The organism is Sphingobacterium sp. UBA7625, assembly GCF_002484085.1.
Classification (GTDB): domain Bacteria; phylum Bacteroidota; class Bacteroidia; order Sphingobacteriales; family Sphingobacteriaceae; genus Sphingobacterium; species Sphingobacterium athyrii.
Window position 1 is genome coordinate 57,672 of sequence record NZ_DLJD01000040.1, and the last position, 57,671, is coordinate 115,342.

48 protein-coding genes and 3 tRNA genes (2 of these 51 cut by a window edge) are annotated in these 57,671 nt (G+C 40.3%); 28 read left to right on the forward strand and 23 right to left on the reverse strand.

Translation table 11 applies throughout. From position 1 onward, the window contains the following. A protein-coding gene (dxs, locus tag B4G94_RS17080) for a 1-deoxy-D-xylulose-5-phosphate synthase (protein WP_286860373.1) crosses the window boundary here: on the reverse strand, nt 1–1,433 show its 5' portion. The gene continues 496 nt to the left of window position 1, outside the view; the window shows 1,433 of its 1,929 coding nt (coding positions 1–1,433); it begins with the start codon at nt 1,431–1,433; its stop codon lies off the left edge, out of view. Nucleotides 1,434–1,593: 160 nt separating this feature from the next. Between dxs and B4G94_RS17085 the strand changes: the two genes are divergently transcribed. Beyond that, nucleotides 1,594–2,382 (forward strand): segregation and condensation protein A, encoded by a 789-nt coding sequence (locus B4G94_RS17085; protein WP_108635418.1) that lies wholly within the window; start codon nt 1,594–1,596, stop codon nt 2,380–2,382. 112 nt (nt 2,383–2,494) lie between these two features. On the opposite strand, the gene thiL is transcribed toward B4G94_RS17085, so the two are convergent. Together thiL and nadA are read right to left on the reverse strand one after the other, a co-directional pair. Then, nucleotides 2,495–3,547, reverse strand: a complete 1,053-nt coding sequence (gene thiL, locus B4G94_RS17090) for a thiamine-phosphate kinase (protein WP_286860375.1) — start codon at nt 3,545–3,547, stop codon at nt 2,495–2,497. A gap of 155 nt (nt 3,548–3,702) precedes the next feature. Beyond that, the gene (nadA, locus tag B4G94_RS17095) at nt 3,703–4,698 is read right to left on the reverse strand and encodes a quinolinate synthase NadA (RefSeq protein ID WP_286860378.1); all 996 of its coding nucleotides are present in this window, start codon (nt 4,696–4,698) and stop codon (nt 3,703–3,705) included. Nucleotides 4,699–7,552: 2,854 nt separating this feature from the next. Here nadA and nadB point away from each other — a divergent pair. Both nadB and B4G94_RS17105 read left to right on the forward strand, forming a co-directional pair. Beyond that, entirely contained in the window at nt 7,553–9,145 is a 1,593-nt protein-coding gene (gene nadB / locus B4G94_RS17100) for an L-aspartate oxidase (RefSeq protein ID WP_108635421.1), read from the forward strand. Nucleotides 9,146–9,150: 5 nt separating this feature from the next. Then, the gene (locus B4G94_RS17105; protein WP_108635422.1) at nt 9,151–9,657 is read left to right on the forward strand and encodes a gamma carbonic anhydrase family protein; all 507 of its coding nucleotides are present in this window, start codon (nt 9,151–9,153) and stop codon (nt 9,655–9,657) included. A 54-nt stretch (nt 9,658–9,711) separates the two neighbouring features. Here the strand turns inward: B4G94_RS17105 and B4G94_RS17110 are convergent, their stop codons facing one another. The 4 genes from B4G94_RS17110 to apaG all read right to left on the reverse strand — a co-directional run bounded on the left by B4G94_RS17110 (nt 9,712) and on the right by apaG (nt 16,033). Continuing rightward, on the reverse strand, nt 9,712–11,310 hold the full coding sequence (locus tag B4G94_RS17110) for an Ig-like domain-containing protein (RefSeq protein ID WP_286860383.1): 1,599 nt from the start codon (nt 11,308–11,310) through the stop codon (nt 9,712–9,714). Nucleotides 11,311–11,468: 158 nt separating this feature from the next. Further along, nucleotides 11,469–13,328 (reverse strand): tRNA uridine-5-carboxymethylaminomethyl(34) synthesis enzyme MnmG, encoded by a 1,860-nt coding sequence (mnmG, locus tag B4G94_RS17115; RefSeq protein ID WP_286860385.1) that lies wholly within the window; start codon nt 13,326–13,328, stop codon nt 11,469–11,471. A gap of 93 nt (nt 13,329–13,421) precedes the next feature. Then, nucleotides 13,422–15,287 carry a ribosomal protection-like ABC-F family protein gene (gene abc-f / locus B4G94_RS17120; RefSeq protein ID WP_165309520.1) on the reverse strand — a complete coding sequence of 622 codons (1,866 nt, stop codon included), beginning with the start codon at nt 15,285–15,287 and terminating at the stop codon, nt 13,422–13,424. Nucleotides 15,288–15,646: 359 nt separating this feature from the next. Further along, complete coding sequence (gene apaG / locus B4G94_RS17125; RefSeq protein WP_104384765.1) at nt 15,647–16,033, reverse strand: Co2+/Mg2+ efflux protein ApaG; 387 nt, start codon at nt 16,031–16,033, stop codon at nt 15,647–15,649. Nucleotides 16,034–16,181: 148 nt separating this feature from the next. Here apaG and B4G94_RS17130 point away from each other — a divergent pair, with 148 nt between their 5' ends. From B4G94_RS17130 to B4G94_RS17175, 10 genes are all read left to right on the forward strand, one after another. Further along, entirely contained in the window at nt 16,182–16,892 is a 711-nt protein-coding gene (locus tag B4G94_RS17130) for an SAM-dependent methyltransferase (protein ID WP_286860388.1), read from the forward strand. A gap of 217 nt (nt 16,893–17,109) precedes the next feature. After that, entirely contained in the window at nt 17,110–17,868 is a 759-nt protein-coding gene (locus tag B4G94_RS17135; protein ID WP_286860390.1) for an alpha/beta hydrolase, read from the forward strand. A 19-nt stretch (nt 17,869–17,887) separates the two neighbouring features. After that, a complete protein-coding gene (locus tag B4G94_RS17140) occupies nt 17,888–18,373 on the forward strand; it encodes a hypothetical protein (RefSeq protein WP_108635428.1) in 486 nt (161 codons plus the stop codon). Continuing rightward, a complete protein-coding gene (locus tag B4G94_RS17145; RefSeq protein ID WP_108635429.1) occupies nt 18,363–19,463 on the forward strand; it encodes a Nif3-like dinuclear metal center hexameric protein in 1,101 nt (366 codons plus the stop codon). The genes B4G94_RS17140 and B4G94_RS17145 overlap by 11 nt, the downstream gene beginning before the upstream one ends. Beyond that, a complete protein-coding gene (locus tag B4G94_RS17150; protein ID WP_077436898.1) occupies nt 19,463–20,215 on the forward strand; it encodes a zinc ribbon domain-containing protein in 753 nt (250 codons plus the stop codon). The genes B4G94_RS17145 and B4G94_RS17150 overlap by 1 nt, the downstream gene beginning before the upstream one ends. 215 nt (nt 20,216–20,430) lie before the next feature. Next, nucleotides 20,431–23,751, forward strand: a complete 3,321-nt coding sequence (locus B4G94_RS17155; protein ID WP_286860397.1) for a S41 family peptidase — start codon at nt 20,431–20,433, stop codon at nt 23,749–23,751. Nucleotides 23,752–23,992: 241 nt separating this feature from the next. After that, nucleotides 23,993–24,916 carry a CPBP family intramembrane glutamic endopeptidase gene (locus B4G94_RS17160; RefSeq protein ID WP_165309518.1) on the forward strand — a complete coding sequence of 308 codons (924 nt, stop codon included), beginning with the start codon at nt 23,993–23,995 and terminating at the stop codon, nt 24,914–24,916. Next, nucleotides 24,891–25,100, forward strand: coding sequence for a DUF2007 domain-containing protein (locus B4G94_RS17165; RefSeq protein ID WP_108635432.1), 210 nt, complete (start codon nt 24,891–24,893; stop codon nt 25,098–25,100). Before B4G94_RS17160 ends, B4G94_RS17165 begins: the two co-directional genes overlap by 26 nt. A gap of 1 nt (nt 25,101) precedes the next feature. Continuing rightward, nucleotides 25,102–25,902: a phosphatidate cytidylyltransferase gene (locus tag B4G94_RS17170; RefSeq protein WP_286860401.1), complete on the forward strand. Its 801-nt coding sequence runs from the start codon at nt 25,102–25,104 to the stop codon at nt 25,900–25,902. A 7-nt stretch (nt 25,903–25,909) separates the two neighbouring features. Beyond that, the gene (locus B4G94_RS17175; protein ID WP_286860404.1) at nt 25,910–26,581 is read left to right on the forward strand and encodes a DUF2461 domain-containing protein; all 672 of its coding nucleotides are present in this window, start codon (nt 25,910–25,912) and stop codon (nt 26,579–26,581) included. 1 nt (nt 26,582) lies between these two features. Here the strand turns inward: B4G94_RS17175 and B4G94_RS17180 are convergent, their stop codons facing one another. After that, the gene (locus tag B4G94_RS17180) at nt 26,583–27,779 is read right to left on the reverse strand and encodes an anhydro-N-acetylmuramic acid kinase (protein ID WP_286860405.1); all 1,197 of its coding nucleotides are present in this window, start codon (nt 27,777–27,779) and stop codon (nt 26,583–26,585) included. 100 nt (nt 27,780–27,879) lie between these two features. Between B4G94_RS17180 and gcvH the strand changes: the two genes are divergently transcribed. Then, nucleotides 27,880–28,260, forward strand: coding sequence for a glycine cleavage system protein GcvH (gcvH, locus tag B4G94_RS17185; RefSeq protein WP_104384777.1), 381 nt, complete (start codon nt 27,880–27,882; stop codon nt 28,258–28,260). Between the two features lie 58 nt (nt 28,261–28,318). Here the strand turns inward: gcvH and B4G94_RS17190 are convergent, their stop codons facing one another. The 3 genes from B4G94_RS17190 to mqnB form a co-directional block, all read right to left on the reverse strand. Further along, a complete protein-coding gene (locus tag B4G94_RS17190) occupies nt 28,319–29,074 on the reverse strand; it encodes a DUF6263 family protein (protein WP_108635436.1) in 756 nt (251 codons plus the stop codon). Between the two features lie 104 nt (nt 29,075–29,178). Next, nucleotides 29,179–30,165: a pyruvate dehydrogenase complex E1 component subunit beta gene (locus B4G94_RS17195; protein ID WP_108635437.1), complete on the reverse strand. Its 987-nt coding sequence runs from the start codon at nt 30,163–30,165 to the stop codon at nt 29,179–29,181. Between the two features lie 123 nt (nt 30,166–30,288). After that, nucleotides 30,289–30,930: a futalosine hydrolase gene (gene mqnB / locus B4G94_RS17200; RefSeq protein ID WP_165309515.1), complete on the reverse strand. Its 642-nt coding sequence runs from the start codon at nt 30,928–30,930 to the stop codon at nt 30,289–30,291. A gap of 171 nt (nt 30,931–31,101) precedes the next feature. On the opposite strand from mqnB, the gene B4G94_RS17205 reads away from it, so the two are divergent. The 8 genes from B4G94_RS17205 (at nt 31,102) to B4G94_RS17240 (ending at nt 37,196) form a co-directional block, all read left to right on the forward strand. Further along, nucleotides 31,102–31,515 (forward strand): 6-pyruvoyl trahydropterin synthase family protein, encoded by a 414-nt coding sequence (locus B4G94_RS17205; RefSeq protein ID WP_108635439.1) that lies wholly within the window; start codon nt 31,102–31,104, stop codon nt 31,513–31,515. A 28-nt stretch (nt 31,516–31,543) separates the two neighbouring features. After that, a complete protein-coding gene (gene folE, locus B4G94_RS17210) occupies nt 31,544–32,173 on the forward strand; it encodes a GTP cyclohydrolase I FolE (RefSeq protein WP_108635440.1) in 630 nt (209 codons plus the stop codon). A 241-nt stretch (nt 32,174–32,414) separates the two neighbouring features. Beyond that, nucleotides 32,415–33,050: an O-methyltransferase gene (locus tag B4G94_RS17215; protein ID WP_286860482.1), complete on the forward strand. Its 636-nt coding sequence runs from the start codon at nt 32,415–32,417 to the stop codon at nt 33,048–33,050. Between the two features lie 22 nt (nt 33,051–33,072). Next, complete coding sequence (locus tag B4G94_RS17220) at nt 33,073–33,594, forward strand: glucosaminidase domain-containing protein (protein WP_108635441.1); 522 nt, start codon at nt 33,073–33,075, stop codon at nt 33,592–33,594. A 15-nt stretch (nt 33,595–33,609) separates the two neighbouring features. Next, nucleotides 33,610–34,443 (forward strand): glucosaminidase domain-containing protein, encoded by an 834-nt coding sequence (locus tag B4G94_RS17225; RefSeq protein ID WP_286860413.1) that lies wholly within the window; start codon nt 33,610–33,612, stop codon nt 34,441–34,443. A 61-nt stretch (nt 34,444–34,504) separates the two neighbouring features. Next, entirely contained in the window at nt 34,505–35,266 is a 762-nt protein-coding gene (locus B4G94_RS17230; RefSeq protein WP_286860415.1) for a hypothetical protein, read from the forward strand. A 23-nt stretch (nt 35,267–35,289) separates the two neighbouring features. Then, nucleotides 35,290–36,327: a DUF3078 domain-containing protein gene (locus tag B4G94_RS17235; RefSeq protein WP_108635444.1), complete on the forward strand. Its 1,038-nt coding sequence runs from the start codon at nt 35,290–35,292 to the stop codon at nt 36,325–36,327. Continuing rightward, nucleotides 36,327–37,196, forward strand: a complete 870-nt coding sequence (locus tag B4G94_RS17240) for an N-acetylmuramoyl-L-alanine amidase (RefSeq protein ID WP_286860419.1) — start codon at nt 36,327–36,329, stop codon at nt 37,194–37,196. Before B4G94_RS17235 ends, B4G94_RS17240 begins: the two co-directional genes overlap by 1 nt. Before the next feature lie 364 nt (nt 37,197–37,560). Here B4G94_RS17240 and B4G94_RS17245 read toward each other — a convergent pair whose 3' ends face one another. The 6 genes from B4G94_RS17245 to B4G94_RS17270 all read right to left on the reverse strand — a co-directional run bounded on the left by B4G94_RS17245 (nt 37,561) and on the right by B4G94_RS17270 (nt 43,706). Continuing rightward, on the reverse strand, nt 37,561–39,276 hold the full coding sequence (locus tag B4G94_RS17245; protein ID WP_286860422.1) for a sodium:solute symporter: 1,716 nt from the start codon (nt 39,274–39,276) through the stop codon (nt 37,561–37,563). A gap of 97 nt (nt 39,277–39,373) precedes the next feature. Further along, nucleotides 39,374–39,583 (reverse strand): hypothetical protein, encoded by a 210-nt coding sequence (locus tag B4G94_RS17250; protein ID WP_077436917.1) that lies wholly within the window; start codon nt 39,581–39,583, stop codon nt 39,374–39,376. A gap of 9 nt (nt 39,584–39,592) precedes the next feature. Continuing rightward, on the reverse strand, nt 39,593–42,067 hold the full coding sequence (locus B4G94_RS17255; RefSeq protein ID WP_286860425.1) for a PIG-L family deacetylase: 2,475 nt from the start codon (nt 42,065–42,067) through the stop codon (nt 39,593–39,595). A 371-nt stretch (nt 42,068–42,438) separates the two neighbouring features. Continuing rightward, nucleotides 42,439–42,693: a DUF6952 family protein gene (locus tag B4G94_RS17260; RefSeq protein WP_286860428.1), complete on the reverse strand. Its 255-nt coding sequence runs from the start codon at nt 42,691–42,693 to the stop codon at nt 42,439–42,441. After that, on the reverse strand, nt 42,674–42,988 hold the full coding sequence (locus B4G94_RS17265) for a thioredoxin family protein (RefSeq protein ID WP_108635449.1): 315 nt from the start codon (nt 42,986–42,988) through the stop codon (nt 42,674–42,676). The genes B4G94_RS17260 and B4G94_RS17265 overlap by 20 nt, the downstream gene beginning before the upstream one ends. An 85-nt stretch (nt 42,989–43,073) precedes the next feature. Continuing rightward, nucleotides 43,074–43,706 carry a peroxiredoxin gene (locus B4G94_RS17270; RefSeq protein WP_104384792.1) on the reverse strand — a complete coding sequence of 211 codons (633 nt, stop codon included), beginning with the start codon at nt 43,704–43,706 and terminating at the stop codon, nt 43,074–43,076. Nucleotides 43,707–43,993: 287 nt separating this feature from the next. On the opposite strand from B4G94_RS17270, the gene B4G94_RS17275 reads away from it, so the two are divergent. Next, nucleotides 43,994–44,074: transfer RNA gene (locus tag B4G94_RS17275), tRNA-Tyr, on the forward strand. A gap of 372 nt (nt 44,075–44,446) precedes the next feature. Continuing rightward, nucleotides 44,447–44,518, forward strand: a tRNA-Arg gene (locus B4G94_RS17280). A gap of 337 nt (nt 44,519–44,855) precedes the next feature. Here B4G94_RS17280 and B4G94_RS17285 read toward each other — a convergent pair. Next, nucleotides 44,856–46,046: an MFS transporter gene (locus tag B4G94_RS17285; protein ID WP_286860432.1), complete on the reverse strand. Its 1,191-nt coding sequence runs from the start codon at nt 46,044–46,046 to the stop codon at nt 44,856–44,858. Between the two features lie 500 nt (nt 46,047–46,546). Here B4G94_RS17285 and B4G94_RS17290 point away from each other — a divergent pair, with 500 nt between their 5' ends. The 4 genes from B4G94_RS17290 to B4G94_RS17305 all read left to right on the forward strand — a co-directional run bounded on the left by B4G94_RS17290 (nt 46,547) and on the right by B4G94_RS17305 (nt 51,971). Further along, nucleotides 46,547–49,750: a S41 family peptidase gene (locus tag B4G94_RS17290; RefSeq protein ID WP_286860434.1), complete on the forward strand. Its 3,204-nt coding sequence runs from the start codon at nt 46,547–46,549 to the stop codon at nt 49,748–49,750. Nucleotides 49,751–49,916: 166 nt separating this feature from the next. Next, nucleotides 49,917–50,654 carry a hypothetical protein gene (locus B4G94_RS17295; RefSeq protein ID WP_286860437.1) on the forward strand — a complete coding sequence of 246 codons (738 nt, stop codon included), beginning with the start codon at nt 49,917–49,919 and terminating at the stop codon, nt 50,652–50,654. Between the two features lie 298 nt (nt 50,655–50,952). Beyond that, nucleotides 50,953–51,025: transfer RNA gene (locus tag B4G94_RS17300), tRNA-Lys, on the forward strand. Between the two features lie 481 nt (nt 51,026–51,506). Then, nucleotides 51,507–51,971, forward strand: coding sequence for a response regulator (locus B4G94_RS17305; RefSeq protein ID WP_108635465.1), 465 nt, complete (start codon nt 51,507–51,509; stop codon nt 51,969–51,971). Between the two features lie 26 nt (nt 51,972–51,997). Here B4G94_RS17305 and B4G94_RS17310 read toward each other — a convergent pair whose 3' ends face one another. From B4G94_RS17310 to B4G94_RS17330, 5 genes are all read right to left on the reverse strand, one after another. Continuing rightward, nucleotides 51,998–53,083 carry a sensor histidine kinase gene (locus B4G94_RS17310; protein ID WP_286860440.1) on the reverse strand — a complete coding sequence of 362 codons (1,086 nt, stop codon included), beginning with the start codon at nt 53,081–53,083 and terminating at the stop codon, nt 51,998–52,000. A gap of 80 nt (nt 53,084–53,163) precedes the next feature. Then, nucleotides 53,164–55,314 (reverse strand): sensor histidine kinase, encoded by a 2,151-nt coding sequence (locus tag B4G94_RS17315; protein ID WP_286860443.1) that lies wholly within the window; start codon nt 55,312–55,314, stop codon nt 53,164–53,166. 10 nt (nt 55,315–55,324) lie between these two features. Next, on the reverse strand, nt 55,325–56,089 hold the full coding sequence (locus B4G94_RS17320; protein WP_165309496.1) for a methyltransferase domain-containing protein: 765 nt from the start codon (nt 56,087–56,089) through the stop codon (nt 55,325–55,327). Continuing rightward, complete coding sequence (locus tag B4G94_RS17325) at nt 56,089–56,898, reverse strand: hypothetical protein (RefSeq protein ID WP_108635468.1); 810 nt, start codon at nt 56,896–56,898, stop codon at nt 56,089–56,091. The genes B4G94_RS17320 and B4G94_RS17325 overlap by 1 nt, the downstream gene beginning before the upstream one ends. A 180-nt stretch (nt 56,899–57,078) precedes the next feature. Next, nucleotides 57,079–57,671 carry the final stretch of a metal-dependent hydrolase family protein gene (locus B4G94_RS17330; protein WP_286860448.1) on the reverse strand. Its footprint extends 742 nt past the window's final position, so the window shows 593 of its 1,335 coding nt (coding positions 743–1,335); its start codon lies off the right edge, out of view — the gene reads right to left on this strand; it ends in the stop codon at nt 57,079–57,081.

Genomic DNA, 57,671 nt, shown 5'->3' on the forward strand with positions numbered 1-57,671 from the left:
GGCCCCTTATTAGGCAATTGGGCGGTATACATTAAGTTTCTGAGCTCTTCCTCGTTCATCGGAGCAGAAACGGTCATATTGGGGACACAACGCATAAATGCGATATCATAAGCTCCGTGATGTGTGGCTCCGTCCGCTCCAACTACCCCCGCACGATCCAGACAAAAAACAACATTCAAGTTTTGTAGCGCAACGTCATGGATAACCTGATCATAGGCACGTTGCATAAACGACGAGTAAATATTACAAAAAGGTAATAGCCCCTGTGTCGCCAGACCGGCACTAAATGTGACGGCATGTTGCTCCGCAATACCGACATCAAAGGCCCGGTCAGGCATTGCGTTCATCATGATATTCATCGAAGAGCCTGAAGGCATCGCCGGTGTGATACCGACAATTTTTTTGTTAGCTTCAGCAAGCTCAACCATCGTATGTCCAAAGACATCCTGGTATTTTGGTGCTACCGGTTTTTCACTGGAAGATTTTTTTATCTCTCCGGTAATTTTATCAAATAAGCCCGGCGCATGCCATTTCGTCTGATCCTTTTCGGCAAGCGCGAATCCTTTTCCCTTAATTGTTACAACATGCAGCAATTTTGGACCGGGTATATGCTTAAGATCTTCAAGCGTCTTGGCTAATTTCTTTACGTCATGTCCGTCCACCGGACCAAAATATCTAAAGTTCAATGACTCAAAAAGATTAGCATTCTTTAATAAAGTCCCTTTGATACTTTTCTCCAGTTTTTTAGCAATACCGAGTGCATTTGGTCCTACTTCAGAAATTTTTGTCAGCACAGCAGCGATATCATCCCTAAATCTATTGTACCGTTTTGATGTCGTAATGCTTGTCAAATATTCTTTCAGCGCGCCGACATTAGGATCTATCGACATACAATTGTCATTCAGAATCACCAATAGGTTAGATTTGGAGATACCAGCATGGTTCAATGCTTCAAAAGACATTCCACCGGTCAAAGCACCATCTCCAATAACCGCAATATGCTGACGATCTTTTTCTCCCTTTATTTGGGAAGCAACAGCCATACCCAAAGCTGCTGAAATTGAGGTAGAAGAATGGCCTACCCCAAATGCGTCATATTCCGATTCAAAACGGTTCGGAAAACCCGAAATTCCATTTTCAATACGATTCGTATGAAATACCTCGCGACGTCCAGTCAGAATTTTATGACCATAAGCCTGATGGCCTACATCCCATATCAATTGATCATAGGGTGTATTCATTACGTAATGTAACGCCACCGTTAACTCAACGACTCCCAAACTTGCTGCAAAGTGACCACCATTCACCGAAACCTGATCAATAATAAATTGACGTAATTCCTGGCTTAGTTGTTCTAATTGGTCTTCCTTTAGCTTTTTAAGATCAGAGGGATCGTTTATTTTACTTAATAGTTCTCCAGCCTCAAATTGCATAGTACTGCTATTTACATTAAATGTTTACACAAAGTAACGACAATTTTATTTAATCTTTAAAATAAATCGCATTTCCATATTGAGCTACAACAAATAAAAACAGCAATAGTTTTCATATGAACAATTGCAACAGATTTTATTATGTAAATTTGTATAAGATATGCAAGTAGAAGAAGGTTACGAAATCAAGCTTCCTCAATTTGAGGGACCTTTTGATTTATTACTATTTTTTATCGAGCGGGACGAACTGAACATTCATGATATCCCTATTTCGAAAATTACCGATGATTTTTTGTCTTACGTAAGTCAGATGCAGGCACTCAATATGGAGATGGCCAGCGAGTTTATTTTTGTAGCCTCTACATTGATGCGTATAAAAGCAAAGATGCTACTGCCGAGACCGGATCTGGATGAAAATGAAAACGAAATAGATCTGAGAGAAGACCTCGTTCAGAAACTTATTCTCTATAAGCAGTTCAAAGAGGTCTGCGAAGGCCTCCGGGTGATGGAAGAAAACCGTCTCCAGTTGTATAGCAGAGGCAATATCCATTATGATATACGCCAACAACTTCAATTGGATGCTACAGGTGAAAACCTGGATAGCTTTGATCTATACGGCCTGATGATGATCTATGAACAAATGATGTATCAATTTCGCAATAGGCCACCCGAGGTAACACATACTGTTGTGAAGTATCCCTATACGATTGAACAACAGAAAAAAGCGATAGCTGAACTTATCGAAATTAATAAGAAATTAGATTTTCAGGAACTATTGAAAAACTCCGAAAATAAGGTTCAATTTGTCTATAATTTCCTGGCAATTTTAGAAATGCTCCAACAGCGTCTTCTACAGATTGAAGTAGGATTAGGCTACAACAATTTTAATGTCGAAGAGCGGGATCCGAAACAGGAGGATCTGGTACTCGAAGAAGAATTAGAACAATAAAAAAAGGTTGTCCGCCAAGCTGGACAACCTTTTTTATTATCGTCTGAATATTTCAATATCTAACTTCTTCCATATTCATTGAAAACTTGCTGTTCTCTTTAGCTATCTTAATTTAATCCTTCTTTTTGAAAGCATTCCAGCCCTGCGCCGTAATTGGATAAAGATTTCCGGATTTAGAAATCATTTCACAGCCTTCTGATGCAGCCGTCATGTAGCCTATAATACTGATATCGGGCAAATTCTTGATCTTATCGTGATCTGCCTGTGCTATTGTAAACAGCAGTTCATAATCCTCCCCCCCATTTAATGCTGCTACCGTCGGGTCAATACCGAATTCACGTCCGGTATCGTAGGTCATCTGGTCCAATGGAATTTTTTCTTCATACAATCTACAACCTTTATCAGATTGTCGACAGATGTGAAGTATTTCGGAAGCCAAGCCATCAGAAATATCCATCATTGATGTAGGTAGGATATCTAATTTTGCAAATAACTCCACAATATCCTTTCGTGCTTCCGGTTTTAGCTGACGTTCAACAATATAGTCTTTACCCTCCAGATCCGGCTGCACATTGGGGTTTTCCAAATAAATATCTTTTTCTCTTTCCAATAGTTGCAGTCCCATATATGCTGCTCCCAAATCGCCGGATACACACAATAAGTCGCCTTCCTTCGCGCCGTTGCGATAGACAATCTTATCCGCGTCGGCATAACCTATACTCGTAACGGATAGAACTAGACCTTGGGCCGAAGCCGAAGTGTCCCCCCCAACCAAATCGACGTTATACTTCTTACAGGCGATCAAAGCTCCCTGATAGATCTCTTCTACGGCTTCCAGTGGAAATTTGGAAGATAACCCGATAGAAAACGTAATCTGGGAAGCTATTCCGTTCATCGCATAGATATCGCTCAAATTGACCTGGACTGCCTTATATCCCAAATGCTTTAAAGGGACATACCGCAGATCAAAATGAATACCTTCCAAAAGCAAATCGGTAGAAATCAAGGTTTTCTTTCCTTCAAAATCCAATACCGCTGCGTCATCACCAATTCCCTTAACGGTAGATTTTTCGGTCAGCTCCACCGCTTTACTGATATAGTCAATTAAACCGAACTCCCCCATGTCCTCCAGACTGGTGCGTTCAGTATTATCAAAATCAAACATGTTAAAAAATTTAAAATTTTAAACTATCATATAACGCTCAAACAGGTATCTCATACCGCTATGGTTTAGCTCCGTTAATAGCACTATAAAAATAATAATCGATATGAAAACCAACCTGTTATCATATCGATTATCATCAAAAATTATACAAATTATTACAATCCCAAACTTGCTGATATCTCCAACATACGCTCAATAGGCCGTTGTGCGCGAAGTATGACGTCTTCAGGAAGTAAAATTTCAGGCGATTCATATTTCAAACAATTATAAAGCTTCTCAAGCGTATTAAGCTTCATGTGAGGGCAATCATTACATGCACAGGCATTGTTTGGTGGTGCAGGAATAAAAGTCTTCCCTGGGCTTGCTTTCTGCATCTGATAAAGAATTCCAGATTCTGTGGCTACAATATAAACCTGCGCATTATCTGTTTGCGTAAACTTAAGCATCCCCAATGTGGAACCCACATAATCCGCTTTAGCCAAAATATGGTCTTCACATTCAGGATGGGCAATAAACTTAGCTTCAGGATATTCACTCTTCAGACGATCAATTTTATCTTGAGAAAAAATTTCATGGACCATACAAGCACCGTTCCATAACACGAGATCACGGCCCGTTTTTTTCTTTACATAAGCTCCAAGATTACGATCGGGTCCAAAAATGATCTTCTGATCTTTCGGGAGGCTCTCCACAATTTGGACTGCATTACTCGATGTACATACAATATCCGAAAGTGCCTTTAATTCGGCAGTACAATTGACATAGGTAATGACCAAATGGTCTGGATACTGTTCCTTAAATTTAGCAAACAAGTGTGGTGGACATGAATCCGACAACGAACAACCAGCTTTAGCATCCGGCAAGATCACCTTCTTTGTGGGCGAAAGTATCTTCGCTGTCTCCGCCATAAAATGTACTCCGGCAAAAACAATTAAATCGGCATCTGTCTTTGCAGCTTCCTGGGACAAGCCTAAACTATCTCCAATATAGTCTGCAATATCTTGAATTTCAGATTCCTGGTAGTAATGTGCCAAAATTACAGCATTCTTTTCTTTCTTCAATCGTTGGATTTCAGCTACCAAATCCAATGAGGGGTCAATCGGAGCATCGTTATATCCTTTTGCCTGAAGCTCATAATTTACAATTTCCATGCGGGTACTTTCAACAGTTTATGAACAGCAAAAATACGCATTGTTACATATATAAAAGTCAATAAAAAGCAAATTAATCAAATATGTAGCTGAGCAATAGTAGGAAGATATTGTAAATTTTAAATTAAATTATTATCATTAAAATAAATATACAAAGATATCACCCAATTTAAACCCTTTTAGAGTCGGATATTCAGAAAACTGCCGGGCAATATACCCTTTATAAAAAGCTCAGCGGGTTTGCACCAAAATCTTTCCCACGTAGAAAATGACTTTCTCTCCATTTTCCGCCTATTGAACGTTCTTAGGCATGATACAAAACAAGCAAAAATATAGCACAAACGGAAGCTTTATTTATTAACATTTCACATGCTGTTATCGTTTTGTGCCCGCCAGAATTTAAAATTTGCCACGAGAAAAAGAAAGAAAAAATATATGAAAAGCTCAAAGGCTTTAGTAGGAAAGGTGCAGTCCCTGTTTCAAACGGGTAAAAGCACATATTACCATAGCATATCTAACGACAACGAATGAGCCGCAACAGCATTATGGCTGCTTACATTATAAACTCGTTCAGAATTGAATATTTACATACAATAGCCTAATGGGATGCTTTTAAGAAAACCTAAAAGGCTTTATTTCGATAAAATTTACAATTTGAGTCCATAAAATTGGAAGGAAATACATTAGGTCTAATTTTTCAATTATCAGATCTCAATTAAAGTCCATGAGAATCGGATATTTTCAATAAATTATAGTATCATATCGTACAATTGATTGTGAGAGGCCTCAAATTGAAAAACAGTACGACACATACTTTAACATATTAAAAGCGAAATTATTCGCGATAGCCAGGCAAAGACAGCTATCTGGGCTAGGATAGTTTCGAGCAGCTTTGAATAGCGAAGATTAGTTTAACAGATTATTCGGTGCTTTCGTACTTCAAAGTCGTTTAGGATACGATTATTCTGTAAAAATTGAAAATAAAAAATTATAGCGCAAACTGGCGGGGTTTATTTTATCTATGAAATCATAATAAGCAAAGTTAAAGCCCCATAGAATGCGATATTTGCGCTGTTATTGGCTGAATAAAATTTTATGAAAATCTAAACCAGCTTGTATGAAGAGCTTTAAACACATTATTTTTCGGTTCAATAGATTTTGAATGAATAAGTTAAAAAAAATCTCAACTAGCCAATGCTAGTGTATCCTCCGTGAATAGAGAATAGTACACCTTATATTTTATTTTATTAATTTATAAAATAATAAAATTACAATAAGGTTATAAAAATTATTAATATCTATTTTCAATAGCAAAAATAGGGCTTTACAATCCATTAAATCCAATAAAGCATTTAAAATAAAAATCTATCGCAATCAGGAGGACTTTATTTTTAAAATAAACCCCTTGACATTCGTCTAAAAAATTTATTATAGCTGATAATGGTAATTATCAAAATCTAAAAGACTAAATTATATTTTTTTTAAGCTCCCAATCGATACTGGGGTCGCAAATATAGTAAGAATCTTCATTCCACAATAATTTTTTAAAAATAATCTCCACGAATTTGATCCATTTGGCATTTGCTAATGTAGGCGATTCAAAGATTTATTGCAAAATCTTTTATCAAGCCGCTTAAAATCCAATAATCAATCAAAACGGCATTTACAAAAAAAATATTCAATTCTAATTGAGTTTAATTGTATTAAAATTGATAACAAACCCTCCAGAAATCGCATAATTGCCGAAAAATCCTACAAAATTTCAAATATTGCAAAGAAATCGACTATAAGCTGATCTCCGAACAGATTTGCCAGATTTTATGCCCATAAATACACATTTTGAAATCTCCACTGGTAAAAATTAATTCCGATTGATCCAAAGTCACTTAAAATACCATAAAATCTTAAAAATTTATAAAAAAATCTAATATGCAAATCTAAATCGCTTTAGAAAAACGAAAACAGCATATCGATAAAATTCAAATTTAAATATTCCATAAAAATTCATCGAAAACGCTCTCTGCACAGCATATATTCAATTTTTTTTATAAAAAAATCGAATATCCAAACCTAAACGGCTCAAAATGTATATTTTTTTCAATCTCAAAATTTTCAAAGCCTTTCAGACTTTAATAAAATTAAAATAAAGCTGGCAAAGTCTAAATAATTTAGTCTAAACGGTTCAAAAACCAATTTCTGGGCTTAAAGACATAAAAATGCCGATACAAACCCTTTTATAATTCCATAAAAGTTGTTTAAAAAGTTTTAAAAAAAATATTCCATTCTAAAAAGGTCTAAAATACCTCAAGAATCTAGTTATCGAAAATAAAGCCGTTTAGAATTGAATATTTCAAAAGGGGAGTTTATCCCTTTCCAAATATCGTAACCTAAATAGGTTTGATTCGATGTTGACAAAGCTAAACAAAGATTCTCGAACGTATTCCACAATCTTTTTTTTCAATAAATACTAATATTTTAAATTAAAGATTCTCTTATTGTTTATTAGGGTGTGGAAAAGTGGTATAAATTGATCTGAATCGATTTTGATTTGCGGTTTTTATAGAGTTTTCAACAATTTTTCAACAGAATTTTCGCTTTAAAGAGCTGATTTTTAAAAATCTAATTTTTGCCGTTTTTAATTTTCCATAATTTTTTGTTGAATAGTCGCTGTCGAGAAAATGTGGAAATCTATCAAATTTTATGCGGAAAAATAATTGGAATTCGTGCTGTGAATAGGGGATCTGTGGAATGTTAAATACTTTTCATTTTTATTTAACCTTTTATTTACACGTTTTCCACATTTTTCGTTAATTTCAACCATCACTTTTGGGGATAGTTTGTGAATTTAAAATATATGGCAGATAGAAAGGTAGATTTTTTGGTCATTGGATCAGGTATTGCCGGATTGAGCTTTGCGTTAAAGGCTTCAAAATTTGGTAAAGTGTTGATAGTCACGAAGTCCAATGAGGATGAGTCTAATACAAAATATGCGCAGGGGGGAGTGGCTGCCGTTGTGGATAAGTCTGATAGCTTCGAAAAGCATATCATTGATACTCAGATAGCTGGGGATGGATTATGTGATGTGGAAATTGTGGAAAACGTCGTTAGGGAAGCACCGGATCGAATTGCTGAACTTATTTCCTACGGAACCTCATTTGACAAGGAAGAATCGGGGGTATATGACCTGGCTAAAGAGGGCGGGCATTCGGCTCACCGTATCCTTCATTATAAGGATATAACAGGTTACGAAATAGAAAGAGCGCTGTTGGAACAGGCCCATAGCGATCCCAATATTGAAATTGTCACACATTATTTTGCCATTGATCTGATTACCCAACATCATATGGGGGAATATGTGGATAAGAATAGGGAGGATATTACCTGTTATGGTATCTATGCTTTCAATACTTCATCCCACCTCGTGGACAAAATTTTAAGTAGGGTGACTGTCATGGCTTCCGGTGGAGCTGGTCACGTGTACTCGAGTACAACTAACCCGACTATTGCTACCGGTGACGGAATAGCCATGGTTTACCGGGCTAAGGGCAAGGTGCGTAATATGGAATTTATGCAGTTTCATCCCACTTCATTATATAATCCTAAGGATTCTCCGGCATTTTTGGTGTCTGAAGCCGTTCGCGGTTTCGGAGGGATTCTTAGACGGGTGGATGGTGAGTCTTTTATGGAGGAATATGACGAGCGGGCATCATTGGCTCCCAGGGATATTGTGGCACGCGCTATAGATGCCGAGATGAAAAAGTCGGGTATAGATTATGTGTATTTGGATATTACCCATAGGGATAAGGAGGATATCATTAAGCATTTTCCAAATATTTATGAGAAGTGTCTCTCCATCGGATTGGATATGGCGACAGACTTTATACCGGTCACTCCGGCAGCACATTATTTATGCGGGGGAATTTATGTGGATGATTTCGGAAGAAGCAGTATACGCAACCTGTACGCTTGTGGGGAGTGTTCGTCAACCGGACTACATGGGGCAAATCGTTTAGCTTCGAATTCTTTGCTGGAAGCCCTTGTATATGCGCATCGCATCTTTTTGGATGCAACCAAAGCGATTGAATCCATACATTATGTTACTAATGTCCCGGATTGGGATGACTCCAAGACTTCACTTTCTAACGAGGACATTTTGGTTAGCCATAACTTGCGTGAATGTCAAAAAATTATGAGTGACTACGTAGGTATTGTCCGGTCAGATTTTAGATTGGAAAGAGCCCTAAAGCGTCTACATTTATTATATGCGGAAACGGAGGACTTTTATCGTAACACGAGGCTCTCTGTGAAGCTTTGTGAACTGCGTAATGTGATCCAGGTAGCTTATATTGTCACCAAGTCGGCTATGTTGCGGAAAGAGAGTAGGGGCCTGCATTATACGACGGATTATCCACAACACTCAACTGTATTACAAGACACAATATTTTAGGACATATGGCACTTATTTTACCCGTTCTGGACAAGTCTCCATTGATCGCAGAAGAATGCTTTTTAGCACCCAATTCCACTATTGTTGGCGATGTGGAGATTGGGCACCATTGCTCGGTATGGTTCAATGCAGTGATCCGCGGAGACGTTAATTATATTCGTATAGGCCATTATACGAATATCCAGGATGGCGCTGTTATTCACTGTACTTATCAAAAGTGCGGGACTACCATTGGTAATTATGTGAATATCGGGCATCAGGCAATGGTGCACGGATGTATCGTGGAGGATTACGTGTTGATCGGAATGGGCGCTATCGTCATGGATAATGCAGTGGTGGAATCCAATGTAATTATTGCAGCGGGGGCTGTTGTTTTGGAGAATACGCGTTGCGAGTCCGGTTTTTTATATGCCGGCGTTCCGGCTAAAAAGGTAAAAGCGCTGACTGAGGAGCAGAAAGCGCTTTTGCAGCAGTTGCCGCACAACTACGTATTATATAGTTCCTGGTTTTAGCTTAAACGTATTAGCAATACAATTTTGCCTTTATTTTTGGCCGTGACCTTGACTTTATTCCTTTTTGAGGGCACTTATTGAAAAGCTATCTTTTTGTTCCCAGTTTGCACGTATCGTGAAAACCTTGTTTAAATAAACAACGGGTTCTGGAAAAGTCTTCTTTTCAACATCTCCGGTATCCCATATGCCGTTGTCATTGTCATCCCGGATGACACGTATGGTATATTTTCCCCCCGGAAATTGTTTATAAGCTACTGAAGCATTATTGCTGTTGATTTTATCAACTCTATATATTTTATCTTTTTTCTCATTGATCAGTTCGACGAGATAGGTTGTGTTGCTATCCAGATCGGTGAAATCAAATGTTAGATCCCCATAGTTTTCGCTATCGTCGTATGTCAGATCGAATTTTTTCTCTTTATTTTGTTCCCCGAAATATCCTGTTATGGCACCTTCGGTAAATTCTATTTGATATTTTTTATCCTTTTTCCAATTATAACGGATATGGTAAATATTGGAATCATTTGTATCCACTGCCAATTGATAATTTGTTCTTACAAGCGAGTCTTCTTTGAATTTTAGCTTTGCCTTATCTATATTTTTTATAGGTGTAAAGGCTGATACCTGAAGGTGATTGATTCTGTCCACTTTTCCATTATTTGGTGTAAATTGCGGATCAATGACCTGCTCAATTTTTACGTTTCCCCTTCTGACGAGAATGGTATCCAAAGGTTTTTCATTTTCCGTTAGAACGAGTTTTAGAGAGTCTATTTTTAGGTTTGGCAGAAACAAGGTCGCGGAATCTGAGCTCTTCGAGAACCGTACTATTTTATCCTTGTTGTTGACTTCATCATTCAGAATATTCAGTTTGGGTTTATCCACTCTTCTATTGAAAATGAGCAGTACACTACCATTTTTTTCAAACTTCTTTTCCTGGGTGCGGAATTTCTTTGGAATTGCTTTAAATATTTCGAGATTGATATTGCTAAGATCTCGCTCCAATACGATGGAATCTTTTAGAAAACCTATTTCTTCATCAGGTGCATTATAGATTCGGTCATTGTTCTTTTCCTGGAGCGCATAGATACGATATGTCCCTTCGCGGAGATTATTGAGTTTATAATTTCCGGCGGTATCCGTTGTTGTAAAAATATTCGCTTTCTTTTTTCCGAAGATTGAATCTTGACTGATGGGGATTAGAAGGACTTTAACCTCTTTCAGGACTTCTTTGGTCATTGCACTCTTTACATTGCCCGATATACTGAGCGAGTCAATTTTATCACCTGTTGCAAATACATAAGCATAATTTACCAATGCATTTCCTGCATTATAATCTACCAGTCCTTTACCAAAATAAATGCTATAGGTTGTATTTTTTTCCAGGGAATCAGGTAAGGTGATTTCCAGATTTTTTTTCTTGATTTTGAACTGGGGGGTACTTCCCATATCAGGTGTGATACTGAATTCTTTTTGTTGATTGGCCAACTTGACATACTCATCAAATGTGATGACTATTTTTTTCTCCGTAAAATTCTTCGAAAAGTTCGTAGGACTTTCCTGTAGAATTTTTGGTGGAATGGAATCTTTGGGCCCCCCTGTTGGCTGTTGTATACTCGCACATTGTATTGACAAGCCAATGAGCATTATAAACATGCTTAAAATAAGTAATCTCGTTTTTAAGCTACTTTTTAGCCTCTCTGAACTACTTTTATTATTTTTTAAAGAAGTTGTCATAAAAAATAGAATATTGTCTTAAATCGCTTATTTTAAGCTTGTTTATTTTTATTTATAATTATCTGATAATCAATTAATTAACTCATATGTACCATCAAAACGCTGATATCTGACGGTGATACGCCTGAAATTCGGGAGGCCTGCCCCAATGTTCTGGGTTTTACTTTCGCTAATTTCTGCCTGGCTTCTATGGACAGTGAAGTTAACAAACTATAATCGAAATCAGGATTAATTTCTCTATCTTCCATCTTCTTCATGCGGTTGACGATCTCGATTTCCTTTTCGAAATAGCTTTCGTACTTGAGATTAATTTCAGCCTGCTCTATGGTTTCGTTGTCAAATTGAGAAACGTATTGAGCAAAGCCTTCGTCCCCTTTGACGATGTCCTGTATATTAACCTGCGGTCGGGCAAGTACGTTACTTAAACGAGTTTTTTGTGCAAGTGCACTTGAACCCACTTCGGCCATTACGGCATTCATCTTCTCGAGATCGGTTGAATTCTGCTTGAGGTATTCAATGATGTTATTCGAATTTTCTATTTTAGCCTCTACCTTCTTTAGTCTTTCCTCACTGACCAATCCCAGTTTGTACGCTAATGGTGTAAGGCGGATATCGGCATTATCCTGACGTAATAAGAGCCGGTGCTCTGCTCTCGAAGTAAACATACGGTAGGGTTCTTCGGTTCCTTTTGTGACAAGGTCATCCACCAGTACACCGATATAGGACTCGGATCTTTTTAGAATAAGTTCTTTATCGTCATTGACACGTTGATGTGCATTTATACCTGCAAGGAAACCTTGTGCTGCTGCTTCTTCGTACCCTGTGGTGCCATTGATCTGTCCGGCGAAGAAAAGGTGTTTCACCAATTGAGTTTCCAATGTTAGGTCAAGCTGCATCGGTGGAAAGTAATCGTATTCTATTGCATATCCCGGACGGTACATCTTGGCATTTTCAAAACCCGGAATGAGTTGAAGAGCTTTTAACTGTACATCTTCGGGAAGCGAAGTCGAGAAACCATTTACATATATTTCCACGGTTTTGAATCCTTCCGGTTCCACAAAAATCTGATGTCGCTCACGCTCCGCAAAGCGATTTATTTTGTCTTCTATGGATGGACAATAGCGTGGTCCTAACCCTTTGATCCGTCCGGTAAACATGGGTGATTTTTCAAAGCCGGTGCGGAGCATTTCATGTACCTTGTCGTTGGTATATGTAATCCAGCAACAGCGTTGTTCGGTGGGCATCTCTACATCTGTATAGGAGAAACGTCCCTTCTTTTCATCGCCCCATTGTTCTTCCATGAGCGCATAGTTGAGACTGCGACCATCAATTCTTGGTGGAGTACCGGTTTTCATTCTGCCCGATTCGAAGCCCAGTGAAACGAGCTGTTCGGTTAATCCTGTAGCAGCCTTCTCTCCTGTCCTACCGCCGCCAAATTTTTTATCACCGATGTGGATCACACCGTTTAGGAATGTTCCATTTGTAAGGACAACAGCATCCGATTCAATTTCTATTCCCATGGAAGTGATTACGCCGCATGCTCTTCCGTTTTTAACGATGACCTCTTTTACGGTGTCTTGCCACATATCGAGGTTAGGTAAAGATTCTAATTGTAATCTCCACTCTTCCGCAAATCGCATACGGTCATTTTGTGTACGTGGGCTCCACATTGCCGGACCTTTTGAAAGGTTAAGCATGCGGAATTGAATCGTTGATTTGTCTGCAATGATTCCGGTGTATCCACCCATTGCATCTATCTCTCTTACGATTTGTCCTTTGGCTACACCACCTATAGCTGGGTTGCAACTCATCTGAGCTATCACACCCATATTCATTGTAATAAGTAAAGTGGAAGAACCGAGATTGGCTGCTGCTGCTGCTGCTTCACATCCGGCATGTCCGGCACCTACTACAATTACATTGTATTTTTTAAACATTTTTATATCCTTGTTCCACGTGAAACGTGGCTTTTTATTTGTCTACAAATTTACTCTTTTCTTTACGTTCCACGTGAAACCCAATGAAAAATTTTACATAAAATCGGCAAGATATAACCAGCGCTCGGACTTTTGATCTATTTGTTCTTGCATCGTTTTTATCTCTTCTGCCAGTGTTGAAAGTTTGGTATGATCTGTCAGTTGGTTTAGTTCCTCAGTCTTGGCTTTCACCTGTAGTTCGAGGCTTTCTATTTCTGATTCGAGTTTATTGTATTCGAGTTGCTCCTTATAAGAAAGCTTTTTCTTTTCTTCTTTTATCTGAGGTTTCGCTATTTCCTGGATATTCTTTTTTTGCTTTTCCTTTTCTAACTTTTGAAGCTCGTCTTGTTCTATTTTAAAGTCGGCATAGTTTCCATTATAGATACGGATCTTGCCTGTCCCTTCAAATATGAAAAGTTGGTCAGTCAACTTATCCAATAGATACCTGTCGTGGGATACCAATATCAGTACGCCCCTGTAGTTGTCGAGAAACTCTTCTAGTACATTTAGGGTATCGATGTCCAAATCATTGGAAGGCTCATCCAGTATAAGGAAATTTGGATTCTTCATTAATACCCGCATCAGCTGGAGACGTTTTCGCTCCCCGCCGCTAAGTTTGTTGACAAAGCCAAACTGCTTTTCCGGAGGAAATAAAAAGTGTGTGAGTAATTGAGATGCCGTAATTACTTCTCCGTTTGCCATCTCAATATAGTCCGCAATATTTTTTACAACATCAAGTACGCGGTCATTTTCGTTTACTTCGAGTCCCCCTTGTTTATAGTATCCATATACGGTGGTCTCTCCTACTGCTATGGTTCCGGCATCTGGGGTTTCTTCTTTTGTGATAAGATTTAGAAAGGTCGATTTACCTGTTCCATTCTTTCCAGCCAGACCTATGCGGTCTCCTTTTTTGAAGGTGTAAGAAAAATCCGTAATGATTTCTTTTGGTCCATAATGTTTGGATACATGTTCCAGTTCAAGAATTTTAGATCCCTGTCTACTTACTTTTACACTAAGTTGAACGGAGTCGTTTCCCTTTATTGATTTTGACTTTTCCTCCAGATCGTAAAACGCTTCGATACGGGATTTCGATTTGGTACCCCGAGCCTGAGGCTGGCGCCGCATCCATTCCAACTCTTTACGAAGTAGATTTCTGCTCTTTTCGACCATGACTGCATCTATCGTCTCACGATCCGACTTCTTCTCCAAAAAATAAGCATAGCTACCTTTATAAATATATAGATTGCCCCTGTCCAGTTCCCGGATTTCCGTACAGATATTATCGAGAAAATAGCGGTCGTGTGTGACCAAAAGTACCGTTTTATTTCCGGTGGTAAGCAGCTTCTCTAACCATTCAATGGTCTCTATATCCAGGTGGTTGGTTGGTTCATCGAGGATATATACGTCTGGTTCATCTATCAAAAGCTTGGCTAATGCCAGCCTTTTGCGTTGGCCCCCGGAGAGACTTTTTATATCCTGTTGAAAGTCCATAATGTTTAGGCGATTTAAAATCGTCTTGATATTATGCTCATATTCCCAGGCGTTCAGTGAACTTATTTTTTCAGTAAGATCTTCTAATTTTTTCTGGTCGATATCACTGCTTTCGAGAAGTTCTTCATATTCCCTGATTAGACGCTGCTGATCGTTGTCCGCACTATATATAAAATCGTTGATTGATTTTAATCCTGTGAAATCAGGATCTTGTTCGAGAAAACCAATTTTTATACCTTTTTCCTTGACAACTTTTCCTGATGTTGGCAAGGTACGGTCCGCTAAAATAGAAAGCAATGTTGATTTGCCTGTACCATTTATTCCGACCAAAGCCACCCGCTCTCCTTTTTGGAGTCCGAAGTGTAAATCTCTAAAAAGCCACCTATCGTGGAAGGAATGGCTTACTTGTTCTGTAGCTAAAATACTCACGTTATATCACCCAAAAATTAATTTTAGTCATTTTTTATACAATAAAATTCCCTTCAAGAGTCCATTACCCTTGATGGTTTTTTAATGTTTTGAAAATCAAATAGTTATATATCTTTTTGATTTTCAATTATTTATATATTGAATCAATAATCTATTTTGATTGCTGACTAATTAAATCTGTTGGGTGGCTTTCTATACGATGTTAACCGCTGCATGACGGGTAAATTGCCCTTGCGCAGCATGGTCTCAGTAACAGTTGATTTAGAATGCACGCAAAAATAAAGAAATAGTTTCTTATTCGATGCGAAAAAAGCTTCGTTGTGTGATAAATCGGCAATAATGATATTACCTTGATAAATTTAATTCAATGCATAATCCGCAATCAGATTGAAGCGTGGTATTTCAACCTGAAAACTGCTATTATCCAAAGAACGGATCATGTTGTAATGACCTTCCATGAAACCAAATTCACTGTTAAGATTACATCCCGAAGTATATTGATGTATCTGGCCCGGTTCGATGACAGGTTGCTCGCCTACAACGCCTTCGCCTGATACTTCCCTATAGTCGCCTTTTGCATCAAAAATTTTCCAGTAACGACTTAGCAATTGTACCGTGTAATCACTCAGATTTTCTATGCTAATGTGATAAGCAAACATAAAATGTTCACGGTCGGGATTAGAATACTCCGATTGATAGATGGTTTCAACCGAGATTTTTACGCCTTCTGTAATTTGTGTGATCATTTGGATGATGTTTATTGTTGCAACAAATACTTATGCTAAAATACTAATAATGAGTTTAAAATTTGCAAATTTAATCATTTTTAAAGGTTAAATTATGCTAAGTATAAAATTACTACAATCAAATGATCGTTAATTAGTAGGTTTGTATATGGCAAATGGTATATTATATTTAATTCCCGTTCCTCTGAGCGATGATGCTGCATTCCAGTCTTTTACTCCTTATTTGGTTGAAACAATCAATACATTGGACGAATATATTGTGGAAAATGAAAAGACTGCAAGAAAGTTTCTAAAGTTAGCAGGTTTAAAAATACCCCAAAGTGAATTGAAAATACATGATTATGGGAAACATGCACGGGACAAAGGAAATATTAATGATTTTTTTGAGGGCTTGAAGCAAGGTAAAAATGTGGGACTCATGTCGGAGGCTGGCTGTCCTGGAGTAGCAGATCCGGGCGCTTCTGTTGTGGCCCGCGCGCATCAGCTCGGGATTAAAGTGGTGCCATTGGTTGGTCCCAGCTCCATCTTATTAGCACTTATGGCTTCAGGATTTAGTGGACAGAAGTTCGCTTTCCAAGGTTATTTGCCCATTGACAAAAACGAACGTACGAAGAAGATTAAAGATCTTGAGCTACAATCCATGCGTGAGAAGCAAACCCAGATTTTTATTGAAACACCTTTCCGTAACAATCACCTGTTGGAGGATCTTCTGAAAACCTGCAAACCGAATACTCAACTCTGTGTAGCCTGCAATGTGACCTCAGCCGATGAATCTATACGGAGTCTGACCATCGCGGAATGGAAAAAACAAAAAGTGGATTATCATAAAAAACCAGCCATATTTTTATTGTATGTCTGACTTTTTTTGTTGCGTTCTCCCCTACCCTGCTTGATCTGACGAGGCGATTTTTATATGAAATAGGTATTTAAACAGTAATTAAGGGAGGTTTATTTAATAAGTGAGCACTCACATTTACCTTTTTCGGTAACAAAACGGTAAATGCATGTTGGAACATAGCAAATTGTTGAGTAGATTTAGAAATAGTGATAAGATTATTTGATGTAAATATAATGCAATGAAATTTAGTGTATTAGGTTATTTTATATTGTTTTTTTCATTAGCTGTAGGCTTAAAATCTACTTATGCACAGCAAACTACTTATGTGATTGTGCATGGTGCCTGGGGTGGTGCCTGGCAATTTAAAAAGACAGCAAATGAATTGGAGAAAGAAGGACATAAAACCTATCGCCCCACACTAACAGGCTTGGGAGAACGTTATCATTTAGCGGATACTTCTATTGGTTTACAGACCCACATCAACGATATTATCAATACGATATTGTTTGAAGATCTTCGAGATATCGTTTTAGTCGGCCATAGCTACGGTGGAATGATAATAACCGGTGTAGCAGACAGTCTTTCGGATCGGATAAAAAAGTTGGTCTATTTAGATGCCATCCTTCCGGATGATCAGGAGTCCGTCCTGAGTTTGATGGTAAAGCCTGATGGGGACAATGGTCTTTTAAAACTTGAGAAGGACGGTTTTATTATTCCATTTTGGGTAAAGGACGAACGCAAGTTTCCGCGGGATGTCCCCCACCCTTTGAAAACGATGACTGATAAAATCAGTTTAAGAAATCCGAAACGGGAGACAATTCCGGCAACTTACATCCTGACTTACGAAGATAATAAGGCAATGGACAAAGATGACTTTTATCCATTTTATGCAAAAGCAAAGCAGCGTCATTTTAAAACCGTTGAATTGATCAGCGATCACAATCCGCAAATAAAAAAGCTGAAAGAATTAGTAGATTTGTTATTACAGGAAAAATAAATAAGAGTAAGATATTTCAATGACGCAAGAAGAATTAGTAAAAGAATTAAGTAAACCCGAAGTACTGTATGCAGCCTTAGCCCTGGTCGTTATACGGATTATTATCTGGTTGTTATTTGCGAATACAATTCGCCGGACATTAAACTTGATAGCGGTGGAAAATAGATTGATGACACCCGGTCAGTCTTGGTTGGTCGCCATTCCATTGATCAATATTTACTGGAATTTTCAGGTTGCTTCCCGTCTGCGGGATTCGCTCATCAATGAGTTCTATGATCGCAAGATTGCTGTTGAGGAGAATCCGACCTTTCGGAAAGGATCGTTATATGCATGGATCTATTTGGCTACAAATATTCCCCTGCCATTTTCTATTTCAGGTGTGCTGGTGATCATGCACTTTGTCACATTGGCCAACTATTGGTTTAATATCAATGCAAATCGTAGAATTTTGGAAGAACATGATAAATTTCGAGAAAAGGAGGTCATTATAAACGATGAAAATTAAAGCAGTTATTCAATACCTGGAGCAGCTGGCTCCATTGGATTTGCAGGAATCTTACGATAATGCCGGACTTATTGTCGGCCATGCAGATCAAGAGATTACCAAAGTGTTAATTTCGTTGGATTGTACGGAGGAAGTTGTACAGGAAGCGATCGAAAAAGGGTGCAACTTAATTATTTCGCATCATCCCATTGTTTTCAAAGGATTAAAAAAGTTCAACGGAAAGAATTATGTTGAGCGTACTGTCATAAAAGCTATAGAAAACAAAATTGCCCTGTATGCAATACATACCAATCTGGATAATGTTATTGGCGGAGTTAATTCAAAAATCGCGGATAAGCTGGGATTGGTTAATCAGGCGATATTGGAATCAAAACCCAATGTACTGCGCAAGATGGTTGTATTTGTGCCAAGGAGCCATGTAGAAGAAGTCAGGACAGCCCTATTTGAGGCCGGAGCGGGCCAAATCGGTAAGCATTACGACCAATGCAGTTTTAATACGGCCGGTTATGGAAGTTTCAGGCCGTTGGCCGGGTCTGCACCTACGATCGGCGAAATAGGAACACAGGAACGTGTCGAAGAAACGCGGATTGAAGTGATCTATACCCGTTCAATTGAAAGAAAACTTCTTTTGGCACTTTATGAGGCCCATCCCTATGAAGAGGTCGCTTATGATCTTTTTGATTTGCAGAATACCGCGACAGCAATTGGAGCTGGAATGATCGGCAACTTAGCGGAGCCTATGGATGAACGGGAGTTTTTGGCTTATCTAAAAGAGAATCTCAAACTGAATGTTATTCGTCATACCGCGCTTCTAGGAAAAAAGGTTAGCAGGGTTGCTGTTTGCGGTGGTGCAGGTGGTTTCTTATTAGGGGCGGCAAAGCGCTCAGGAGCTGATTTTTTTGTTACGGCGGATTATAAATACCATGAATTTTTTGATGCGGAGGGTGAAATTGTCATTGCGGATACGGGACATTTTGAGAGCGAACAATTTACGCAAGAATTATTGTACGACATTATTACGAAAAAATTTCCTAACTTTGCAACCTTAACAACAGAAATAGATACAAATCCTATAAAATACTACAGTTGATGGAACAAACCGTAGAACAAAAATTGAAAGCACTATGGCTTTTGCAAGCCATACATACTAAAATAGACAAAATTCGCCAGGTTCGTGGTGAGTTGCCTATGGAAGTTGCAGATCTTGAAGATGAGATTGCGGGTTTAGAGACTCGTATTGAGAAGATCAGAACAGACTTAGACGATTTAGAAGATTCGATCGTTAAGCGTAAAAACATGATTAAGGATGCCCAGGCTGCCATCAAAAAATATGAGTCGCAGTTAAATGAGGTAAAAAACAATCGTGAGTACGACGCTATTTCGAAAGAAATTGAAATCCAGGGTCTTGAGATTCAGGTTTGTGAAAAGAGAATCAAAGAAGCAGAATTCGAGATTCGTAACAAAACAGAGAACTACGATGCTACTGTAGGTAACCTGGAATACAGCAAAAATGAACTTGAGGGTAAAAAGAAAGAATTAGAAACAATTACTTCAGAAACCCAAAAGGAAGAAGATGCTTTATTGGCTAAAGCTGCAGAAGCGGAAGCGAATATCGAAGAGCGTTTGGTAAAAGTTTACTACCGTTTACGTAATTCTTTCAAAAATGGTTTGGCGGTCGTTTCTATCGATCGTGATAGCTGTTCAGGATGTCACAATAAAATCCCTGCTCAGATGCAATCTGAGATTCGTCAACGTAAAAAAATCATTATCTGCGAACATTGCGGTCGCGTTTTGGTAGACGAAGGTATCGTATTGGAAATTGAGCAAGAATACGGTTTTTAATCGTTAATAAAAGGATAAAGCCCTGCCCATAAAGCAGGGCTTTTTTTTTACGGTATATTTTATGCAACTTTGTTGATATACGAGGTGATTTATTGGACAAAATAGTAGCTTTGTAGAGTAAGTTGTAACCTTTATATTTTTATGAATATGATATGCCGAGCATTGTACTGAACAAAATAGTAGCTTTGCATATTAATTTTAACCATTGAGCATTTATGAATAAAACTCATTTTAAGTTTATTGCTGCATTTTTGATCGGGACTTCATTTCTACAGGTCAAAGCCCAGGAAACTTTATTACTCCGAAATCCAAGTATCAGCGCCAGTAATATTGCTTTTGTGTATGGTGGAGATATCTGGATTGCAGACAAGAACGGTGCAAATCCGAGACGTCTGACAACAAATCCCGGTGTCGAACAAAACCCGATGTTCTCTCCTGATGGCAAGAAAGTTGCTTTTACGGGCAATTATGACGGTAATACAGATGTGTATGTTCTTCCTATTGAAGGAGGGGAACCGCAACGCATTACTTATCATCCTTCTTCGGATGTATTACGTGGCTGGCTGAACAATGATGAAGTTTATTATACGACATCCCGTGATTTTACCTATGCACTAAGCCCACGATTATACAGTTCTAATATTCAGCGACTGGGTATGGATAAGGCTTTATTGATGCCTGAAGCAACACAGGGTAGCCCCTCCATGGACGGACGCTATTGGGCCTATATCAAAAATACCGATCCCACAGAGCGGGATCGCGTGGCTTTCAAGCGCTATAGAGGTGGCGGTACACCTACCATCTGGATTTTTGATACAAAAACCAAGGAAATAGAAGCAATTCCCCAGGTAAAAAGCAACGATGTGAAGCCTCTTTGGTTAGGGAATAAGGTTTATTTCCTGTCGGATCGCGATAAAATAGTCAACATCTTCAGCTACGATACCAAGTCAAAGAAAGTTGAAAAGCTGACTGATTTCAAAGATTACGATGTGCGCTCGCTAAATGGAAACGGCAATGAATTGATTTTTGAATACGCGGGTGTATTGAATACATTAAACTTAACAAACAATAATAAGGTAACCGCCCTTCACATTAGTGTCAATACGGATGCTATGTTTAAGCGTCCTTTCTATAAAAATATCAAGGACGACATTCGTTATGCGGCCCTGTCTCCCACAGGTCAACGTGCGTTATTTGAATCTAGGGGTGAGATCTTCACCGTACCTAAGGAGAAAGGTGAAGCGCGCAATTTATCGAATTCGCCGGGGTCACACGAACGTTTCCCGGATTGGTCGCCCAACGGAAAATGGGTTTCTTATATCTCAGATAAGAACGGTTCTTATCAGCTCGTTTTAGTGGATCAGTTTGGAAAGGATCAGCCGCTATATTTCAATCTGGGCGAGACCAATTTTTATTTTGAACCTACATGGTCTCCGGATTCAAAGAAGCTGTTTTATAACGACGCTCATCTCAATCTGTACTATATTGATATCGCATCTAAGGCTATAGTGAAGGTTGCGGACGATAAACTGAGCGGCCAAACCGGCAGAGTTTCGAATCATTTTCAACCGAGCTGGTCTCCGGATTCCAAATGGATTTCATTTACACGTACCTTAGAAAACGGCGTACCGGCTGTGTTTATGTACAATTTGGATACCAAGAAAACGCAGCAGATTACAGATGGCATGAGTTCTGTTCGCAGCACTGCTTTTTCACAGGATGGGAAATATCTTTTCTTTACAGCAAGTACCAATACAGGATTGACCAATTCTGGTCTGCACATGTCGGCTACACAACGTAATGTTGACTATGCCGTGTATGCCTTCATCCTGTCAAGTAAAACCCCTTCTTTCTTTAAGAACGAAAGTGACGAAGAGCAGATCCGTGAAGATAAAGCGGACAAACCTGCGGAAAAAGAAAGCAGCAAAACAGCACGCGTAAAAGAAAACGATAAAAAGGCACCGAAAAAGGATAAAAAAGAAGAAACCCCGGCCAGTAAGCCTGAGGACAAAACCATTCCGGTAGATTTTGACCGTATTGAGAATCGCATTGTCGCTTTACCTTTGCCGGTAGGTACTTATTGGAATCTGAACGGGCTGGTTCCAAACCAGTTGACGTATCAGCGTGGAGGTACCATCGGAGCCTATGATTTCAAAGATCTGGAAAATAAAACATTGGTGGAGAATGCCCGTAGTTTTGTGATCAGTGCCGATGGCAAGAAGATGTTATATCAGACAGCTAACGGTTATAATATTGTGACGGCCGGACAGAAAGTTGCCTCCCCGACTGCAGGTGTTATCAAATTGGATGGTATTCAACAATTGGTGGATCCTGTCGCAGAATGGAAACAGGTCTTTAATGAAGTCTGGGCAATGCAGAAAGATTATTTCTATGTGGAGAATATGCATGGAGCTGACTGGAAAGCCATGAAGGCCAAATATGAGAAGTTTCTCCCTTTTGTTAACCATCGTTCTGATTTGGGGTATTTATTGAATGAAATGATGGGCGAAATGGTTGTTGGACACAATTATATTTATCCGGGTGACCAGCCTTCTACCCCATCAGTGTCGGTGGGCGTATTAGGAGCCGACTATACGATCAAAAATGGCTATTACCAGATCGCGAAGGTATTCACACGCCTGGAATGGAATCCTTCTTTTAAAGCACCGTTGGCAGAGCCCGGGTTGAATATCAAAGAAGGTGACTACATCGTCGCTGTAAATGGTATTGAATTAACGGAAGACAAGGATATCTATAGTTTATTTGATAATACAGTAGGCAGACAGGTGACGTTAAGAATTAATTCCAAACCATCGCTGGTTGGTGCCCGCGAAGTCGTTATAAAACCGATCTCTTTTGCAGACGAAATGAGTTTGCGCAGCATGGAATGGGTAGAACGTAACCGCAAGAAAGTGGATCAGCTAAGCAATGGACAAATAGCTTACGTATACATGCCAAATACGGGTCCGGAGGGATACACCTACTTCAACCGTTATTATTTCTCCCAGATGGATAAAAAGGCCCTTCTGATGGACGAAAGAAACAATGGTGGTGGCTGGGTAGCCGATTATGTCATTGACTTACTTTCCCGTGAATTAATTGCTGGGTGGGGGATCCGTGACGGCAAAGGATTTACGACGCCGGGCAATGGTATCTACGGGCCAAAAGCGATGATTATTAATGAAAATGCGGGTTCAGGAGGTGATATGATGCCTTATATGTTCCGCTTCAAAGGTTTGGGTAAGCTGGTTGGCCGCACTACGATGGGTATTCTGGTTGGTATCAGCGGATATCCGCCGTTGTTGGATGGTGGACGCATTACCTCGCCAAACTTTGGGGTATACGACCTGAAAGGTAACTGGATTATAGAAAATGAGGGTGTCGCTCCGGATATATTTGTAGAGCAATTACCGAAGGATCTCTTAGAAGGACGTGATCCACAATTGGAAAGAACGGTGAAGATTTTATTGGAAGAAATGAAAACCTACCCTTACAAAAATCTACAAAAACCAGCAGATCCGATACGGGTAAATTAATAGATCAATATCAATATTGTATAAAAAGGTTCCGGAAATTATTTCGGAACCTTTTTTATATACCATCTCAGCGCTATTTACTGGATTTTGATACTTATTTTTTTAGTGTTTCCAACTGATCCGGAGCCTTTCATAATACCATTTTTTCCACTGATCCGGTCAGGGATGTCTTATTGAATTGCAGCGAAATGTATAAAGTGGGATGCTTTTATTGTTATCTTTAAAACATATTTAAAATTTTATGTATCCCGAGCAAACTACTTCTCCATTTCAATCATTATTGCGTCTGGTCCTGTTGGTCATCGGATTTACCTTTCTCTCGCAGGTCATCGGTATCCTTATGCTCTTTTTCTATTACAAATTTACAGGACAGGTATTTTCATTGGCTGCCCTCATGCAAGGTTCCGCAAATGAAATGCGTTTTTTGTTGTTGATGAGTAGTCTGGGGTCCTTTGTTGTACCGGCATATCTGATGCATACACGTGAGGGGTATGGAATCACTTATTTTAAACAAGAATACGCGCCACAGGCAAAGCAGTTTGCCTATATCTTTTTTGCCATGCTTGCTTTTATGCCGCTGATGAGTCTAATCGGACATTGGAACGAATCATTACAGCTGCCGGATAATATGAGGTCCGTGCAGGTTTGGATGGAGCGCAGTGAGCGAGAATCAGGAGATCTGATCAAAGGAATTATCGTGGAAACCAGCTTTTTCGGATTTCTGTTTAATCTGGTGGTTTTGGCGCTGATACCGGCCATAGGCGAAGAACTTTTATTCCGCGGTGTCCTCCAGAATATCGTCGGCAGGTGGATTTCCAATCCTCATGTTGTCATTTGGATTGTTGCAATCGTCTTCAGCGCCATACACCTGCAGTTTTTTGGTTTTATACCACGGATGCTGCTGGGGGCATTTTTCGGTTATCTCTATGTCTGGAGCAAAAATATTCTGTTACCTATTTTTGGTCATTTTGTCAATAACGCCGGAGCAACGGTGATGTCTTTTTATTACACACGAAATGGTAAAAGTTATGAAGAAATCAATGCATTTGAGCTGCAATCTTGGTGGATATATGTTGTAGGCTTCATTTTTACTGCTATTTTTGTATTCTTATTTTATCTGTCAACACAAAAAGGAAACCATGGAGAACGATTGGAAGAAAATTAAAACATATACAAATGCTATTCAGGCTGAAATAGTAAAACAGATGCTGGAAGAGAATGGTATCCCGGCCGTGGCATTAAATAAACAGGATTCTTCCTATTTGTTTGGAAAAATAGAACTATATGTTAGTGAAAACTCGGTTGAAACTGCCGAAAGATTGATTGAAGAAGCAGAGGGAGCGAATTAAGATGAAGACAAGAGCGATAACCGGTGCTATTTTTGTAGTTGTCATGGTGGCATCCACTTTATTCGGGCCATACCTATACAGTATCTTTTTTACGCTGTTAAGTGCATGGTGTCTGTATGAGTTTTATGGTATCGTGTCGTCCGAAGAGCGTGCGCCCAATAAGGCCTTGGGGATCATTTTGGCCATTACAGGATTTGCTATAGGATCTATGGTGGCTATGGATCTTTTGGAACCTAAATTTCTATGGTTCATTACGCCATTGATCGGTTTAACCTATATTATTTCACTTTTTCAAAAGCGAAGTTTTCCCTTTAATGATATCGCCTATACTTTTTTGGGTATCTGCTATGTCACATTTCCCTTCTTTCTTTTTGCAAAGCTGGGTTTTATCAATGGCGTTTATAACCATTATATTCCCCTTGGTTTTTTAATATTGCTCTGGACCAATGATACCGGAGCATATCTTGCCGGCCGGAGCTTTGGTAAACATAAACTTTTTGAGCGTATCTCTCCAAAGAAGACCTGGGAAGGTTTTTTTGGCGGCTTCATTTTGGCTATTGTAGTCGCTATAAATCTGGAGAAATATTTTGGAAGTCTGCCCTTATGGCAATGGATCACTGTTGCTATCATCATCAGTATTGTTGGAACATTGGGAGATCTGGTTGAATCAATGTTAAAAAGGAGCTTACACGTCAAGGATTCGGGTAGTATCTTACCGGGGCACGGTGGCTTCCTGGACCGTTTTGACGGTTTATTATTGGCTGCGCCCATGGTCTACGTTTTCTTAATTTTAATCAGTTAACAGCATTATGAGTCACATTCAAAAATCTACCTTTGATTTTTTGACAGAATTAAAGGAAAATAATTCAAGGGAATGGTTTGCGGAGAACCGCGAGAAATATGAGTCTGCATTAGCGGATGTCCGGAGTTTTCTAACCGATTTAATAGCTGCGCTGAGTGAATTTGACCCCAAAATAAATACCTCCATTCAAGCCAACAAATGTCTGTTCCGTATCTATAGAGATACGCGTTTTTCAAATGATAAAACCCCTTATAAGACTTGGTTTGGGGCTGGGATATCTGTTGACGGAAGGAAGTTGCACGGTCCTGAATACTATATTCATATCGGTGCTGAAAATTCATTTATTGCCTGTGGTTACTGGCGGCCGGAGAAACCTCATCTGGAAGCGATAAGACAGGAAATTGACTATAATGGTGAGCATTTGGCAAAAATTCTCAACGGAGCCTTGGATGATGGAAAAATAACGCTGTTCAAAGAAGATCTGCTTAAGCGTGCTCCTGCCGGTTATGGCGAGGACAATCCCCATATTGATTTTATCAAGCTAAAAAGCTTTGTTCTGGATCAGCCCCTGACCATTAAAGACCTGTCAAACAAAAATGCGCTGGATAATATTATCGCCTCTTATAAAAAGATGTTACCGTTCAAGGAGTTTTTACAAGAGGCGATAGAAAGTGAGTAGTTTACTCTGGCAGGCTAATTTTGCCCATACAAACCGCCGGAGAGTTTTTAATGTGTTCAACATTAGATCTTGTTCCAGCGAGGGTTTCATTCGCCAATAGAGCAAAGAGAACAGCCTCCTTGGCATCTGGGTCAATCCCCAGGTTGGCGAAGCTTTCTACTTTGCAGTCGGGCAGATTGGCTTTGATACTGTCAAAAAGCAAAGGATTATGTAATCCTCCGCCACTGATATATACCGAGACGTTCGGTAATCCTGCTGCTTGCCGGCGTATGCCGTTGATCATGGCCTGAGCCGAAAAGCGATTGAGTGTAGCCATGACATCCTCATGCGGAAGCGCTACTGTATCTGAATGTTTTTGAGCCTCTTTTAGGTAAGTTAGGTTGAACAGTTCCGGTCCTGTAGTTTTGGGAAACGGCAAGGCTAAGAATTCTTCGGCCAGAAGCTGTTCCAACAAGTCCTTATTGACACTTCCTTTTTTTGCGATCGTGGCGTTTTGATCCATCTCTAGGTCAAAATGCGCTTTCATATACTGGTTCATCATGGTATTTCCCGGGCCCAGATCCGTTGCATAAGCCTCCAGTTGACTTTGATGACTTGGTATGAAGGTAAAATTAGAAATGCCGCCTATATTTAGCAAGAACCTGTTTTCAGTAGGGTGAGAAAAAAGCAGGTAGTCGCCATAGGCTGCCAATGGCGCGCCCTCTCCTCCGGAAGCGATGTGTTTTTGCCTAAAATCTGAGAGCGTAATTATGCCCGTATGTATGGCGATATGATCTCCATCACCGATCTGTAATGTACTGTTAGGCCAATTAAGGTCTTTTGTCAGCGATTGCGGTGCGTGGTAGACCGTTTGTCCATGACTGGCGATACAGTCGATTTCAGCAGCTGAAATGTTCCAGCTTTTGAGTGCTTGATTAATCAAATTCGCATGGGTGATACCTATGTATGCATTAAGGCCCGAAAATAGTTGCTGGTCGATGGTTCTTTTTGCGAATATTTCACGGATTTTGGTTCTAAAAATATCCTCGTAGTCCATTGTGATAAACTTTTCTAAACTAATTTTGGTCGTCTTTCCGGCATTTTCAATACGGCATAATGCGATATCAAGGCCGTCTAATGAGGTTCCGGACATCAGACCAATAATAAAGCGCTCTTTTTTTAGGCCGATCTGATAAAGTTTTTCGATTTGAGGATTCATAGCTTAAAAATAAACACAAAAATGATATTCATTATAACATTTTTGACAATTGAAGATATTTTGTAACTTCACGGCATTAAAAATCAAAAAATTAGATACAATGAATTTTCCAGCAGAATTGAAATACACCAAAGATCACGAATGGATTCGTGTTGAAGGTGATGAAGCAGTTGTAGGGATTACCGATTTCGCTCAACGTGAATTGGGTGACATCGTTTTTGTTGACATTAATACTGTAGGTGAAGAAGTTGCCGCAAATGAAGTTTTCGGTACAATCGAAGCTGTAAAAACGGTTTCTGATCTGTTTTTACCTGTAGCAGCTACAATTTTATCGGTTAATGATGCAATTGATGCTTCTCCTGAATTGGTGAATTCTGATCCTTATGGTGAAGGCTGGATTGTTCGTATTAAATTGAATAATGCAGCTGATGTAGATGCATTATTATCTGCGGATCAATACAAAGAAGAAATCAACGCTTAATATCGGTGTAATAAAAAAGGGGCTTAATTTTAAAATTAAGCCCCTTTTTTATTGCCATCTACTGGCATTTTATGACCGTCTTGATCTTTGCCTCCGGCATATCGACATCACTTGTCATCTCTGTTATTTTAGTCAGACAGCTCTTTTTATCCAATACATAGAATCCCTGAATACTACCCACCTGCTTTGCGTCCGATCCAAACATTTTTCCTTCCACATTTACTTTATATCCCTGCTCATTCACTTCGGCGAGTGTCATTTTGTTTTCGATTAGTAAGCCTGATTCTTCCGATTCGGTTTTTGAACTCCAGGATTCGCCAACAGCAATGGCCTGTTCAGGTAATACGGTGCTGATATTTTCAAACATACTTCGATCGAAAGGCAGATTGACACCTTCAGGCAATTGTATATCCGAAGATTTTCCCAATTGATCTATCGAAAAGCCTATTTTGCTATCCACTAGCTTGCCTACAGTTGCATGCATCTGTTTTGAAAATTCATTGGCTTCGGGATTTTTGGAATCATAGGTCATTTCCATGGCTTCTCCGCTCATTTTCATGTTGATTCCTGTATAGACAAGCTCAAATAGAAAGGAGTTGTCTTTCTTGGCTGTGTTTGTAATATCAAACCCCATCGTCAAATCGGTCACAATCTTCTGTTCCCCGGTTTCGATGTCCATTGCCATAATCACATTTTGCGCTATTTTCTTGCCCTCGTCGGGATTTACCCGTAGGGTGTATTTTTTTTGAGCGGATACAGATAGGGCTATAAACGCAAATAGAGCAGTCAAAGCCATTGTTTTTAGTGTTTTCATCTATTGGATTTTAGTGTTATTGAATAACAGGACAAATAAATATATAAAAAAACCCTTTTACATCAGTAAAAGGGTTTTTTTATTTGCTTCGAAAAGTAACTGAATTACTTTTTGATATAAGATACTTCTTTCACGGCTTTAACCACTTTTTCTACACTAGGTAAAGCAGCTTCGATCAAGGTTGGCGCATAAGGAAGAGGTACGTCAGCACAGTTCACACGGATAACAGGAGCATCCAAATAATCAAACGCATTGCGTTGCACATTAAATGCCAAATCCGTAGAGATTGATGCCAAAGGCCAAGCTTCTTCTACGATAACCAGACGGTTTGTTTTCTTAACAGATTCGATAAGTGTAGGGTAATCAATTGGGCGCACAGAACGCAAATCGATCAATTCTACACTGATGCCTTCTTTTTTCAATTCTTCAACAGCAGGGATTACAACACGAGGAAGCATTTTACCGAAAGAAACAACAGTAACATCAGTACCTTCCTGGATGATATTTGCTTTTCCGATTTCGAGGTAGTACTCTTCTTCAGGAACTTGGCCTTTATCGCCGTACATGACCTCAGATTCCATAAAAATAACCGGATCTGGATCAATAATTGAAGATTTCAATAAACCTTTAGCTTCGTAAGGATTTGAAGGAACAACCACTTTCAATCCTGGCGTATTTGCAAACCAGTTTTCAAAGTTTTGAGAGTGTTGTGCTGCTAGCTGACCTGCATTTCCTGTCGGGCCACGGAAGACTATAGGGATAGAAAATTGTCCACCGCTCATGGAGTGGATTTTTGCAGCAGCATTGATAACTTGGTCAATCGCAACAAGTGAAAAGTTAAATGTCATGAACTCAACGATCGGTTTTAGACCGTTCATTGCCGCACCAACAGCGATACCAGCAAAACCAAGTTCAGCAATAGGTGTATCAATGATACGTTTTGCACCGAATTCATCGAGCATACCTTGGCTTACTTTATAAGCACCGTTATACTCAGCAACTTCTTCACCTAATAAAAATATTTTGTCGTCTTTACGCATTTCTTCGTTCATCGCTTCACGAAGTGCTTCTCTGAATTGTATTTCTCTCATCAGTTGTAAAATAGTGTCAATTTTTAGATTACAAATCTACTATTTAAAATTGATATTTTGAAGATTTGACCAGCCTAATTGTATAGTTTTATGTCATTTTTTAATAAGTAAATGACTTTTGTGTTAAATTTTGGAAAATAAGTCCGACAAGAAATCCAATGTTTGGATAAGTGCCTTATTACTATTCATTATTGCCAGCGGAATGTTCCACGTGGCACGGTTTCTTTTTTCCACATAATTGGAGATGCCCCGAAGCTCGATCACCGGGAGATCCATTTTATCCGCTGCAAAGAAAACTGCAGCGCCTTCCATGCTCTCGATACAGCTGTCGGGGTGGAGCTGTTGAAGTTTTGCAATTGTATCTGCATTCCCGTGTACCTTATTTACTGTGATGCCTTGCCCCTGGGGTAAAAACGGAAGCACTATATTTTCACCATGAAGCAAAGACGATTGAAATTTGGATTTTCCGTAACCCAATTGTTCGATCGGAATAAATTGTTGGTCATCCTCCGCCCCCAATTCGACCAACGATTCTGAGATGACCTGTACAACCGCGCCTATTTTCAGGTTGCGGTCCAAGCAGCCCGCAATACCTATATTTATAAGGAGGTCATATTTATTCTCGTGCAGCACCCTTCCTAATTCAAATGCTGTTGCCACCATTCCTACACCTGTAATTATTGTGTCACAGTCGGGGTAATTTGCGGCAACCTCCAGAAAAGGCTGAATTTCGAACTGCGTGGCAGAAACGATTAATATTTTCATGATGAACTTCTTTATAGTATGCGAAAATTACGAATTATCGAGCAGGTCTCGGGTACTTTGATGTAAAAATCAGCGGAGGATCTTTCTCCGTTAATTATATTACCCTATTCTGACGGCATTACTAAAATAGAAATGTTAAAATTGGCCTTAAAGCCGTATCTTTGTATTATTATGATATTTATAACTCGTCGTGAACGTTTTTGTGCAGCACATAAGCTGTATCGTGAAGATTGGAGCAATGAACAAAACGAACAGGTGTTTGGGCTTTGTTCTAATCCAAATTGGCATGGGCACAATTATGACCTTTTTGTCACGGTCAAGGGGGAAGTAAATCCCGAAACTGGTTTTTTGATCGATTTAAAGATCATGAAAGAAATTATCAACCGCAACATTATTGACAAAGTGGATCATCGTAATTTCAATTTGGATGTTGATTTTATGAAAGACGTCATGGCTTCTACAGAAAATATCGCTATTGAGATATTCAAAATCCTCAAACCGCTTTTTGAGGAAGAAGGAGTTGCATTGCATAGTGTACGTTTGCATGAAACCGAAAATAACTACGTCGAATATTTTGGCGATTAATCTTTAATACATTTAAATAGTAGAAACTATGAGTCAACACTCATTTGACAGCGAAGAGTTGGATGGATATATTAAGATCGACAAATACAATACTGAAAAAGTAGATCGCATCGCTTCTCATTATACAGATATATTGGAATGTTTGGGCGAAGACCCCAAGCGTGAAGGTCTGGTAAAGACTCCTGAGCGTGTCGCTAAAGCCCTGCAATTTTTAACGCATGGATATGATATTGATGCTGCAGAAGTGCTTAGAGGAGCCATGTTTGAGGAAGATTATAGCCAGATGGTGGTTGTAAAGGATATTGAAGTGTACTCCTTGTGTGAGCATCATATGTTACCATTCTTTGGCAAGGCACACATTGCCTATATTCCAAACGGTCATATTGTAGGCTTGAGTAAAATTCCTCGTGTCGTGGATATCTTTGCCCGTCGTCTGCAGGTACAGGAACGTCTTACCAATGAGATCAGAGATTGTATTCAGGAAACCTTGGGCGCCCGTGGAGTCGCTGTGGTGATGGAGTGCAAACACATGTGTATGGCTATGCGTGGGGTACAAAAACAGAACTCCGTTACGACGACCTCCGCATTTACAGGCGCATTTCAAAATGACGTAACACGCTCCGAATTTTTACGCCTGATCACAGCCGATCTTGCTTAGTATTTTTATCGCTAAATAATAAAAATAAGCCCTCGCGAAGCACGTCTTCACGAGGGCTTATTTTTTGATGAAATCGGGAAAGAAATATAAAAATCAAAAAATGGGGATAGTGCGTTTTTGGGCTTTTAAGGCTAGTCGCTAAAAAATCTCTTTACAAACCGATAATTATATCATGCTGTTTATCAGTTTTTTATAAAAAAATATTTTTATCATAAAAATGTTTTTTGGTACCTTTGTGGTTATGGAAATTGTTGCCAACGATTTAGAGTCCTATTTGGAACATACTACAGACGAAGAAAATTCGTTACTGAAAAGGGTAAATCGGGAGACATATTTGAAGGAAACAATGCCCCATATGTTATCTGGTCATTACCAGGGAAGAGTTCTTTCTTTATTGAGTAAATTGGTTGCTCCAAAACGTATTTTGGAGATCGGAACTTTTACGGGATATGCAACATTATGTCTCGCGGAGGGTCTTCAACAGGATGGGATATTACATACCATTGATATCAATGAAGAGCAACAGGAAAGAGTCCAAGGGTATTTTGAAGGGTCTGAATTCGCAGATAAGATCCGATATCATATTGGTGACGCAGCAGAGATTATACCCACATTGAACGAAACATTCGATCTGGTATTTATTGACGCTGATAAAAAGAGAAATTTATATTATTTCGAAACGATAATAAATCAAGTTCCGTCTGGGGGACTTATTTTGATTGACAACGTCTTATGGAAAGGTAAGGTGTTGGATTCAAAACCAGACAACCAAACAAAGCAGATCATTGATTTGAATGCACGTTTAGCTCAGGACAAGCGCGTAGAAAAGGTAATACTACCGATTCGAGACGGACTTTTTGCATTGCGCAAGAAGTAATTTGTGAACTAAAACATTCTTCATGAATTTAAAACAATTAAAAAGCTTTGTACTGTTACTGGCTTTAGCAACTTTTGGGATTTCAAAAGTTTCAGCTCAAAGTGCGGCATATGTCGATAAGTACAGTCCAATAGCAAAAGAAATGATGGAGGAACATGGCGTTCCAGCATCGGTTATCCTAGCCATCGCTATGCATGAAAGCGGAAATGGGCGTAGCAGGATAGCAAAGAATTTGAATAACCATTTTGGTGTCAAAGGAAGAAACAATAGTACCGTTATTCGGTCAGCTTACAAAGGTTATCGGTCTGTATTGGACTCATATGATGACTTTGTAGGAATAGTAAAAAGAAAAAAGACTACTCAAAGTCTTTTTGAAAAACATCCGGGAGAAAAATATGAAGCTTGGGTAAAGGCAATTGCTCGTTCGGGGTATTCTACAAGTAGAGACTGGACAGCGAAGGTACTTAAGACGATTAAACTATATCATCTTGATGTATTTGATAATGATTCCAAGCAAAATAAATTCTCGTCTACAAAAAAATAAGCACGAAAGTATTGCATGAAGAAGTTTTTTTATGGCATGATTGTATTCATGATGTTGATTACATCATGTTCAAGCCGGAGAGGCACATTATCATCGGCTAAATCCGGCTCCAATTCAAAAACTTCTTCATCTTCTTCTTCAGGTCGGCCTTCCATGGCAGGAAATGACTACATTGCTCATTATAAAGATATCGCAATTGCAGAAATGAACAAATATGGCATTCCGGCCAGTATCAAACTTGCGCAGGCCCTGTTGGAGTCTGGCAATGGTAACAGCTACCTGGCACGTGAAGCAAATAATCATTTCGGTATTAAGTGCGGTGGTGTATGGAAAGGTAAATCCGTGACCCGCCCCGACGATAATATCAACGACTGCTTCCGTGTATACGATAATCCCGAGCAATCGTTTAAGGATCATTCCGAATTCCTGCTACGTCCCCGTTATTCAGGTTTGTTCAAGTTGGACAAAAATGACTACAAAGGCTGGGCCAAAGGGCTTAAAGCTGCGGGATATGCAACCAATCCCCGTTACCCGGATTTATTGATAGAAATGATCGAGCGATATCATCTTGATCAGTACGACCGGGGAGAGACGCCGAAGGAGAAGGTGGTACGTGAAGAGACCGTGCAAGAGGAAATCGTGCAACAGGTTCAGGAGGCCCCTCCTGCTGTGGTCAAGACCGAAGAAATCAAAAGCCCCGTGGCGATGCGTATTCACGAGGTAAAAGCACAGGATACCCTTTATTCGCTGAGCAAACGCTATAATGTCTCTGTCGAACAGATCAAAACACTAAATGACTTAACAGATGAAGCATTGTCCTTAGGACAGCTATTGGTTATATCTAAATAGTTACGCTTTAAAAGATGTTAAATATTTCAGTTTTGTATGGCGATATAGTAGTTTTACGAAAGTGAAGCTATTACGATATATTTTTTTATTTTCGGCCATCCTCGGCTGTATCCCGCTACTTTTTTGTCAGGAAAAAAGAGTTGAAGGTATCGTATTTGACAAAAACACCAAACAACGTATCGGAAATGTGAAGCTCGCCAATCTCCGCACAGGCGAAGTAATCTATAATAATATTAAAGGCGAATTTGACTTTTCTGCCCGGATAGGTGATCAGGTTGTCGCTATGAGCAAAGGCTATTTTTCAGACACCCTTTCCGTTGACAATAAAGGTTTGTTGCTGTTTCATTTATTGCGTGAATCAATCTACATTGATGAGGTTCAGGTGTCCGCACGAAAGAGCCCCGAAGAAATTCTGAAGAAAGCAAAGGAAGATTATGAGAAAGCCTACCGCCTGGCGGGGTATGGAGATGTCTTTTCCGTCGGTCCTACCGGAGCAGGACTGAGTATAAACTCCATTTATAGTTTATTTAGCAAAGAGGCTAAAAGAGCGCGTAGGCTGACTAAAACCATAGAAAACGATTATAAGGAGAATGTGATTGATTATAAATTTACGAAGGAGCTCATCAGTAAAGTTACAGGACTCAGTTTTGAGGAAGCCGAAAAATTTAGACGAATATTTAGACCGTCCTATTTTTTCATTCTGGCGGCGAGTGATTACGAAGTAACAAATTACATCAAAGACTGCTATTCACGTTACCGATTGAACCCTTCGCAATATTTTATAGAGCCTTTTCCAACAATTAATTATAAATTAGTACCGTAAACAAAAAAATAGACGTTTTCAGAATGAAATTATTCAATTTTGTGGGCATGGCTATGCTTTGCCTTTCTTTTACGAGCATAAGGGCACAGGATCTGAAGGATCTTAGAGCAAAACCAGATACCATAATTTCTGTACAAAAAGAGCAACCTTTAAATATCAAAACCATTCGTCCGGTGGTACCCAAGCTCAATCTTGAAGTAGATTACTGGAAGCATTGGACCAAGTTTGGTATCAATTTAAACCAGGCATCCTTTAATGATAACTGGAAAGGTGGTGGTGTCGGTTCCATCGCTGTTGGCCTCAACGCCAATCATAAATCAGACTATACGCGGGACAACTTTAATTTTGTGACCGAGGTAGACCTTCGTTACGGTAAGATCAAGAATACGAATAATATCGCTAAAAAGAACAATGACCGGATATTTTGGGATAACAAGTTATCTTATAAATTGTCGGCAAACTGGGCCTTGTTTACATCGGTTACCTTTGAATCGCAATTTGATGCGGGGTATAAGTATAAAACCGTGAATGGCAAAGACACTATAGATTACATTGAAAATGCCTTTATGGCGCCCGCCTATCTAACGGAATCATTCGGTCTTGAATATAAGCCGAGCAATGAGTTTTCGTTACGTTTTGGTACAGGTACCGCGCGGCAGACCTTTATTTTGGATGAGCGAGTAAAACCTCGTTCCGGAGAAGGTTTTTTTCAGAAGTACGGTTATTATAGAGACCCTAACAACCCTACGGTAGGAACAGGGGAACGATTTGGTGTCAAAGAAGACCGTTCTTTTGCGAATGCACTCGCTTTCCAGCTTACGGGCAACCTGGATAAGAACTTTACGGATAAATTGAATGTGAAGGCACGTTACAATCTCTTCGCGGACTATGAGAAGATTTCGGATCCGACCCATCGTCTGGATGTTACCGTAACAGCAAAAGTGACCCGGGTAATCAACGTCAATCTAAACGGCATTATGATCTATGATCCGGATGTTATTTCAAGAGTTCAGTTGAGCCAGTCGTTGGCCATGGGAATTGTATATAGTTTACCAAAATAATGTTTAGACCAGTGTCAATTGGGATCATACTTGCTGTGTTGATGTCTTTGGCGAGCTGTAAGTCCAAGGGACATGCCGCTGTGTCCAAACCGTTGGTCGCTTCTTTTGCCCCGGCAGTTGTCCTGGAGGAAAAAGTTGTTGAGGTCAAGCCCGATACAAATCGATTGACACCCCAGGAGAGAAAGGTAATCTTCCTGCAGAAAACCGGGGTTCACCCCGAATGGCGTCAAGCAGAAGCTATTCACTATGATGTTCGCAAGCCAAACTTTGTGATTATCCACCATACGGCACAAGATAGCGTCGCTCAGACCATCAAGACATTCCAGATTCCACGGACCAAGGTGAGTTCACATTATGTGATCGGCCGCAACGGTGAGATTATCCAGATGCTGAATGACTATGTCCGCTCGTGGCATGCCGGTGTTGCAAAGTGGGGATCCATTGTGGACATGAATTCCTGCTCTATCGGAATAGAATTGGACAATAATGGCAGGGAGCCTTTTCCAGATGCCCAGATCAATTCGCTGATGACGGTGTTGGATACTTTAAAATCACGCTATCTGATCCCTGACAATAACTTTATCGGTCATGCAGATATCGCTCCTTCACGCAAGAATGACCCCAGTGTATTCTTCCCCTGGAAGAAGCTTGCGGAAAGAGGATTTGGTATCTGGTATGATGAAGGCCAACTAATTACCCCTCCTGATAGTTTTAATGCCAGTGATGCGCTTAAAATCATCGGGTATGATACCGCTAACCTAAAGGCAGCGATCGTCGCATTTAAGCGGAAATTTATTGTCCGTGATACAACGCCTGAGCTGACGCTGTATGATAAGAGTGTATTGTATAATATTTATAAAAAATACTAATTGCCGTCAAGCAAATTTCGACAAATGTTACCAAATAAGACATTGACATCTCTGTGCACAACATGGAAGGGGCTGTATCAAAAGTCAGTTTTGGCGATTTGAGACCAAATAAAATTTTGTACGACATTCGATTTAACAAAAGAGGACCAATATATTAAGAATTTGGTCCTTTTTCATACTATTTCGATAATTTAAAGTATGCATCCAAATTTAATTCTGGTCAATCATGAATTTCAATTATGATACAGCCTCTTTATTTCAATCTTCACGGGGTTTAGGAAATGATTTCCCCAATTGAGTTCCGTTTGCAATCAAGGCCCTAATTTGAGCTCGTACGGAATAGCCAATCTTTTCGGACTGTTTACTATTGATTAACCCTGGTATCCGGTGTTGCAGTCTGATTGTTATGAAAAAGCTGTATAAAATAAGCGATTATTATTACAGCTAAACAGCCGAGGAGATTCAGCCAGAGAAATGGAATTTTGTCGAGACACCAAACGCCGATGACAATGACCTCAGAAAGGACAGCTGCTAGGAAAACTGCTTTCCCCTGAATTTTTTTCAGATAGAAAGCAACGATAAATATACCGAGGATAGTGCCATAAAATAAAGATCCTAAGATATTTACTGCTTCCAATAAATTGCCCAATCTATTCGCATATAGTGCAATAATCACGGTGAAGACTCCCCATATCAAGGTAAATATACGAGACCAGAGGAGATCCTGCCTTTCGGTTGCATTGCGGTTAATAAAACGTTTGTAGATATCGATCGTTGTCGTCGAAGCCAAGGAGTTAATAGCACTGGCGGTAGAACCCATAGATGCCAGGAAAATAACGGCAATCAATAAGCCGATCAAACCTTTTGGAAAGGCTTGGGTTACAAACGAAAGGAATATATAGTTATTATCATTTGTCTCGGCAGCAGGATTATTTTTCTTGATAAGCGTCAGCGTACTGTCTTTTACCAGCTGCATTTCAGCATTCAATTGATGTAATGTCGTTTGTGAGGCTTCGATGTTTTCCTTAGCATCATGATCCAGCGCAGTACTGAGCCCGTTGACGACAGATTCACGCTGCTGGAATAGCTGCGTATGTTTGCGCTCAAGCTCCTGGTAGGAGGCCGCATACGGACTATCTTTCAACTTCTGTACTTCTACCTGATTGAAGAAAATCGGAGGTTGGTGGTATTGATAGTAGGTAAATACCAGCACACCGATCAATAGGATAGCAAATTGCATGGGGATCTTTAAAAGACCATTCATAATTAGTCCCATTCTGCTTTCCTTTATGGATGATCCGGTAAGGTAACGGCCTACTTGGCTCTGGTCCGTGCCGAAATAAGAAAGCTGCAGGAAAAAACCTCCGATCAGCCCAGTCCATAGCGTATAGTTGTTATTCAGGTCGAAAGTGAAGTCCAGTGCATTGGTTTTACCTGATTTACCAGCGATATGGAGTGCTTTTGAAAGACCGATATCAGCTGGAAGCAGATGGATGACAAGCATTCCTGCCACCAGCAGTGACCCAAATATAATGCTCATTTGGAGCAGTTGTGTATGGGAGACAGCTTTTGTGCCTCCATAGGTAGTGTAGATAACCACAAAGCTTCCAATGACCAAGGTTGTTAAGGTCAGGTCAATATGAAGAATAGCTGAAATAATTAATGATGGCGCAAAAATAGTGATGCCAGTGGAAATACCCCGTTGAATTAAAAACAATAAGGCTGTGAGCCCCCGGGTCCTGACATCAAAACGTTTCTCGAGAAATTCATAAGCTGTGAAGACTTTCAGTCTATGAAATATCGGAATAAAAGTAATGCAGAGTACGATCATGGCCAATGGGAGGCCAAAATAAAACTGTACAAAACTCATCCCCGACGAGTAAGCTAATCCAGGAGCAGACAGAAAAGTAATGGCACTCGCCTGAGTGGCCATTACCGAAAGTCCGACATGGTACCAAGGCAAAGAACGATTGCCTAAAAGATAGCCATCAATATTTTTGATCCCTCTACTTTTATAAATGCCATAGGCGACAATTGACAAAAGTGTCAGTAATAGAACGGCCCAATCTACTGTACTCATGAATAATGTTTTGTAAAAAAGTACAGAAAAAGGATAAATATAAATAGCCAGATAACGACCATCCAGTAGTAGCGCTTCCAGCTATTCATCCTATAGTTTATCTATCTGAGGCCTTTTGAGGATAGATAACACTGTTAAAAAACGCAGCGATAATCAATCCAATAACAGCACCACCAATGATACTCAAAAATGTCTCATTTGCAGTGAAGCCAATTAATGCACCAAATACTACAGCGACTAAAAGGATGATTCCTTTTGCTTTTCCAGCATCAATCGTTGTGCAGTTGTTGTCAATCTGATTTTCCATTGTGATATTTTATTTTGATTTTGATAACAAATTTACAAATAATCTGTAAGCTCCGGGAATTCCCGCAGGTAATTGTCTAAAAAAAGATAGGGATGTATAGACAAATTTCCCTTTTCCATAGTCAGCGATCAATAACGAGCCTTTATGCAATGATTCACCCGGATCTTGCATGCTGATCGGTGTACGGTATCTTTTATCGATATTTTCGGCAAAATACAAACCCCGCTCCTGTACCCAATTGGCAAAGTCCGCTTTAGTAATTTTATTGGGATAATTGAAAACGGGATCCTTTTCGTCAAAATGAACAGTGGCCAGCTCGTCGGTAACCCGATTTCTGCCAAGGTTAAACGCATAGGGGCCGATATTCTTGGAAACCAAGCCGTTGCTTACGTTGTATTGCTCGACAACGGTTCCGCCGTTATTGACATAGCCCAATAATCTATTTTGAATCTGAGCGATATCTTTATTGACATTGAAGATCCTTACGCCCAAGATGACTGCATCATAGCTCGATAGATCACTTTTTAAAAGCTGTTCGCTTGTCAGCACGTCCACTTGGATGCCAATCGCGCTGAGCGATTCGGGAATAAGGTCTCCCGCCCCATGGATGTAAGCGATCTTTTTAACCGCATTGATCAGGTTGATATTGCTCATTTTTATAGCTACATCAGGAAAGTAGACAATCTCCGGAATATGGTTATAGCCTATTGTTTTTGTCTCCTTTAGTCTATCCTTTTGATCAACTTGGAAAAGAAGCGTATCAATGGATGAAACAGTTGCCTCTAAGGGACTTATTGTGATCTCTTTGGAGAGGCTGTTAACACCAGAGGTAAACTGTAGTTCAAATGAAGCCGGATTTATTTCCCAGCCTTTTGCGCCAACAGCGTTTACGCGAAATGACTGTGACCGAGCCTGCCCATTTTTTTGGAACGCCAGATTTACCTTGACGGATTTTGCATTTTGGGTCAACGCCAGCGGACTTGAGCTCTTTGCTGTGAGCTGTGGCAGAATGACGACCGGATTATAGATTTCACCACGAACAGGATCCGTGTACTTATATTGGATATGCTGGTCAAACGTAATTGCAGTACCATTGATCATTAATTCAAAGCGTACTTTTGGATTATTGGGGTTTTCTGGATAACCGGTCAGATTAAAATCACTGACATTAAATTTCCCCTTAGCGTGTGGTTCATTTAACCAATAAGGCTGTGTAGAAATTGATGCATTTACTGAAATAGAATCTTTTAAAAGAAGATTGTTGACCAGGTTTTTATGGATCTCTTTATCATTTAGTTTGACCAGCTGCACCGTAACGCCTGGACGTCTTGCAATAACGGCGTTTTCGACATTGATCTGATCGCCCATCGCATAATTCGGATTTTTTACGACACTTTCAAACCAGATCCCGCTACAGGCAAGGATCAATTTTTCGACTTCTTTTTTCTTTTGATCCCGCCAGTAATCATCCTTGATCTGGTCGAGTGCTTTATAAAGCTGGAGCAGATCAGGTAAGGCCGATTCCGGTTTGTCGATCTGATAGTTTTGATTGATTTTTGCGATCAATGATTGTACCGTTCCGCTATTTGGTATTCGTTTCCAGGAAGTATCTATTGCTTCCAACGGAGAAGCTGTTGCGGGGGCACCGTCGACATATTCAAAATATTCAATGGAAGAGCCACGTTGGGCGGCAGATCCGAAGCCCTGGCTTTTGTGGGAAGAGCGGCTATGCGCGGCAATTTCACCGTATGAGGCACCTATCAGCGCATTGTAGTTACCGATGTCCACTTTGAGCTGGTCTTCACGCGTATTGTCCTGTCCGCCGAAGTTAAAGGTATTCCAGAGAAGGCGTTTCGCCTGCCAGGGTTTTACATATTGAAGCTGTTCCGGAAACTGCTTAGGGTCAGCAGCGGCTTTGAATGCTTCATGTGCCAGCATTGCGGAGGCCTGATGATGCCCATGGCCACCCCTGGCATCGGGTGGAAACCTCGTTATGATCAGGTCAGGTCTGAATTTGCGGATCAACCATACTGCTTCGGCGAGCACCCGTTGTTTGTCCCAAAAGTCAAATGTTTCCTCGGGTGTCTTTGAAAAGCCAAAATCGTAAGCTGAAGAGAAAAATTGTTCCCCTTTGTCGATCTTTCTCGCAGCAAGAAGCTCCTGCGTACGGATCAGTCCCAATTCAACGCCTTGTTCGGTGCCGATAAGATTCTGTCCCCCGTCACCACGGGTCAGGGATAAATAACCCGTTCTATATTTTTTCTCCTGGGCCAGCCAGGCGATCAGTCGGGTATTTTCGTCATCCGGATGTGCGGCAAAGTATAGAACGGAGCCTAAAACATTCAATTTTTCCAGGTTGAGCTTAATCTCGGCGGCATTCCACTGGGGATTTTGTGCTTGTACAGTTGACTTTGACAGCATGCTGGCCAATAGAACAATGACAGAAAGAAAGGGTTTTCGCATGCCTAAAGATAAAGATTTCATCCAAAACAGCATTGTTGCGCATTGTAATTTTAATGTATATTATTTGCTGTAAAGAAGGTGAAAATCAGAGAAAATAAGGACGTTAGCTTAAGATTCGTCTAAAAATAAAAAACGGAAATTCCAACCAAGTTGAAATTTCCGTTTAACAATTAAAATATTTTTTCCTGAAACGAATTTTTAGAGAATAGTTATTTTGTCGCTTCGCTCCAAGTGGCAACCTTTAACATAGTAAATATATGTAGAAAATATTTAGTTCTGTCAGATTCCTTCAATTAGTTTTCCACATTGCTAAATTTTGTCAACAATTTAGCTTTTGGGCAACTAAAAATATGAAAAGAAAGTTTCACTTCAGTGTGTTTAGTCAAGCAAAATTATTTGTCAATTGCTCCTAGAACACGTTTCATGAACATATTTAAGGCGTCTTTTTTCGAATTGCCTTCTTTTATCAATTTATCAACCTCCACGGCACCGTATAGGTTAGAAATTAATTCACCGATCACGTCGAGTTCCTCATCTTTCAATGGAGCTTCTGTAAGAGCTTCCAATGTATCGATGGTCTCCAGGATATAGTCTACATCATTTTGTTCGATGAATTCTGTAAGATGTTTAATTACTGGCAGCTTCATTGAATAATTCTACTAATGCGTCCAACTTATTTGTTTGTACTTGATTCACCAATTTACCGTTTTTAAATGCAGCAAATGTAGGCAGATTATTGACGTTTGCCAATTTGCGTGATTCAGGAAATTTCTCCGCATCAGCGATGATAAAAGGAACACTCTCGTTTTCGCCGGACAATTTCTTGAATTTTGGTTTCATGATTTTGCAGTTACCACACCATGTAGCAGCATACTGAACCATCACAATATCGTTATTGTTTACAATTTCTTGTAAATTATCGTTTTCTAATTCTTGTAACATGATTTTATTATTAAGGTGATTGATGGAGAAATCAACAGGAGCCGGGATAAAGGCCCCTGTTGATAAGACCTGAGGTCCTTTATTGTTAGTGTTTAGCTAAATAATCAGCTACACCTTTTCTGTCTGCATTCATTGCATCTTTACCTTCTTCCCAGTTTGCAGGACATACTTCGCCAAATTTTTGTACGTGAGCGTAAGCGTCGATCAAGCGTAAATATTCTTTTACGTTACGGCCCAAAGGCATGTCGTTTACAGACTCGTGGAATACACGGCCAGTTTCGTCGATCAAATAAGTAGCTCTGTAAGTAACAGCAGATCCCTGTGCCAATGTACCGTACTCAGGATGCTCAACTTCTTGAACGTCTAGGATACCCAATACGCTAGATAAGTTGCGGTTAGTATCAGCTAAAATAGGATATTCAACACCTTCGATACCACCATTATCTTTTGCAGTGTTTAACCAAGCAAAGTGAACTTCGTTTGTGTCGCAAGAAGCACCGATTAAGACTGTATTGCGTTTTTCAAATTCAGCAGCAGCCTCTTGGAACGCGTGTAATTCTGTAGGACATACAAAAGTGAAATCTTTTGGATACCAGAACAAAAGTACTTTTTTACCTTCTTTAACTGCTTTTTCGAAAATGTTGATCTGCAAATTGTCACCTAAATAATCAATTGCATCTACTGTAATGCTTGGAAAACTTTTACCTGTGAAACTCATAATATATCTTTCTTTTTTTGTTGACACAAAGATAAGGCAACCCGGTTCAAAAAGCGAATTGATTTTACCAATACACTATCATCAAAATCTATTATGACTAGAATATAACAATAAGTTTTTATTATATTAATATAAGGTCTTTGAGAGGCGGCGGACCGAACAGGGATTTCTTGAAAAAATAAAACAATTCATACTGGGGTAGTTACAGATTAATGCGTCAAAATAGTTGCACAATTGATGTGCAAAAGCTACTTTTGCGACGTTCTATTTCAAAATAGCGCAATGCTGGAGGGGTTCCAGAGCGGTCAAATGGGACGGACTGTAAATCCGTTGCTTCGGCTTCGAAGGTTCGAATCCTTCTCCCTCCACATTTTTTTCCTTTATAAATTTCACTTTAAATTTTCCTGTCAAAATCGATGAGCATATTGGGCCAACGGCTTATATAACTCCATTGATGGGAGTCTACTGCTGTTGTCCTATAGAACATATTGTAAGGATATTAAGTACTGCCTTTAAAATTTGGTGAATCTATTAAGTCTATTAAGGTATAGCCGGAACTGCCATTGTATGTCATTATCGGGTGTTATACCAGCGGTGCGGTGGCAGTTGAGGTTATTGTCGGGAATCCTCACCGAATTGCTTTTTGCTTCTGATCACGGAGTCCGGCAAAAAATATAGCATGGATTTTCAACTTGCTATTGACTTATTTATAAAATAAACCTAAGTTTGGCTTTTGAAACGGCCCCGTAGTTCAACGGATAGAATAGATGTTTCCTAAACATTTGATAGCAGTTCGATTCTGCTCGGGGCTACATAAGGAGAAGTGATGCCAGCAGTTTCGCTTTTCAATTGCAGGAGAAATACGATAAAAGTTATTTCTCCTGTTTTATTTTAATGGATAATCATCTTCGCTATTTGTATCGTTATTCCTCCCATCAGACAGTCGGTCTCCTGTCAGAACGTTTTCTTTCAGAAAAACTGTTGGTTTTCAAAATAAAATATTGGGGACAATCTTTCGTTCATGCTAAATATGGGCGTAGCAGACGAAAAACACCCTGATAATTGGTCGCAGCAAGACACCAATAGAAGCAGCGAAGTTCAAAAATCAGCAAAAAAAAAAGAAGAATGTATTTCCAAATACCAGTTGGATTAGGTATTGGATGGTGCTTCTTTAAATAGGGATAGCCTTCCGACCATGCCAAACATGAGTAGGCCAAAGCAGGCGAAAACACCATAGGAATAGCGCAAACTAAATGCTTCTGCGATATAGCCGATCAGTGGCGGCCCCATTAAAAACCCGAGATAGCTAATGCTGGAAACCATGGCCAATGCCACGCCCGATGGTACATTTTTATTTTGACCGGCGATACTATAGATAGACGGTACATTACAGGCGACACCGATACCCACGAGCATAAAAGCAAGCGTGCATATAATAAACTGAGGAAAAATGACCGAGGTCATCATGCCTACGAACATCAGGAGTCCGCTATATTGTAAGGTTCTTTTACGTCCCAGCTTACGGATCACGGCGTCGCCCACAAAACGGCCCGTTGCCATCATGATCATAAAAGAAGCATAGCCCACAACAACGAGTTTTTCGGGCGCATGAACGATTTCCTTAAAGTATACCCCGCTCCAGTCAAACATGGCGCCCTCGGTTGCCATGCTGAAAAAACCGATGATGCCCAGTTGTAAAAGACTTCCCTCAGGTCTGGAAAAAAAACTTCGCCGTTCTTTCTGTGGTGATTTTCCCGGAACCAGATAGCGTTGATTGATGAATGTATTGCCGATGACCAAGGCCAATATGATCAAAAAATGTGATAAGGTATCCAGGCCGAGGTTCATGGTGAGCAGCCCGACCAATGCGCCAGTAAATCCGGCGATGCTCCAAGCGCCGTGGAAAGAAGTCATAATTGACTTTTTATAGATCTGTTCGGTAGCTACCCCCTGGGTATTGACCGAGATATTGCACATATTTCCCGTTACGCCAAAAAGAAAGAGAATAGCTCCCAGTTGCCAGGCATTTTGAGCAAAGGCGATGGAGCATAAGACCAATGCATAAGCAATAGGTACGATACGCAGCACTTTGGCGCTCCCATATTTGGTGACCAATTTACCCGAAAGGGCCATTGTGACCAGCTGTCCTATGGGAAGCATCAATAAAATGGTTCCCAGCTGCCCTTCGCTCAGATGAAGACGCTCCTTGATGACCGGAATACGGCTTGCCCAGGAGGCGAAAGCAATGCCCTGACAAAAAAAGAAAAGAGATACTGCAATCCGAATGCGATTGCGTTTGTTATAAAGATCTTCCTCTGAGAGAGTTAGCATAGTGTCCATAGTTCCTGATTTGAGGGTGCAAAGTTACGGATAAGTATTTCATTTTACGACAGGATCAATAAAGAAATTTAATCACTCAGTCCCGAAGGAACATCATCGCTAAAGCTTGGCAAGAGTAGAAAATGACAATAAAGACTGTTGAAAATTATATCTAAAACAAGTGAAAATTATCTTCTTTAATTTTGCTTTATGGCAACCAAGGTTGCGATAATTATCTTCTTTCATGCGCTTGTGTAAATTTTACTATGTTAAACGCTTTATTATTAGATGGATACATATCCATAACCAAACCCGATCCTACCCTACCCTACTTTGATCAAGTTGGTATAAGTTGAATTTACCAGCCTTTCTTTACTTTAAATATACGAAGTTGTTCAAACAAGACCTACTCATGTCAGGTTAAAATACAATCAAAATGTAAAATTCGCAATACGTCAATAGTTTTTCGATAACGTATCCTATTTTTGTTAAAGGCAAACAATTATTAGCCTCCTAGATAAATGATAAAAAAACTGCTTTTGAGTGCAGTTCTGGCCTACGGCGGAACTGCTTATGTCGTTGCGCAGCAACCGACATTTTTGTCTCATCCAACATTGACACCCGATGGGAAGGAGATGGTATTCAGCTATGAAGGAGATCTTTGGAAAGTAGCGAGCCAAGGAGGTGTTGCTGTCCGGCTTACGGGTATGGAGGGCAACGAAATCAACCCCCGAATCTCTCCGGACGGTAAATGGTTGGCATTCTCGGCCAATCAAAATGGGAATATGGATATTTATGTCATGCCTTTGGCCGGCGGGGACATCCGTCAGTTGACAGCACATGATGCCTCGGATGAGGTGGACAGCTGGAGTTGGGACAGTAAATCACTCTATTTCACTTCCTCTCGTTATAATCGTATGGGGGCTTATCAGGTGTCTCTGGACGGTGGAACGGCAACACGCCTATTTCCGCATTTTTTCAACTATATCAGTGGTGTCGTTCCTACACCTTCGGGGGAGCTCCTGTTTAACGATAGCTGGGAAGGATACAGTTCGGCAAACCGCAAACGCTATAAGGGAGCATTTAACCCAGATATCCGTTCCTATAATCCCAAAACAAAAGCCTTTCAGCAATATACAGACTATGTTGGAAAAGATCTTTGGCCAACAACAGATCAAAAAGGAAACATATACTGTGTTTCGGATGAAAACAACGGCGAATACAACCTGTATCAGCTCAGCGGCAAGGCCAAAACAGCGCTAACAAGCTTTACAGAATCCATTAAACGTCCTTTTGTATCAGCAAATGGCGATAAAATCGCATTTGAAAAGGGGTATCAGCTTTATATTTATGATGTCGCCGGAAAAAAAACGGTACAGCCCAATATCGCATTAAACCGCAATCAGGTACTTGGCAAGCTGAAGGAATTCAATATCTCGGGCAATATCAGTGATTTTGACGTTTCGCCCGACGGAAAAAAGATAGCCTTTGTATCCAGAGGCGAGCTGTTTGTTTCCGATAGTGAAGGTAAATTTGTGCGTCAAATGCCGGGCAAAGGGGAGCGTGTCATGGAAGTCAAATGGCTCAAGGACAGTAAAACCCTACTTTATAGTCAAACCTACCAGGGATATCAGAACTGGTTTTCCCGTACCGCAGATGGAAAAGGCGAGGTGAATCAGCTGACCGAAGACCTTCGAAATAACCGCGATATTAGCTTTAACGCCGACCGAACGAAAGCGGTATACCTAAGCGGCCGCGATGAGGTACGAACATTGGATCTAGGGAGTCTAAAAAGCCAGACCGTGGTTAAAGACGAAATCTGGGGCTTCCAGAATTCTTCGCCCTCATTTTCGCCCGACGGTAATTATCTGTTATTTACGGCAATGCGCAATTTTGAACAGGACATCTTTGTCCATAACCTCAAGAGCGGGCAAACGACCAACCTGACCAATACTGGTGTCTCCGAGACCAACCCCTATTGGTCTCCGGATGGGAAGTATATTTATTTTGCGAGCAACAGAACCAAGCCTTCATACCCTACGGGAATGCAAAACTCGAGCATCTTCCGTATGGCGCTGACCAATTTTGACCAACCGTATCGCAGTGCCAAGTTTGACGAATTATTTGCCCAGCCTGCAGTAAAAAAAGATTCGGTCGCAAATAAGCCGAAAGCGCCTAAGAAAGAAAACGACGCCAAGGATAAGAGTAAGTCGAATGCAGATAAGAACAAGCCGGCAGCTCCCGGACCAGAACCAAAGAAAACGGTCTTGGTACAGCTTGATCTTGAGGGCTTGCGGGATCGTATCGAACAGGTCAGTCCTGCATCCGGGACACAGTACAGCCCTTTGGTGATCCAAAAAGCAGACAAGACTTATGTGTTCTATTCGTCTGACCATGAGGGCAAATTCAGCGCTTACCGTACCGTATATGAACCATTCACGGCTCCTAAAACTGAAAAGGTAATCGAAGGTGGCATGGGACGGGTACAGGAATCGGCTGGCAAGTACTTTGTGCTGAACCGAGGTACCATACAGAAATACAGTCTGGAGGGAAACAAGCTTGATGCGATAACCATGAGCTTTAAATTCAACCGAGACCTGGAGAAAGAATTTAACCAGATGTTTTATGAGACCTGGGCCAATCTGGAAGAGAACTTTTATGACAGTAATTTTCATGGGGTAGACTGGACGGCAACCAAAAAGAAATACGAAAAATATCTGCCGGGAATCAATGACCGTAATGATCTGCGTATTCTCTTGAACGATATGTTGGGCGAGCTCAACTCATCACACTTGGGTTTTAGTTCCGCGGGGGCTGAAGAACGTAAACCTTTTGGCTTCGTGACCAACGAGATCGGAGTGGAATATGATAGCGAAAACCCTTATAAGATCAGCCGCATTGTAGGCAATGGGCCGGCGGCAAAGAAAGAGGTGGATATTAAAGCGGGTGATGTGCTGGTCGCTGTCAATGGTGTTAAAATAAACACAACGGCAGATCGGGACAGTTATTTTACATGGCCATCAATGGAAGAGGAAGTGCAGCTGACGCTAAGCCGCAATGGCAAAGAGGTTCATACCAATGTGCGGCCGATTTCCAGTACAGCTTTTAGGGAATTGATTTACGATGAATGGATCAAGGATAATCGCAGCCGTGTAGACAAATTGAGTGACAATAAGATTGCTTATTCACATATGAAGAATATGTCGGGCGGAGAATTGCAGCGTTTTCTTATCGATATGGCTGAGCAGGAAAATAACAAGCAAGGAATTATTTTGGACTTACGTTATAATACCGGTGGAAATGTGCACGATGAAGTATTGCGTTTTCTGTCGCAGCGGCCTTACCTACAGTGGCAGTATCGTGGTGGAAAACGAGCGCCACAAAGTAATTTTGCGCCCGCTGCCAAGCCGATCGTGCTGTTGATCAATGAACAGTCTCTGAGTGACGCAGAGATGACCGCGGCCGGATTCAAAGCCTTGAAACTGGGTAAAATCATTGGTAATGAAACTTACCGCTGGATCATCTTTACCTCAGGTAAGGGACTGGTCGACGGGTCTTTCTACCGGCTACCTTCCTGGGGTTGCTATACGCTGGACGGTCAGGATCTGGAGCAGACAGGTGTGGCACCTGATATTTTTGTGAAAAATACAGTTCAGGACCGTATGGAAAATAAAGATCCGCAGCTGGAGCGGGCAGTGAAAGAAATCTTAGCCGATCTCAAGTAATATAGTAACAATTATAAATGACTGCAAGCTGGAGGGAATACCCCTCCAGCTATAGCAAGATTAATTCCCCTACGGCCTCTTTACAACTATTTAAAATTATTTTATTCCGCTCTTGTGAAATCTTGATCTTTTGTGCATCCCTTCTCAAAACATAAAAGGAATAGACATGGAAAAGGTCATATTAAAAGTAAAAGAATCCTGCATGGCGGATTGGGGCAAAATGACAGCACAGGAACAAGGACGCTTTTGTGGCAAGTGCGAAAAGATAGTCGTTGATTTCTCGCAGATGAGTGATCAGGAAATCGTTGATCAGATCAAAAAATCCAGTAAAGGGCTTTGCGGTCGTTTTTATGAAGATCAGCTGTTACGTGAATTGGATGCCAGTTTTTCCTTTGCAAAAAATCCGGTATGGCTTAATAGGTGGAATGGTATTGCTGCCGGACTGATGCTAATCGGTTCATTGAGCTTGCCTGCGGTACAGGCGCAAACCTTCACAACAGGAAAAGTGGCTGTGGTACAGACAAAAGATGTAGCAGCGACCGAATCTGTAGAAAAACTGACAATTCCAAGCCAACCTCTGAAAAGTGAACCTGCATTGTCACATCAGGATAGCATTAAGGTAAAGATCTCAGGAAAAATTGTATGTGCTTCTGGCGAGGGTAGCATGACGGGGACTGACGTGTCAATTGGAGATTACCATACGAAAGCTGGTGAAAATGGCAGCTTTGAGTTTTGGGTACCACAATCCTTATTTAGTAAAGATCAGGAACTACGTGCACAAATGATCGGGTATAAGACTGTTGTTGTTCGCTTAAAAAAGGGCAACAAGAAAGCTATAAATAAGCCTATTAAGATGGAGGTTAGACCAATGATTATGGGGCTTATTGCTACTTCAGATCGGTAGGGACTAGGCCACATGAAGGTGTTCTATTTTTTTGCTTGGCTGTAAGTGAGTAACGGTCGAAGCACCGAGATGACCAGCAGACTTTTTTGACAGTTTATAAGTGCATATATGTCTAATCTGGACTTTGCCGACGAGGTTTTGATTGTTATCGCATGTGATATAATTTTGCGGGACCAATGGGTGAACGTACATTTAAGGCGATCGAAGCCATGGAACAAAAAATGGAAGACAAAGAATAAAAAATCTCCTTTTATACTTGACTTTCTCTCCGCTGAATCTTACATTTGATTTATCGAATGACTTCGTAGCTCAGTTGGTAGAGCAACAGACTCTTAATCTGTGGGTCCTGAGTTCGAGCCTCAGCGGGGTCACTTTCAGAAAAGCCTTTTTACTTAGGTAGAAAGGCTTTTTTATGTCTTTACAGTGTCTTTAAAGCGTTTTTCTCATTTTTGTCATACCGAGAGAAGTTATAAAATCTATTAATTAATTTGAAACACTTAAATACGACTTCTATTTCATATTTAACCCAATTCTGGCTAAAATTGTACTGTTTTGGCGCACTTTTGGCGCATTTTTATCTGTATATTCTAACCCCGAGACCCCAATCTAATGCTCTCTAATTGAATAAGACACCAATGTTGTTGAGAACCCAAAATTTTTAAGAGGTATATAATATCAAAAAGAAATGAGCTGAAATAACATGGATAAGTAATCCATCAGGGCAATATCCCGTATTCTATTAGAAAGTGTAGGGTTATTTAATTTTTTCTAAAGTAATGAGTAAAGTTTGTTCTTCAAGCTACTTAATTCAGTAAATTTATTCCGTAAATTTGTATCGGAGGCAATAAGTTTATGGAAAACAAGAAGATTTCAATATTGTATGTTGATGATGAGGAGAATAATTTGTTTTCCTTCAAGGCGACATTCCGTTTAAAATATAAGATATTTACCGCCATCAGTGGAGCAGAGGCAATTGATCTCGTTAAAAATAATTCGATTAATATCATTATCACCGATCAACGAATGCCCGAAATGACCGGTGTCGAGTTTTTGGAGAGGATCATTAAGATTGATGCAGCTCCAATGCGTATACTTTTAACGGGGTATACTGATATGGCTGCTGTGGTCGATGCTGTCAATAAAGGAAAGATATTCCATTACCTCAATAAACCTTGGAGCGAAGCAGAACTGGACGAAACGATTCAGCGTGCGTATGAGGTATATCTGGAACGGCAAAAAATAATCGAAACGAATGCGAAACTCGAATCATCCAATGATCAACTAGAGTTTATGCTGCGCCAAAAACTGCTTTCCTAAAACAAAAGCTTTTAGGAAAGGCAGAACTATTTACTCGGTATACTGACTGTAAATGTCGTGCCTGCACCCAGTGGCGATTGCACATCAATGGTCCCTTGCAGCTTTAGTAGCGCGTTTTGTACGTTATACAAGCCAAATCCCATGCCTTTGGCCTGATCACTGCCCCTAAAAAACAGTTTGAAAATATCATGAATGTGTTCGGGAGAAATACCGATACCATTATCGCTCACCACAATCTTCGCCTGCTTGTCAGATACGTCAACAGATAGTTTAACGAATGGCTCCGCCTGGCCCTTACGCTGATATTTGAAGGCGTTGGATAGTAAATTGTGTAAAATCAATTCTAGAATTGCCTTGTCACATTTAAATGGTTCTTTTTGGTTTACATAGATATCAAAGTTTACGTCTTTGTTTTGGGTATACATTTTATAGAACTGTCTTACATTGCCGAAAAGTTCGTCAAAATTAATTTCAGAGAGCATGAGCTCACCTCTCCGCAATAGATAGTAGTCCCTTAGACTATCAATATAGGCATCTAGGCTGACCAATGAACTATCCATCAAGGTAAGTAATTCATGGATGCGGTCTATATTGTCAAATTCTAGCCCAAGTTTTACTGCGGAGAGTACTCCTGTTAAAGGATCACGTAAATCATGGCTGACACTATAGGCAAACTTATCCAGCTCATCGTACGCTTTCTGCAGCTCCTGATTCTTTGTCTCTAACAGCGAATTTGCAACATAAAATTTATTTGCTTCTTCAATTGCTGAAATAATCTCTTCCCTCATCCAAGGCTTGCGGACAAAGCGAAAGATATGGCCCTTATTGATCGCGTCAATAACTGTATCCATGTCAGCATACGCAGTCAATAAAATGCGTATAGGCTTCGGAAAATCTCTTTTGATGCGGTGCAGAAAATCTATTCCCAGTTCTTCGGGCATACGCTGGTCACAAAAGATCACACGGATCTCCGGATTGGCGAGAAGTATTTTCTCGGCTTCAGCTGTGTTTGATGCAGTATGAATGACATAATCGTATCTAAAATTCGCTTTAAAACCAATTAAGTTATTTGCTTCATCATCAATATATAATATTTCAAGCTCCGTCTGCATAATTTGTATAATATGGTTTATTTTCCCAAAATGACCGAAATTAATCATAATTTATCGAACTCATTGGGTTTACTTTTACGTCAATTCTTTTGTTGTATGGGGATTTGTAGCGTGAAGACTGTTCCCTCTCCTACTTCTGATTCTACAATAATCCTACCATGATGCTTGGCAATGGTATTATAGGCGATGGACATCCCTAACCCTGTCCCCTCGCCGACGTCCTTTGTCGTGAAAAAAGGTTCAAAAATACGTTCCTGAATATTTTTTGGAATACCGATGCCATTGTCTGCTATTTTAACAAAAATACTGGACTGATCCGCAGCAAGTCCAGTTTCTATCCCTAATTTCCCCCCTCCGTTATCACCGAATTTTTTGTTGATGGCATACAGTGCATTCGTTATAATATTCAGAAATACCTGGTTCAGTTTCCCTGCATGGCATTCTACCATCGGCAGGTCGCCATATTTTTTTTCGACCTCAATCGTATTATTCATCAAGCTGTTCAGTATCACCATCGTGGACGCTATGCCCTCGTTGATATCAGCAAATTTTAATGTGTCCTCATCGACACGTGAGAAGATACGTAAACTTTTTACTATTTCAGCGGTACGATGGGCTCCATCATGCATTCCTTTCAATAGGAAATCGACTTCCGTCTTCAGATAGTCAATGTCCAGATCATCCTTGAATTTTTTGATCTGTAATTGTTTCTCGTCATCAGAAAGCTCCGGTGCAAAAGCAATACGTTCGACTTCGTCCAACGTGTCCCAGATCATCCTGATATCTCTTTTCAGAGGGGCTACATTCGAGGTGACGAAGTTGATTGGATTGTTGATTTCGTGTGCGACTCCTGCGGTCAACTGTCCCAACGAGGCCATTTTTTCGGCTTCAACCAATTGTGACTGGGCTTCTTTCAGATGTGTCAGTATCATTTGCAATGACGCATTGGATTCTTTTAGTTCATGTGTTCGTTCACTGACCTTTTGCTCCAACACCATATTCTGTTCACGGATGAGCCGCTCGTTTTCTAAAGAGATCGCTAATTCTCGTAGCCTAGATTCTTCCTTTTCCTGCTTAAGTATATTGATGCTGTAGGCCAGACCAAAGGATAGCAATGCCATTTCGATTACGGAGGCAATCTGCACAGCGTTGCTTGTAAAGTTATTATAGTCTAATATTCCGTAGTCTTTTAATAAAAATACAACGGATCCTAGGAGTAAAACAGTCCATCCATAAACAAAGTATTTTGCTGGTCTATAGCCGCTTATCATAATGCGATAGGATAAGTAGAGAACAAATAAAGAGCCAGCTCCAGTGGTCACCTGCATCACAAAAAATGCGGATTGCGTTAAACTGGCTAGCGCCAGAATGGTACCAATGGCAAACAAAATAATAAAAATGATGATTATCCGTCTTGATCGCGGTGCATTTTTCTTTAATTGGAGAAATGAATCTGCAAATAAAAGCGCGCTAAGCCCCGATAGGCAACCAAATATCATGGGGCCTTTGGTTGCAAAGTAAGGCCAGGAAGGCCATAGATACTGAAAACTATAACCTTTGATGCCCATTTGGGTGACACCGGCACAGAGGACATATAACACGTAATAAAGGTACCCCGTATCCCTCACAGAGAAAAATAGAAAGAGATTATATATCACCATAATGAGTACTATTCCGATATAGATACCACTAATGAGGCTATCGTTATTCATCTGCGTCACAAATTGTCGCTCACTACTCAGATAGATGGGTAATATAATCTGCTCGGTACTTTTAATACGAATGAAAAACGTCTTTTCAGCCCGTCTGGGCAGATGAATGTCAAATACATAGTTCGGAACTTTATATTTTCGTATGGAAAAATTTTGATGTTCCCCAAGTTTGATCGATTGGTAAGAGCCATTCCCGGACGGGCTATATAATTCAACTTCATCCAATAACGGATAGGCAATTTCTAATAGAAAATATAAATCTTGTTCGCTGCTATTTTTTATAGGGAGGCGAAACCAGACGGCGTCAGATGAGGTGCCTAAGTTTGGAACTGCACTATTTAGGGGTTGAAAGTCCGATGAAGATAAAATGGTTGAAAATGCGGGGTTCCCGGGCCCGGTATAACGCTCCAGCTGATGACCGATCAGTAGCCGTTGTTCGGGATGGTCAACAGTGAGCTGTGCTCGTGACGGGAGACATGCGAGAATATACAGACAGATCAGGGAAAACCAGCACTTCATTTTTAGGAGGCTATTTTTTTGCCAGGGCGATGACCAGATTCATTGACACTAAAAAACAGCCGGTTTCATCCAATTGTTTCAGTGTTTGTTGGAATTCCTCAAATTCTGCTTGGCTCAATTTGCCCTTTTCGAACATCTCCAAGAGGATGCTGTCTAAAAACAGATAGCGGTTGGCTTCTTCTTTAGAACGTGTCACCATGCAGAAAGTTTGCAGTTGAACATCTTGAAATCCATTCTTAAGGAGGTCTGTTGTCAGCTTATTGCCCGCCCAGCCGTTGTTGACTTTCTCTTCGGTCAAATAATGGCAGATCTTGGCTTCTATGCTTACATGCTGGGTGTAGAAAGTCAGGCTATTCCAGATGGTCTCAACGATAACCACAGGTTGGCCCTTGCCCAATATGCGATATACCTCACGAAACATCTTTTGTGGATCAGTCAAATGCTGGACAAGACGTTCCATCCGTACTCCGGAAACCTCCTCATCTTCGAAATCGAGCTGATATACCTCACCCTGAACGAAATTAACATTGCTGATTCCGTCGCTACCTGCTTTCGCATGATCAATCAATTTCGCATCATGGTCTACGCCGATCACCTGTACTTCGCTTCCCAGCATATTGGCCAGGTTAATAGCATCCATTCCGGTACCGCAACCCAAATCGGCAAGGAGCCCCTCTTTGATCGTAGTGAAAGGAGAATAGGATTGTATTTTTAATTGCTTGAGAAAGTCTCCGGTATCCTGTAAATAACCGGCGCCATAGTGTTTAGTGTCCATTACAAAATATTTAGATTACGTTGATCTGTTTTGAGATCTGCCGATGTGTGCTGTAAATTTTTTATGACCTCTTCAAGATCCCAACGGTCTAGGTTGGGGATGTCTATTTGATAGTGAATTTCAATTTCTTTATTTCGCAGGGTTTCTATCCGGACAATATTGGAATTGTTTCGGAGGGAGAAAATAGCTTCCTTATTTTCCTGATCTGCTTCAGTCAACGTATCCAGATTTCTCATGATCATGACTGTCGCCACTAAGTCTAATTTGGGATAGTAAAAAGTACCATTGTTACCAACGCTGGTATCTATGCGGTAACCCACACTTTCCGCCAGTTTTACCGTATATGGGGCGCACAGTGCAAATAACGATTTGATTCCGATCTGTGTACTGATGGCTGCTCCGGCCCTGGTGAGGAAAATACTCCCGATTCCATAGCCCGCGATCTCCCGCGAGTTCCATAGCCCGCAGCCTTCGCCGGTGCCATGTAAGGCGTAGTCGTATACTAAATCGTAAATCCGCGCATCCATGGCACCTGTAGCCTGTTCTATCGGCAATGGCTCACTTCCGCCGGCGGCATGTATGCGAACACCTCCATATACCTTCTCACCATCAAGAGATTCTACAATAAGGACGAATGACGCCGGATTGTACATCCATTCGTTCTTGGACGAAGTAACTTTCTTGACACCTATCGCTGTCAAGACATGGGCGTGCCCTTCTATAAAACGTTCACAGGTCTTAGGATCGTCGATAGCACGAAATGCTCTTAGTCTAACTACCGGACGTCCATCGTTGAATAATAATGCCACCGAAATGCTTTAATTTATCGTTGAAACACAAAACTAATCAATAAAAAGCAAAAGGTGTTTAAAGCTTTGATAAATAAACACCTTTATGATCTGCCTTTTACAAAAAATATATGTAAGGCCGGTTCTATCCATAAAAATCAATTATATTAATAGAGATCGGGACCAGCTTGGAATGACCTGTCAACGTTGTTGTAAACTATTCTTATAAATTTGTCCGTCTTTGACAATAAGGAGAAAATTTTTGTCCGGATCGGCCAGTAGTGTCAGGTCCCGGAGCGGATCGCCATTGACCAAAAGCATATCGGCCATTGCTCCCTCTTCGATCACGCCAAGTTTGCCGGGATATGGGCTCCGTAAACCCGCAAGCTGTAACAGCTCCGCATTGTTCTGGGTAACCATTTTTATGATCTCAGCATTCGTAAACCATTTTTGAAGACGGAGGATAAATGAATTTTGCAGTTCATTCAGATCTGGTTCAAAAAGGAAGTCGGTTCCCCAAGCGAGCTTAACACCGTGTTTCTTGGCCAAAGGCCATACTTTTTCCTGCCCTTCGATAACGGGCTTGCGTTTTATTCGCCTTTGCGGATCCATATCAGGTGTGTCTTCGACCAAATTTTGTAAGCTGAGCCAGATATTTTTCTCTGCAAGAAGTTGCAGCGTTTCCTCATCCAATAGCTGTCCGTGTTCGATGCACTTTACCCCTGCTTCGACCGCCCGGCGTATCGCCCTGGGGGTATAAGCGTGTACGGTAACATAAGTGCCCCAATCTTCCG

What these genes read in the sequence shown, in the direction of transcription:
- B4G94_RS17145 (WP_108635429.1), top strand. Translation starts at nt 18,363, where the DNA reads ATGAAAATTAAAGCAGTTATTCAATACCTGGAGCAGCTGGCTCCATTG.
- B4G94_RS17205 (WP_108635439.1), top strand. Translation starts at nt 31,102, where the DNA reads ATGATATTTATAACTCGTCGTGAACGTTTTTGTGCAGCACATAAGCTG.
- thiL (WP_286860375.1), bottom strand. Translation starts at nt 3,547, where the DNA reads ATGTTTGATTTTGATAATACTGAACGCACCAGTCTGGAGGACATGGGG.
- B4G94_RS17235 (WP_108635444.1), top strand. Translation starts at nt 35,290, where the DNA reads ATGAAATTATTCAATTTTGTGGGCATGGCTATGCTTTGCCTTTCTTTT.
- B4G94_RS17155 (WP_286860397.1), top strand. Translation starts at nt 20,431, where the DNA reads ATGAATAAAACTCATTTTAAGTTTATTGCTGCATTTTTGATCGGGACT.
- mnmG (WP_286860385.1), bottom strand. Translation starts at nt 13,328, where the DNA reads ATGTTTAAAAAATACAATGTAATTGTAGTAGGTGCCGGACATGCCGGA.
- B4G94_RS17290 (WP_286860434.1), top strand. Translation starts at nt 46,547, where the DNA reads ATGATAAAAAAACTGCTTTTGAGTGCAGTTCTGGCCTACGGCGGAACT.
- B4G94_RS17165 (WP_108635432.1), top strand. Translation starts at nt 24,891, where the DNA reads ATGGAGAACGATTGGAAGAAAATTAAAACATATACAAATGCTATTCAG.
- B4G94_RS17320 (WP_165309496.1), bottom strand. Translation starts at nt 56,089, where the DNA reads ATGGACACTAAACACTATGGCGCCGGTTATTTACAGGATACCGGAGAC.
- B4G94_RS17180 (WP_286860405.1), bottom strand. Translation starts at nt 27,779, where the DNA reads ATGAATCCTCAAATCGAAAAACTTTATCAGATCGGCCTAAAAAAAGAG.
- B4G94_RS17085 (WP_108635418.1), top strand. Translation starts at nt 1,594, where the DNA reads ATGCAAGTAGAAGAAGGTTACGAAATCAAGCTTCCTCAATTTGAGGGA.
- B4G94_RS17140 (WP_108635428.1), top strand. Translation starts at nt 17,888, where the DNA reads ATGACGCAAGAAGAATTAGTAAAAGAATTAAGTAAACCCGAAGTACTG.
- gcvH (WP_104384777.1), top strand. Translation starts at nt 27,880, where the DNA reads ATGAATTTTCCAGCAGAATTGAAATACACCAAAGATCACGAATGGATT.
- B4G94_RS17105 (WP_108635422.1), top strand. Translation starts at nt 9,151, where the DNA reads ATGGCACTTATTTTACCCGTTCTGGACAAGTCTCCATTGATCGCAGAA.
- B4G94_RS17110 (WP_286860383.1), bottom strand. Translation starts at nt 11,310, where the DNA reads ATGTTTATAATGCTCATTGGCTTGTCAATACAATGTGCGAGTATACAA.
- B4G94_RS17160 (WP_165309518.1), top strand. Translation starts at nt 23,993, where the DNA reads ATGTATCCCGAGCAAACTACTTCTCCATTTCAATCATTATTGCGTCTG.
- B4G94_RS17260 (WP_286860428.1), bottom strand. Translation starts at nt 42,693, where the DNA reads ATGAAGCTGCCAGTAATTAAACATCTTACAGAATTCATCGAACAAAAT.
- B4G94_RS17265 (WP_108635449.1), bottom strand. Translation starts at nt 42,988, where the DNA reads ATGTTACAAGAATTAGAAAACGATAATTTACAAGAAATTGTAAACAAT.
- B4G94_RS17135 (WP_286860390.1), top strand. Translation starts at nt 17,110, where the DNA reads ATGAAATTTAGTGTATTAGGTTATTTTATATTGTTTTTTTCATTAGCT.
- B4G94_RS17285 (WP_286860432.1), bottom strand. Translation starts at nt 46,046, where the DNA reads ATGGACACTATGCTAACTCTCTCAGAGGAAGATCTTTATAACAAACGC.
- nadA (WP_286860378.1), bottom strand. Translation starts at nt 4,698, where the DNA reads ATGGAAATTGTAAATTATGAGCTTCAGGCAAAAGGATATAACGATGCT.
- apaG (WP_104384765.1), bottom strand. Translation starts at nt 16,033, where the DNA reads ATGATCACACAAATTACAGAAGGCGTAAAAATCTCGGTTGAAACCATC.
- B4G94_RS17255 (WP_286860425.1), bottom strand. Translation starts at nt 42,067, where the DNA reads ATGAAATCTTTATCTTTAGGCATGCGAAAACCCTTTCTTTCTGTCATT.
- B4G94_RS17305 (WP_108635465.1), top strand. Translation starts at nt 51,507, where the DNA reads ATGGAAAACAAGAAGATTTCAATATTGTATGTTGATGATGAGGAGAAT.
- nadB (WP_108635421.1), top strand. Translation starts at nt 7,553, where the DNA reads ATGGCAGATAGAAAGGTAGATTTTTTGGTCATTGGATCAGGTATTGCC.
- B4G94_RS17195 (WP_108635437.1), bottom strand. Translation starts at nt 30,165, where the DNA reads ATGAGAGAAATACAATTCAGAGAAGCACTTCGTGAAGCGATGAACGAA.
- B4G94_RS17295 (WP_286860437.1), top strand. Translation starts at nt 49,917, where the DNA reads ATGGAAAAGGTCATATTAAAAGTAAAAGAATCCTGCATGGCGGATTGG.
- B4G94_RS17245 (WP_286860422.1), bottom strand. Translation starts at nt 39,276, where the DNA reads ATGAGTACAGTAGATTGGGCCGTTCTATTACTGACACTTTTGTCAATT.
- B4G94_RS17315 (WP_286860443.1), bottom strand. Translation starts at nt 55,314, where the DNA reads ATGAAGTGCTGGTTTTCCCTGATCTGTCTGTATATTCTCGCATGTCTC.
- mqnB (WP_165309515.1), bottom strand. Translation starts at nt 30,930, where the DNA reads ATGAAAATATTAATCGTTTCTGCCACGCAGTTCGAAATTCAGCCTTTT.
- B4G94_RS17215 (WP_286860482.1), top strand. Translation starts at nt 32,415, where the DNA reads ATGGAAATTGTTGCCAACGATTTAGAGTCCTATTTGGAACATACTACA.
- folE (WP_108635440.1), top strand. Translation starts at nt 31,544, where the DNA reads ATGAGTCAACACTCATTTGACAGCGAAGAGTTGGATGGATATATTAAG.
- B4G94_RS17270 (WP_104384792.1), bottom strand. Translation starts at nt 43,706, where the DNA reads ATGAGTTTCACAGGTAAAAGTTTTCCAAGCATTACAGTAGATGCAATT.
- B4G94_RS17175 (WP_286860404.1), top strand. Translation starts at nt 25,910, where the DNA reads ATGAGTCACATTCAAAAATCTACCTTTGATTTTTTGACAGAATTAAAG.
- B4G94_RS17170 (WP_286860401.1), top strand. Translation starts at nt 25,102, where the DNA reads ATGAAGACAAGAGCGATAACCGGTGCTATTTTTGTAGTTGTCATGGTG.
- B4G94_RS17250 (WP_077436917.1), bottom strand. Translation starts at nt 39,583, where the DNA reads ATGGAAAATCAGATTGACAACAACTGCACAACGATTGATGCTGGAAAA.
- B4G94_RS17190 (WP_108635436.1), bottom strand. Translation starts at nt 29,074, where the DNA reads ATGAAAACACTAAAAACAATGGCTTTGACTGCTCTATTTGCGTTTATA.
- B4G94_RS17240 (WP_286860419.1), top strand. Translation starts at nt 36,327, where the DNA reads ATGTTTAGACCAGTGTCAATTGGGATCATACTTGCTGTGTTGATGTCT.
- B4G94_RS17150 (WP_077436898.1), top strand. Translation starts at nt 19,463, where the DNA reads ATGGAACAAACCGTAGAACAAAAATTGAAAGCACTATGGCTTTTGCAA.
- B4G94_RS17130 (WP_286860388.1), top strand. Translation starts at nt 16,182, where the DNA reads ATGGCAAATGGTATATTATATTTAATTCCCGTTCCTCTGAGCGATGAT.
- B4G94_RS17225 (WP_286860413.1), top strand. Translation starts at nt 33,610, where the DNA reads ATGAAGAAGTTTTTTTATGGCATGATTGTATTCATGATGTTGATTACA.
- B4G94_RS17310 (WP_286860440.1), bottom strand. Translation starts at nt 53,083, where the DNA reads ATGCAGACGGAGCTTGAAATATTATATATTGATGATGAAGCAAATAAC.
- B4G94_RS17220 (WP_108635441.1), top strand. Translation starts at nt 33,073, where the DNA reads ATGAATTTAAAACAATTAAAAAGCTTTGTACTGTTACTGGCTTTAGCA.